Source organism: Microbacterium sp. 2RAF4, assembly GCF_052115285.1.
Taxonomy (GTDB): domain Bacteria; phylum Actinomycetota; class Actinomycetes; order Actinomycetales; family Microbacteriaceae; genus Microbacterium; species Microbacterium oxydans.
Genome location: NZ_JBFRGI010000001.1, coordinates 1 through 56,344 on the forward strand (window position 1 = coordinate 1; position 56,344 = coordinate 56,344).

General features: G+C 68.5%; 54 protein-coding genes, 1 tRNA gene and 1 pseudogene (1 of these 56 cut by a window edge). 35 read left to right on the top strand and 21 right to left on the bottom strand.

Annotated features, from left to right (window positions below):
- Positions 1–255: pseudogene (locus tag AB4070_RS00005) on the top strand (glutamate decarboxylase); the annotation flags it as partial.
- Between the two features lie 30 nt (positions 256–285).
- Here AB4070_RS00005 and nhaA read toward each other — a convergent pair.
- The 4 genes from nhaA to AB4070_RS00025 form a co-directional block, all read right to left on the bottom strand.
- Entirely contained in the window at positions 286–1,563 is a 1,278-nt protein-coding gene (gene nhaA, locus AB4070_RS00010) for a Na+/H+ antiporter NhaA (protein ID WP_441978384.1), read from the bottom strand.
- A gap of 66 nt (positions 1,564–1,629) precedes the next feature.
- The gene (locus AB4070_RS00015; RefSeq protein ID WP_164734097.1) at positions 1,630–1,803 is read right to left on the bottom strand and encodes a hypothetical protein; all 174 of its coding nucleotides are present in this window, start codon (positions 1,801–1,803) and stop codon (positions 1,630–1,632) included.
- A 169-nt stretch (positions 1,804–1,972) separates the two neighbouring features.
- Positions 1,973–2,045 (bottom strand) — tRNA-Arg (locus AB4070_RS00020).
- Positions 2,046–2,061: 16 nt separating this feature from the next.
- Positions 2,062–2,877, bottom strand: a complete 816-nt coding sequence (locus AB4070_RS00025) for an SGNH/GDSL hydrolase family protein (RefSeq protein ID WP_441978385.1) — start codon at positions 2,875–2,877, stop codon at positions 2,062–2,064.
- Positions 2,878–2,969: 92 nt separating this feature from the next.
- Here AB4070_RS00025 and argS point away from each other — a divergent pair, with 92 nt between their 5' ends.
- Together argS and AB4070_RS00035 are read left to right on the top strand one after the other, a co-directional pair.
- A complete protein-coding gene (gene argS, locus AB4070_RS00030; RefSeq protein WP_441978386.1) occupies positions 2,970–4,634 on the top strand; it encodes an arginine--tRNA ligase in 1,665 nt (554 codons plus the stop codon).
- Between the two features lie 40 nt (positions 4,635–4,674).
- Complete coding sequence (locus AB4070_RS00035; protein WP_441978387.1) at positions 4,675–5,523, top strand: LmeA family phospholipid-binding protein; 849 nt, start codon at positions 4,675–4,677, stop codon at positions 5,521–5,523.
- Between the two features lie 17 nt (positions 5,524–5,540).
- On the opposite strand, the gene AB4070_RS00040 is transcribed toward AB4070_RS00035, so the two are convergent.
- From AB4070_RS00040 to AB4070_RS00055, 4 genes are all read right to left on the bottom strand, one after another.
- Positions 5,541–6,287: an alpha/beta fold hydrolase gene (locus AB4070_RS00040; protein WP_441978388.1), complete on the bottom strand. Its 747-nt coding sequence runs from the start codon at positions 6,285–6,287 to the stop codon at positions 5,541–5,543.
- Positions 6,288–6,289: 2 nt separating this feature from the next.
- Positions 6,290–6,871, bottom strand: a complete 582-nt coding sequence (locus tag AB4070_RS00045; RefSeq protein WP_441978389.1) for a TetR/AcrR family transcriptional regulator — start codon at positions 6,869–6,871, stop codon at positions 6,290–6,292.
- The gene (locus AB4070_RS00050) at positions 6,849–7,751 is read right to left on the bottom strand and encodes an alpha/beta fold hydrolase (protein ID WP_441978390.1); all 903 of its coding nucleotides are present in this window, start codon (positions 7,749–7,751) and stop codon (positions 6,849–6,851) included. Before AB4070_RS00050 ends, AB4070_RS00045 begins: the two co-directional genes overlap by 23 nt.
- 68 nt (positions 7,752–7,819) lie before the next feature.
- Positions 7,820–8,881, bottom strand: coding sequence for a YihY/virulence factor BrkB family protein (locus tag AB4070_RS00055; RefSeq protein WP_441978391.1), 1,062 nt, complete (start codon positions 8,879–8,881; stop codon positions 7,820–7,822).
- Positions 8,882–9,028: 147 nt separating this feature from the next.
- Here AB4070_RS00055 and lysA point away from each other — a divergent pair, with 147 nt between their 5' ends.
- From lysA to prfA, 5 genes are all read left to right on the top strand, one after another.
- On the top strand, positions 9,029–10,447 hold the full coding sequence (gene lysA, locus AB4070_RS00060; protein WP_441978392.1) for a diaminopimelate decarboxylase: 1,419 nt from the start codon (positions 9,029–9,031) through the stop codon (positions 10,445–10,447).
- 21 nt (positions 10,448–10,468) lie between these two features.
- The gene (locus AB4070_RS00065; protein WP_046748226.1) at positions 10,469–11,773 is read left to right on the top strand and encodes a homoserine dehydrogenase; all 1,305 of its coding nucleotides are present in this window, start codon (positions 10,469–10,471) and stop codon (positions 11,771–11,773) included.
- A gap of 2 nt (positions 11,774–11,775) precedes the next feature.
- Positions 11,776–12,738, top strand: a complete 963-nt coding sequence (thrB, locus tag AB4070_RS00070; protein ID WP_441978393.1) for a homoserine kinase — start codon at positions 11,776–11,778, stop codon at positions 12,736–12,738.
- Positions 12,739–12,897: 159 nt separating this feature from the next.
- Positions 12,898–14,844 carry a transcription termination factor Rho gene (rho, locus tag AB4070_RS00075; RefSeq protein ID WP_441978394.1) on the top strand — a complete coding sequence of 649 codons (1,947 nt, stop codon included), beginning with the start codon at positions 12,898–12,900 and terminating at the stop codon, positions 14,842–14,844.
- Between the two features lie 11 nt (positions 14,845–14,855).
- Complete coding sequence (gene prfA, locus AB4070_RS00080) at positions 14,856–15,935, top strand: peptide chain release factor 1 (protein ID WP_045265013.1); 1,080 nt, start codon at positions 14,856–14,858, stop codon at positions 15,933–15,935.
- Positions 15,936–15,953: 18 nt separating this feature from the next.
- Here the strand turns inward: prfA and AB4070_RS00085 are convergent, their stop codons facing one another.
- Both AB4070_RS00085 and AB4070_RS00090 read right to left on the bottom strand, forming a co-directional pair.
- Entirely contained in the window at positions 15,954–16,607 is a 654-nt protein-coding gene (locus AB4070_RS00085; protein WP_441978395.1) for a response regulator, read from the bottom strand.
- Entirely contained in the window at positions 16,604–18,250 is a 1,647-nt protein-coding gene (locus AB4070_RS00090) for an ATP-binding protein (RefSeq protein WP_441978396.1), read from the bottom strand. The genes AB4070_RS00085 and AB4070_RS00090 overlap by 4 nt, the downstream gene beginning before the upstream one ends.
- Before the next feature lie 166 nt (positions 18,251–18,416).
- Between AB4070_RS00090 and AB4070_RS00095 the strand changes: the two genes are divergently transcribed.
- Both AB4070_RS00095 and AB4070_RS00100 read left to right on the top strand, forming a co-directional pair.
- Positions 18,417–19,961 carry a CitMHS family transporter gene (locus AB4070_RS00095; RefSeq protein ID WP_441978397.1) on the top strand — a complete coding sequence of 515 codons (1,545 nt, stop codon included), beginning with the start codon at positions 18,417–18,419 and terminating at the stop codon, positions 19,959–19,961.
- 67 nt (positions 19,962–20,028) lie between these two features.
- Positions 20,029–20,436, top strand: coding sequence for a hypothetical protein (locus AB4070_RS00100; RefSeq protein ID WP_441978398.1), 408 nt, complete (start codon positions 20,029–20,031; stop codon positions 20,434–20,436).
- Between the two features lie 10 nt (positions 20,437–20,446).
- Here the strand turns inward: AB4070_RS00100 and epsC are convergent, their stop codons facing one another.
- Both epsC and cysK read right to left on the bottom strand, forming a co-directional pair.
- Positions 20,447–21,019, bottom strand: a complete 573-nt coding sequence (epsC, locus tag AB4070_RS00105; RefSeq protein ID WP_441979017.1) for a serine O-acetyltransferase EpsC — start codon at positions 21,017–21,019, stop codon at positions 20,447–20,449.
- A gap of 8 nt (positions 21,020–21,027) precedes the next feature.
- Entirely contained in the window at positions 21,028–21,966 is a 939-nt protein-coding gene (cysK, locus tag AB4070_RS00110) for a cysteine synthase A (RefSeq protein ID WP_441978399.1), read from the bottom strand.
- 100 nt (positions 21,967–22,066) lie between these two features.
- Between cysK and prmC the strand changes: the two genes are divergently transcribed.
- The 16 genes from prmC to AB4070_RS00190 all read left to right on the top strand — a co-directional run bounded on the left by prmC (position 22,067) and on the right by AB4070_RS00190 (position 38,058).
- A complete protein-coding gene (prmC, locus tag AB4070_RS00115) occupies positions 22,067–22,927 on the top strand; it encodes a peptide chain release factor N(5)-glutamine methyltransferase (protein ID WP_441978400.1) in 861 nt (286 codons plus the stop codon).
- Positions 22,928–22,979: 52 nt separating this feature from the next.
- Entirely contained in the window at positions 22,980–23,729 is a 750-nt protein-coding gene (locus AB4070_RS00120) for an L-threonylcarbamoyladenylate synthase (RefSeq protein WP_441978401.1), read from the top strand.
- Complete coding sequence (locus AB4070_RS00125; protein ID WP_441978402.1) at positions 23,726–24,889, top strand: MraY family glycosyltransferase; 1,164 nt, start codon at positions 23,726–23,728, stop codon at positions 24,887–24,889. The genes AB4070_RS00120 and AB4070_RS00125 overlap by 4 nt, the downstream gene beginning before the upstream one ends.
- Positions 24,889–25,407: a hypothetical protein gene (locus AB4070_RS00130; protein WP_441978403.1), complete on the top strand. Its 519-nt coding sequence runs from the start codon at positions 24,889–24,891 to the stop codon at positions 25,405–25,407. The genes AB4070_RS00125 and AB4070_RS00130 overlap by 1 nt, the downstream gene beginning before the upstream one ends.
- 132 nt (positions 25,408–25,539) lie before the next feature.
- Positions 25,540–26,337: a F0F1 ATP synthase subunit A gene (gene atpB / locus AB4070_RS00135; protein WP_371861862.1), complete on the top strand. Its 798-nt coding sequence runs from the start codon at positions 25,540–25,542 to the stop codon at positions 26,335–26,337.
- Between the two features lie 60 nt (positions 26,338–26,397).
- Positions 26,398–26,634: an ATP synthase F0 subunit C gene (gene atpE / locus AB4070_RS00140; protein WP_028502887.1), complete on the top strand. Its 237-nt coding sequence runs from the start codon at positions 26,398–26,400 to the stop codon at positions 26,632–26,634.
- Between the two features lie 27 nt (positions 26,635–26,661).
- Positions 26,662–27,219, top strand: coding sequence for a F0F1 ATP synthase subunit B (locus AB4070_RS00145; protein ID WP_058631293.1), 558 nt, complete (start codon positions 26,662–26,664; stop codon positions 27,217–27,219).
- Entirely contained in the window at positions 27,219–28,010 is a 792-nt protein-coding gene (locus AB4070_RS00150; RefSeq protein WP_441978404.1) for a F0F1 ATP synthase subunit delta, read from the top strand. Before AB4070_RS00145 ends, AB4070_RS00150 begins: the two co-directional genes overlap by 1 nt.
- A 47-nt stretch (positions 28,011–28,057) precedes the next feature.
- Positions 28,058–29,698, top strand: coding sequence for a F0F1 ATP synthase subunit alpha (atpA, locus tag AB4070_RS00155; RefSeq protein ID WP_441978405.1), 1,641 nt, complete (start codon positions 28,058–28,060; stop codon positions 29,696–29,698).
- A gap of 19 nt (positions 29,699–29,717) precedes the next feature.
- On the top strand, positions 29,718–30,614 hold the full coding sequence (locus AB4070_RS00160; RefSeq protein ID WP_441978406.1) for a F0F1 ATP synthase subunit gamma: 897 nt from the start codon (positions 29,718–29,720) through the stop codon (positions 30,612–30,614).
- Between the two features lie 21 nt (positions 30,615–30,635).
- Positions 30,636–32,090: a F0F1 ATP synthase subunit beta gene (gene atpD / locus AB4070_RS00165; protein WP_058631290.1), complete on the top strand. Its 1,455-nt coding sequence runs from the start codon at positions 30,636–30,638 to the stop codon at positions 32,088–32,090.
- A 2-nt stretch (positions 32,091–32,092) separates the two neighbouring features.
- A complete protein-coding gene (locus AB4070_RS00170; RefSeq protein ID WP_046748245.1) occupies positions 32,093–32,353 on the top strand; it encodes a F0F1 ATP synthase subunit epsilon in 261 nt (86 codons plus the stop codon).
- Between the two features lie 76 nt (positions 32,354–32,429).
- Entirely contained in the window at positions 32,430–33,176 is a 747-nt protein-coding gene (locus AB4070_RS00175; protein ID WP_441978407.1) for a YaaA family protein, read from the top strand.
- Positions 33,177–33,318: 142 nt separating this feature from the next.
- Positions 33,319–34,152: a large exoprotein gene (locus AB4070_RS00180; protein ID WP_441978408.1), complete on the top strand. Its 834-nt coding sequence runs from the start codon at positions 33,319–33,321 to the stop codon at positions 34,150–34,152.
- 302 nt (positions 34,153–34,454) lie between these two features.
- Positions 34,455–35,252, top strand: a complete 798-nt coding sequence (locus tag AB4070_RS00185; protein WP_441978409.1) for a PP2C family protein-serine/threonine phosphatase — start codon at positions 34,455–34,457, stop codon at positions 35,250–35,252.
- Between the two features lie 58 nt (positions 35,253–35,310).
- Positions 35,311–38,058, top strand: coding sequence for an FtsK/SpoIIIE domain-containing protein (locus tag AB4070_RS00190; protein ID WP_441978410.1), 2,748 nt, complete (start codon positions 35,311–35,313; stop codon positions 38,056–38,058).
- Positions 38,059–38,090: 32 nt separating this feature from the next.
- On the opposite strand, the gene AB4070_RS00195 is transcribed toward AB4070_RS00190, so the two are convergent.
- The gene (locus AB4070_RS00195) at positions 38,091–39,086 is read right to left on the bottom strand and encodes an asparaginase (protein WP_441978411.1); all 996 of its coding nucleotides are present in this window, start codon (positions 39,084–39,086) and stop codon (positions 38,091–38,093) included.
- Positions 39,087–39,153: 67 nt separating this feature from the next.
- Between AB4070_RS00195 and AB4070_RS00200 the strand changes: the two genes are divergently transcribed.
- Positions 39,154–39,648, top strand: coding sequence for an OsmC family protein (locus AB4070_RS00200; protein WP_441978412.1), 495 nt, complete (start codon positions 39,154–39,156; stop codon positions 39,646–39,648).
- Positions 39,649–39,719: 71 nt separating this feature from the next.
- Here AB4070_RS00200 and AB4070_RS00205 read toward each other — a convergent pair whose 3' ends face one another.
- A complete protein-coding gene (locus tag AB4070_RS00205) occupies positions 39,720–40,517 on the bottom strand; it encodes a lysophospholipid acyltransferase family protein (protein WP_441978413.1) in 798 nt (265 codons plus the stop codon).
- 123 nt (positions 40,518–40,640) lie between these two features.
- On the opposite strand from AB4070_RS00205, the gene AB4070_RS00210 reads away from it, so the two are divergent.
- Together AB4070_RS00210 and dxr are read left to right on the top strand one after the other, a co-directional pair.
- Positions 40,641–41,603 (top strand): FKBP-type peptidyl-prolyl cis-trans isomerase, encoded by a 963-nt coding sequence (locus tag AB4070_RS00210; RefSeq protein ID WP_441978414.1) that lies wholly within the window; start codon positions 40,641–40,643, stop codon positions 41,601–41,603.
- 37 nt (positions 41,604–41,640) lie between these two features.
- Positions 41,641–42,723, top strand: a complete 1,083-nt coding sequence (gene dxr, locus AB4070_RS00215; RefSeq protein ID WP_441978415.1) for a 1-deoxy-D-xylulose-5-phosphate reductoisomerase — start codon at positions 41,641–41,643, stop codon at positions 42,721–42,723.
- Between the two features lie 72 nt (positions 42,724–42,795).
- On the opposite strand, the gene AB4070_RS00220 is transcribed toward dxr, so the two are convergent.
- The 3 genes from AB4070_RS00220 to AB4070_RS00230 form a co-directional block, all read right to left on the bottom strand.
- Positions 42,796–44,418, bottom strand: coding sequence for a Mur ligase family protein (locus AB4070_RS00220; RefSeq protein ID WP_441978416.1), 1,623 nt, complete (start codon positions 44,416–44,418; stop codon positions 42,796–42,798).
- Positions 44,419–44,510: 92 nt separating this feature from the next.
- A complete protein-coding gene (locus AB4070_RS00225; RefSeq protein WP_441978417.1) occupies positions 44,511–45,185 on the bottom strand; it encodes a YcnI family copper-binding membrane protein in 675 nt (224 codons plus the stop codon).
- A 96-nt stretch (positions 45,186–45,281) separates the two neighbouring features.
- Positions 45,282–45,866 carry a hypothetical protein gene (locus AB4070_RS00230; protein ID WP_441978418.1) on the bottom strand — a complete coding sequence of 195 codons (585 nt, stop codon included), beginning with the start codon at positions 45,864–45,866 and terminating at the stop codon, positions 45,282–45,284.
- Between the two features lie 64 nt (positions 45,867–45,930).
- Here AB4070_RS00230 and AB4070_RS00235 point away from each other — a divergent pair, with 64 nt between their 5' ends.
- Complete coding sequence (locus AB4070_RS00235; RefSeq protein ID WP_441978419.1) at positions 45,931–47,244, top strand: M50 family metallopeptidase; 1,314 nt, start codon at positions 45,931–45,933, stop codon at positions 47,242–47,244.
- 102 nt (positions 47,245–47,346) lie between these two features.
- Here the strand turns inward: AB4070_RS00235 and AB4070_RS00240 are convergent, their stop codons facing one another.
- Positions 47,347–49,230: a chorismate-binding protein gene (locus tag AB4070_RS00240; protein ID WP_441978420.1), complete on the bottom strand. Its 1,884-nt coding sequence runs from the start codon at positions 49,228–49,230 to the stop codon at positions 47,347–47,349.
- A 171-nt stretch (positions 49,231–49,401) separates the two neighbouring features.
- Positions 49,402–50,028, bottom strand: coding sequence for a pyroglutamyl-peptidase I family protein (locus AB4070_RS00245; RefSeq protein ID WP_441978421.1), 627 nt, complete (start codon positions 50,026–50,028; stop codon positions 49,402–49,404).
- 81 nt (positions 50,029–50,109) lie between these two features.
- Here AB4070_RS00245 and ispG point away from each other — a divergent pair, with 81 nt between their 5' ends.
- From ispG to AB4070_RS00260, 3 genes are all read left to right on the top strand, one after another.
- Positions 50,110–51,240 carry a flavodoxin-dependent (E)-4-hydroxy-3-methylbut-2-enyl-diphosphate synthase gene (ispG, locus tag AB4070_RS00250; RefSeq protein WP_045265366.1) on the top strand — a complete coding sequence of 377 codons (1,131 nt, stop codon included), beginning with the start codon at positions 50,110–50,112 and terminating at the stop codon, positions 51,238–51,240.
- A 17-nt stretch (positions 51,241–51,257) separates the two neighbouring features.
- Positions 51,258–51,590 (top strand): nuclear transport factor 2 family protein, encoded by a 333-nt coding sequence (locus AB4070_RS00255; protein WP_441978422.1) that lies wholly within the window; start codon positions 51,258–51,260, stop codon positions 51,588–51,590.
- Positions 51,591–51,665: 75 nt separating this feature from the next.
- Positions 51,666–52,532, top strand: a complete 867-nt coding sequence (locus AB4070_RS00260) for a hypothetical protein (protein WP_441978423.1) — start codon at positions 51,666–51,668, stop codon at positions 52,530–52,532.
- Positions 52,533–52,534: 2 nt separating this feature from the next.
- Here the strand turns inward: AB4070_RS00260 and AB4070_RS00265 are convergent, their stop codons facing one another.
- Together AB4070_RS00265 and AB4070_RS00270 are read right to left on the bottom strand one after the other, a co-directional pair.
- The gene (locus AB4070_RS00265) at positions 52,535–53,227 is read right to left on the bottom strand and encodes a nucleotidyltransferase domain-containing protein (RefSeq protein ID WP_441978424.1); all 693 of its coding nucleotides are present in this window, start codon (positions 53,225–53,227) and stop codon (positions 52,535–52,537) included.
- A gap of 28 nt (positions 53,228–53,255) precedes the next feature.
- On the bottom strand, positions 53,256–54,671 hold the full coding sequence (locus AB4070_RS00270) for an RNB domain-containing ribonuclease (RefSeq protein WP_441978425.1): 1,416 nt from the start codon (positions 54,669–54,671) through the stop codon (positions 53,256–53,258).
- Between the two features lie 68 nt (positions 54,672–54,739).
- Between AB4070_RS00270 and AB4070_RS00275 the strand changes: the two genes are divergently transcribed.
- Both AB4070_RS00275 and AB4070_RS00280 read left to right on the top strand, forming a co-directional pair.
- Entirely contained in the window at positions 54,740–55,510 is a 771-nt protein-coding gene (locus AB4070_RS00275) for an isocitrate lyase/PEP mutase family protein (RefSeq protein ID WP_058631275.1), read from the top strand.
- 42 nt (positions 55,511–55,552) lie between these two features.
- Positions 55,553–56,344: the 5' end (the start) of a proline--tRNA ligase gene (locus AB4070_RS00280; protein ID WP_441978426.1), read on the top strand. Its footprint extends 969 nt past the window's final position; only the first 792 of its 1,761 coding nucleotides appear in the window; the start codon lies at positions 55,553–55,555; its stop codon lies beyond the right edge, outside the window.

The window sequence follows — 56,344 nt, forward strand, 5'->3', positions numbered from 1 at the left end:
AAAGAGGGGCACACGAAGAACTGGACGCTCTACGACCTGCAGGATCGGCTGCGCATGAAGGGCTGGCTCGTGCCGGCGTACCCCATGCCTGCCGACCTGGAGCAGATCACGGTGCAGCGCATCGTCGTGCGCAACGGGCTGAGCATGGATCTCGCGGAGGAGCTGCTGCAGGCGATCGCGACCGAAGTCGCCTACCTCGACGCACTCGAGTCGCCGATGCCGACCGAGAAGCCCCGATCGGCCTTCCACCACTGAGCGGACGGCGTCTGCCTCGGACGTGGCAGCCTACTCGACCCGACGCGCCGCTCGGGCCAGCGCATTGCGCCGCGCCAGGATGAGCCCGCCGAGGACCGCTGCGACGAACGACCCGACCAGCACACCGATCTTCACGTGCTCGTCCGCGACCGAGCTCGACCCGTAGGCGAGCTCGCCGACCAGCAGGGACACGGTGAAGCCGATTCCGGCGAGGAACGCCATACCCGTCAGGTCCGGCCAGCGGAGAGTCTCGTCGAGACGCAGCGCGGGGAACCGGCTCAGCAGGAAGGTCGTGAGGAGGATGCCGACCGGCTTGCCGGCGACCAGTCCCACGACGATGCCGATCGTGATCGGGTCGGTGAACGCCGATGCGAGTCCGTCCCATCCGCCGACAGTGACACCGGCGGCGAAGAACGCGAACACGGGCACCGCGAACAGCGTGGCCACGATGCTCCACCGGTCGGCGAAGTGCGCGGCCATGCCGTCGTACACGGGACGGCCCTCCGCGTCGGTGCCCGTGTGCACTCGAGCGCGCTCCGTCGCGGTGACGGGGACGACGAAGCCGAGCAGCACGCCGGCGACCGTCGCGTGGACACCGGACGCGTGGATGCACACCCACACCGCGATGGCGAGAGGCAGGAGGACCCACCATGCGCGCACGCCCTTCGCCACCAGGGCGGCGAATCCGGCCAGCGGGAGCAGTGCGAGGATCAGCCACGGGAAACTGATGGTCTCCGTGTAGAAGGTCGCGATGATCGTGATCGCGATGAGGTCGTCGATGATGGCGAGTGTCAGCAGGAACACGCGCAGCGCGGGCGGCAGGAACTTGCCGACGACAGCGATCACGGCCACCGCGAACGCGATGTCGGTCGCGGTGGGGATCGCCCAGCCGCGCAGCGCATCCGCTCCACTCGTGGCGTTGATCAGCACGAAGATGAGCGCGGGCACCACCACACCACCCACGGCCGCGGCGATGGGCAGGGCAGCGCGGCGTGGATCGCGCAGGCGCCCCGCGACGAACTCCTCTTTCAGCTCCAGCCCGACGACGAAGAAGAAGATCGCCAGGAGTCCATCCGACGCCCACGCGCCGACGCTGAGCTCGAGATGCAGCTCGGGGATGCCGAAGGTGAAGTCGCGCATGGACTCGTACCAGGGCGCGGCGGGACTGTTGGCGAGGACCAACGCGGCGAACGTGGCCGCGAGCAGAAGCGAGCCACCGAGCACGTCGCTGCGCGCGTTGGAGCGGATGCCTTGCCACAGGGCGTGCGGGGCGAGGGAGAAGCGGGCAGGGGAAGGATTCGCAGACACGGAAAGACCTCACGCGAGAGAAGGGGTGAATGGCGCAGAAGACCACCGCCCCGTTCGAGGCGTGGTCTAGTTCCGTGGCGGCGGGCAGCCGGCGATCTCACCGTGCGAGAGGGTGCCCCACACGCTGGTCCATCCGTTCGTGCCCGGGTGCATGATGATCCGCATCCACTCCCTCATCGGGGTCGCCGAACGCAGACGGTGCGGGGCACGCGTCGAACCGGCGATCGAGAGGAGGGGCACGGCAACAGCCTATCCGGAAGGCCTGGGAACCTGCGGGGCCCGCGCACCCTCGGCCGCCGCAGATGTTCGGCAGCCACTGGTCTCGGGCGGTGCCGCAGCGGAGCGTGAGCCCCCCGTCGAGGCGATACGAGAGAAGGCCGCTCGGAAGAGCGGCCTTCTGCTGGTGTTGTGCCCCCGACAGGAGTCGAACCTGCGACCTACGGTACCGGAAACCGGCGCTCTATCCACTGAGCTACGGAGGCGTACCGATCGACAATATCACTCGTCGGGGGTGGTCTCCGACCCACCGGCCTCCGTCATGGGCGCGGCGCGCAGCTCGTCGAGGGCGGCGGCGAGCTTCTCGGCCAAGTATCGGTGCCCATCCGTGGACGGATGCTTGCGGCCGACCTCCACGTCGATCACGTCGAGATAGTTCTGCGCGGTGATCCAGGCCTGGGCGATGGGGGAGATGTACCACCAGCCGCGCGCTGCGGCGAGCTCCGCGAGGTCGGTGTCTATGCGGGCCGTGGTCGCGCCGACGGGAAGCTCGTGCGGGGCCGGGCCGAGCACCACGATCGTGGCCTTCGGGTAGAGAGCAGCCATCGCGTCCCACGCGGCGTTCACGGCCTCGCGGTATCCGGCGACACCCTGGGCACGGTCGTTGATCGAGCCCTGCATAATCACGAGATCGGGCGACAGCGACGGGTCGAGTGCGGCGATGCGCTCTCCGAACGTCGGTCCGTCGATTCCGGGCTTGAGGTATCCGCTCCCGCGGACGCCGTCAACGATGGTCCGGCCGCCGAGGAGATCGGCGAGGAGATAGGCGTAGCCCTGCGTGGGGAGGGTGGCCGCCGAGCCGTACGTCCAGGAGTCGCCGAACACCAGGACGGTGGGGTTCTCCGGGAGGACGAGCGGTGGCGGCGCGATGACCGCCGATGCGTCCGATTCGCCCGCTGCGGCCGCGCTGATCGGGGCGGCGAGAGGGGCGGGAACCCACGGGCGCCAGACGCCGAGAGCCACGGCCGCGACCGCCACGATCAGGGCGGCGGTGATCGCGGCGACACCCCGGCGGCGGCGGGCGGCGGCTGGCTTCATGTGATGAGAGTAGATCACGGGAGAGCGAACGCGAATTCCTCCCGGTCCGTGCCGTCGGACGGCGTCGTCCTGCCCCGTAAACTGAGGGGGCTATGAACCCCGAAACCCTCGCCGCAGCCCTCCTCGCCGTCCTCGCACCCATCGCCGAGGAACGACGTCCCGGCGAGCCGCTTGAGCTCTCCGTATCAGACATCGTGCTCGAGCGCCCCCGCAACCGCGAGCACGGCGACTGGTCGTCGAACATCGCCATGCGCCTGGCCAAGCCGCTCGGCACGAACCCGCGTGAGCTGGCTCAGCAGATCGCCGACGGTCTCGCCGGCGTCGACGGCATCGCGAGCGCCGAGGTCGCAGGCCCCGGCTTCATCAACATCCGCCTCGACGCTGCAGCCGCCGGTGCGCTGGCGAAGATCATCGTCGACGCCGGGGACGCGTACGGGACCAACGACTCGCAGGTGGGTCAGAGCATCAACATCGAGTTCGTGAGCGCGAACCCGACCGGCCCCCTCCACATCGGACACACGCGCTGGGCTGCTCTCGGCGATGCGATCGCCCGGGTGCTCGCCGCGTCGGGTGCCACCGTCGCCAGGGAGTACTACATCAACGACGCGGGCGCGCAGATGGACCGCTTCGCGAGCTCCGTCCTCGCCGCGGCGAAGGGAGAGCCGACCCCGGAGGGCGGCTATGCCGGAAGCTACATCGGCGACCTCGCCGCGCGCGTGCTCGCTGCGCGTCCCGACCTGCTCGAACTGCCGGCCGACGAACAGGTCGACGTCGCCCGCGAGCTCGCCTACGAGTACCAGCTCGAAGAGCAGAAGCAGTCCCTGTCGAAGTTCAACGTCGATTTCGATGTCTGGTTCTCCGAGCGCACTCTGCACGCCAAGAACGATCAGGGTGTGAGCCTCGTCGACCAGGCGGTCGATCGACTGCGCGAGCAGGGGCATGTCTTCGACCAGGAGGGCGCCGTCTGGGTGCGCACCACCGACTTCGGTGACGACAAGGATCGCGTGATCCGTCGCTCGAACGGCGAGTACACCTACTTCGCCGCCGATGCGGCCTATTACCTGAACAAGGGCGACCGCGGATTCCAGGACAAGATCTACCTGCTCGGCGCCGACCACCACGGGTACGTGCACCGCCTCAAGGCGATCGCCGGCGCGGCGGGGGAGGACCCCGAGAAGAACGTCGAGGTGCTCATCGGGCAGCTCGTCTCGATCGGCGGTGCCCGTCTGAGCAAGCGCGCGGGCAACATCATCGAGATGGACGATCTGCGCGAGTGGCTCGGCACCGATGCGCTGCGCTACTCGCTGGAGCGCTCTCCCGCGGACTCGCCGCTCGCCCTCGATCCCGAGCTTCTGCAGAAGCGCACGAACGACAACCCCGTGTTCTACGTGCAGTACGCGCATGCCCGCACTCACAACGTGGCACGAAACGCGGTCGCGTCGGGCGTCGACCGCTCCGAGTTCGCGCCCGAGACCCTCACCCACGAGACCGAGAGCGCACTGCTCGGAGCGCTGCAGGAGTTCCCGCGCATCGTGGCGTTCGCGGCCGAGGTGCGCGAGCCGCATCGTGTCGCCCGCTACCTCGAGGAACTCGCCGGTCTGTACCACCGCTGGTACGACAACTGCCGTGTCATCCCGCTGAGCGACGACCCCATCGAGAGCGTGCATCGCACTCGTCTGTGGCTCAACGACGCCACCGGTCAGGTTCTGCGCAACGGACTCGACCTACTCGGGGTCTCCGCGCCGGAGCGCATGTAGTGCAGGCGGGCGGGCTTCGCCGTGCGGCAGGATGGCAGGCATGAGCGACGACAACCACACCCGGCCCTACCCGGACGCGGCCACGGAGCATCCGACGCTCGTGATCCCGGGTTATGCGTCCGATCAGGGTGCAGACGCCCCACAGCAGAAGCGGCACCGGTGGCCGTGGGTGCTTCTCGTCGTGGTCGTCGTCCTCGCGCTCCTGGTCGTCGCGGCTGAGCTCATCGCACGCGCGGTGCTGCCCGGCGTCGTGCGGTCGATCGTCGTCGAGAAGCTCGATCTCCCTGCCGACCAGCAGCTCGACGTCGAGACGCAGGGACTCCTGCTGCCCCAGCTGATCGGCGGCACCCTCGACACCCTGCACCTCTCCACCGATTCCGTGACGTTGGACGGGATCACAGGTGCCGCTGACGTCACGGCGACCGGTGTTCCGCTGCGCGGGGGTGACCTCGACGGTGCCTCCGGCACGGTCCGCGTCGACCAGGAGCAGTTCACGACGCTCCTGGCCGGCACCGATCTGCCGGTCGACTCGGTGGAGTTCGCGGCACCGAATGCCACGGTGAGCGGCTCGATCAGCGTGCTCGGAGCCGCGGTGCCACTCTCCCTCACGCTCACCCCCGGCACCATCGACGGTGACCTCGAGCTCACGCCGGTCGGCATCAGCATCGGCGGGCTCGACGTCGACCTCGACAGGGTCGGTTCCACCCTCGGCGCCCTCGGGGAGGGACTCACGCAGCCCCAACGGGTGTGCATCGCCGACCAGCTGCCGTCAGGACTCACGATCACAGGGGTCGAGATCGTCGACGACGCGGCCGTGATCGACGTCGACGTGAACGGCGCGATCGTCACCGACAAGGCTCTCCAGAGCAAGGGCGTCTGCCCGAGCTGACGGGCAGCGGTCTCGGTTCACGAGGAGTCGGGGGCGCCGAGCATCGCTTCGATGCGGCGGGCGAGCCAGGCGGGCCGTTGCAGCGGGATGCCGTGCCCGCAGCCATCGATGGCCTCGAGAGTGCTCTGCGGCAGTGAATCCTGCAGGAGCGCTGCCGAACGCTGCATGAGCGACTTCTCCTCGGCGCCGAAGAGGATAGACGCGGCTCCGCTATAGGTCTGCCAGCCGGTGGGAGGCGTGAAAAGGAGATTCTCCTCGACGGAGCGCAGGAGCGTCTCGCGTGAGATGGCGGCGGATGTGCGCACGTAGTCGGCCAGGAGCTCGTCCGGGACGAACAGCTGCCGTGCCTGCAGCCGGGCGAACCACTCCTTCCTCGCGAGGCCGGCGGTCGCTCCGAGAAGCGCGAGAGTGGGGCGGGTCATCCGCATCGGCACGGCCTGGGCGCTGATGACGATCACGTTCCTCACCAGTTCGGGAAACTCCGCGGCGAGTTGCACGGTGAGCTGTGCGCCGAGGGAGAACCCGACGACGGTCGCCGGTCGCCCGAGCTTCTGCAGCACGCCGGCGAGCGCGGCGACCGTTACCGCGTGGGACTCGTAGGACTCATCCGTGCTGCGTCCGTGGCCGGGGAGGTCGGGAACGATCGACCGCACACCGTCGTCGATGTGGGCGCGGACGGGCTCCCACATCCACCCGGCGACGCCTCCGCCGTGCAGGAGGAGCAGCGGAGGTCCGACCGGATCGCCGTAGGTCGCGACGTGCATGATCAGTTCCTCTCGAAGGACTCGGCCATGCGGCCGATCGTGTCGATGGCGCGTTCGAGCAGCGTCGGCTCGAACGGGCCGAGCAACCGCGATGCGGAGAGCAGTCCGATCGATGCGCTGGAGAGTGCGAGGGCGAGGGCCTCGACATCCACGTCGTCCACGATCTCGCCTCGACTCTGCAGACCCTGCAGCCATTCGTTGACGCGCCTCTGCCGGTCGCGGTACCGGCCGTCCGTGATCTCCGCCACGTGCGCACCGAGGATGCCCCGGTCGTCGAGGAACGCCGCCGTCATCAGTGCGTCCTCGCTCAGAGCCCGTGCGGACGCGCGGTAGGCGGAACTCAGGCGTGGCCGGTCGCCCAGCTCACGACGCACGCGGTCGTTCATCCTCGTCGTGCCCCGCTGCAGGAGCGCATCGAGGATCTCCTTCTTGCCGGCGAACTCCAGGTAGACCGCGCCCTTGCCGATGCCGGCGCGTTCGGCGATCGAGGCGACGCTCATGGCGTCGAAGCCGTTGGCGAGCACGAGCTCCTCCGCGGCGTCGAGGATCCGATCGTGGCGGTCAGGGACGCGGGGCCTGGGCATCGCGGTCTCCCTCCAGGTGGTCGAGCATGGCCGGGACGACGAGGTCGGGGCGGTCGCGCTGCACCCAGTGCCCTGCTCCGCCGGCGACCCTCAGGGATCCGACGGGCAGCAGCTCCGCGGCGGCTTCGGCATGGGGGAGCGGTACCCCGGTATCGCGATCGCCGTGCACGAGAAGCGTGGGGGTCGTGATCGAGGAGAGTCGAGGCGTGTACACCGTGCGCAGTCGATTCCAGAGCACCTGATCGCGCTGCCACTCCGCGAAGCTCGTCAGGCCTGTGCCGGTGGAGGCTTCGTCGAGCACCGCCTTCACGAGTTCGGGAGTGCGGGCCTGAGGATTCCTCACGAGCGTGGCCAGACCTCGTTCCATCGCGGCCGCGTTGCGGGCGTAGGACCGCGTGGCCGCCGCCAGCAGCCCTGTGCGCAGCAGCAGGAACGTGCCGAAGTGCGTCATCCGTCCGGAGAGCCCGTCGGCCAGGCGCGGCATCAATCCGTAGCACCCCAGCAGGATGGCGGTCCTCGCGCGGCCCGGCTGGTCGAGGAGATGGCCGAGCGTCATGCCACCGCCGAGCGAAAGACCGGCTATCGCGTAGTCCTCCACGCCGAGCTCGTCGACGAGGTCACCCACGTACCGCACGAGGTGTTCCTGGGTGAGGCGCCAGCCGGCGCGGGGGCTGCGGCCGAAACCGGGATGGTCGGGGGCGATCACGCGGTGTCCGGCGCTGGCGAGCGCGGGGCCGACCTCCCCCCAGGAGAGTTGCGCGTTGTCGGCGCCGCCGCCGTGCAGAAGCAGGACGGGAAGGCCGGTTTCGGATGAGGGGCGCCATTCCAGCACCGAGACCGTGGCGCCGGGGAGAGTGATGCTCGTGCGACGTGGCTCCATGAAGCCTCCTTCGTTGTGACCAGGTTACTCGATCTGGTCACAACGAGCGTCGGATCAGCCGGTGCCCATCAGGACGCCCCGTCGGAGGCCACAGCCTTCTGTGCCGCCCGCAGCTCGGCCGTCGCGATCTGCACTTCGGCCTCGGCTCGCTGGAGCCGCCGCTGGGGGAACGTGGTCGCCGCGAACCTTGCATGCACGCGGTCGGACCTCTCCTCCTCGGCGGTCACGATGTAGGCGCAGGCGAACAGCATCACCTGGGTCGAGAAATTCAGCCAGATCAGCAGTGCCAGGAGGGACGCGAACGAGGCGAGGAGCGGGTTGCTGGTCGCGCCGCCGACGAACAGACCGGAAAGCTCCTGGAGCACCAGCAGACCCAGGGCGCCGATCAGGGCACCGGGCCACAGGGAACCGGCGGCGGGACGCACGCCCGAGAGCACACGGAACACTCCGATGATGAGCACCGCGTCGAGAGCGAACACCACGAGCAGCGAGAGCAGCCGAACGGTCCAGGCGACCGCGGGGGAGTCGGCGGGAAGGCCGAGGAGGTCGGCGATCCACTCGACTCCGAGCTGACCGACGAAGGTGAGTGCGGCTGAGGCCACGAAGGCGAGTCCGATCCCGAGCGCCAGGGCGAGGTTGCGCAGGATCACCCACACCCAGAGGATGTCGTCCTGGACGGTACCGGCGATCACCCGCACGGCGGTGCGGAGAGAGCCGATCGCTCCCAGAGCGGCTCCGACGAGGGCGACGAGCGAGATGATGCCCGCGACGGAGAGCGACGCGGGTGCCTTGAGGTCGTTCGGATCGATCGCGCCGTCTTTCCCGATCAGACCCGGGACGGCGGACTGCACCGCCTGGATGATGGCGCGCCACGCGTCGGGGTTGCCCGCGAGCCAGAGCGCGGCGATCGAGAAGCCCAGCAGCACCCCGGCGAAGACGCTGAACAGGGCGCGGTACGTGACGCTGTCGGCCAGCATCGGGCCCCGTCGTTCGGAGTAGAGCAGCGCGGCTCTGACCGGTCGCCGGGAGAGCGCCCACGCGATGGCCGGCGTCGTGATGCGCGCGATCAGTCCGGGTTTCGGCTTCGCGGATGACTCCGTGTCCTGGTGTGCTGTCTCGCTGTTCGTCACGCCCCCACCTTAGGAGGCACCTGCGGAGTGCTGCAGGGGCTTGACGCGGCGAGTCACCGTGATCAAGGCGACGGGGTGGGTGCCCTAGAATCGGGTCAACCTCGATGTGCGCGCCCTGCCCGAGATCCTTCCCACGATTGGTGATCAGTGCTTCTCCCTGCCGATTCGCTCGCCCCGGAATGGCTCGCCGTCCCCGAGGACGCGAACGATCTCGCCGACGGCGTCTGGCCGGCCTCAGCGGTGCGAGACGACGACGGCGTGCTCGACATCGCCGGCGTCAGCGCCACGGACCTGGCCCGCACCTACGGCACTCCGCTCCTCGTACTCGATGAAGACGAGGTGCGCGGGCGTGCGCGCAGATTCCGCCTGGCGTTCGACAGGGCAGCGGCCGAGAACGGCACCACGGCGCAGGTGTACTACGCGGGCAAGGCCTTCTTGTGCACGACCGTGGCGCGCTGGGTCGTCGACGAGGGACTGCGCGTCGACGTGTGCACCGGGGGAGAGCTGGCCGTGGCCCTCGCCGCGGGGGTCGCTCCCGCTTCCATCGGCTTCCACGGCAACAACAAGTCGGTCGCCGAGCTGGAACGCGCGGTCGAGGTCGGCGTCGGCACGATCATCGTGGACAGTGCGATCGAGATCGAACGCCTTGCAGCGATCACGGCGCGTACCGGCGCGACGCAGCGCGTGCTCGTGCGTGTGATCAGCGGCGTCCATGCCGAGACCCACGACTTCCTCGCCACCGCCCACGAGGACCAGAAGTTCGGGTTCCCCCTGCCGGATGCCGAGCGGGCCGTGGCCCGGATCCGGGAGATCCCCGGCCTGGTGTTCGCAGGCCTGCACTGCCACATCGGCTCGCAGATCTTCGGCGTCGCCGGCTTCCGCGAATCCGCATCGCGCGTGCTCGATCTGCATGCAGCTCTGCTCGATGACGGCCCCGTGCCGCAGCTCAACCTCGGCGGCGGCTTCGGCATCGCGTACACGCGTGTGGACGACCCGACGCCCATCGAAGAGCTCGCCGGCGCCATCATCACCGCGGTCGCCGACGACTGCGCTGCCCGCGGCATCCCCGTTCCCGCCCTGTCCTTCGAGCCCGGCCGCGCCATCGTCGGCACCGCCGGTGTCACGATCTACGAGGTCGGCACCACCAAGGATGTGATGATCGACACCGGAGCCGTCCGCCGCTACATCAGCGTCGACGGCGGCATGAGCGACAACGCGCGTCCGGCGCTGTACGGCGCCCAGTACTCGGCGCGGATCGCCTCACGCGTCGGGGAGGGCGAGCCGCGGCTCAGCCGCGTGGTCGGCAAGCACTGCGAGTCGGGTGACATCGTCGTCGATCACGAGTACCTCCCGGACGACCTCGTGCCCGGGGACCTGCTCGCAGTGCCGGCGACCGGCGCCTACTGCGTCTCGCTCGCCAGCAACTACAACCACGTCCCGCGGCCGCCGGTCGTCGCCGTGCGCGGTGGGCGTTCCACGGTCATCGTGCGCGGCGAGACCATCGACGACGTGCTGGCCCGCGACGCGGGCATCGACGGGGCGCACGCCCCCGAGGGAGACAAATGACCCACCTCCGAAGGAGCAACCATGACTGAATACCGACGACTTCGTGTGGCGCTGCTGGGTGCCGGAGCGGTCGGCTCTCAGGTCGCGGCCCTCCTGCTGCGCCACGGCGACGAACTCGCCGACCGCGCGGGTGCCGAGCTGGAGCTCGCCGGTATCGCGGTGCGCAACCTCGACGCGCCACGCGACGTCGACCTGCCCAAGGAGCTCTTCACGACCGACGCCGAGTCGCTCATCCTGGGCGCCGACATCGTGATCGAGCTCATCGGCGGCATCGAGCCGGCCCGCACCAACATCCTGCAGGCCATCGGCTCCGGGGCTGACGTGGTCACCGCGAACAAGGCACTCCTTGCCACTCATGGGCCCGAGCTCTTCGAGGCCGCAGACCGGGTGGGCGCCTCCGTCTATTACGAGGCCGCCGCGGCGGGGGCGATCCCGATCATCCGTCCCCTGCGCGATTCGCTCGCCGGCGACCGGGTGGTGCGCATCATGGGCATCGTGAACGGCACCACGAACTACATCCTCGACAGGATGGAGACCGAGGGCGCCGACTTCGCCGACGTGCTCGCCGATGCGCAGCGGCTGGGCTACGCCGAGGCCGACCCGACGGCGGACGTCGAGGGCTACGATGCAGCGCAGAAGGCGGCGATCCTCGCAAGCCTGGCGTTCCACACCGCCGTGCCGCTGGAAGCCGTCTACCGCGAGGGCATCACCTCGATCACGGCATCGATGATCGAAGAGGCGAGAGCTGCAGGCTTCGTGATCAAGCTGCTGGCCGTGTGCGAGCGGATCGAGGCCAACGGTGCCGAGTCGATCTCGGTGCGCGTGTACCCGGCCCTCGTCCCGGCATCGCACCCCCTCGCCTCCGTGCACGGTGCGAACAACGCGGTCTTCGTCGAGGCGGAGGCTGCGGGCTCGCTGATGTTCTACGGTGCCGGTGCCGGTGGTGTGCAGACCGCGTCCGCCGTGCTCGGCGATGTGGTCTCCGCGGCCCGTCGTCACATCGCAGGCGGGGTCGGGGTGGGAGAGTCCACGCGCGCCAACCTGCCCGTCGTGCCGATCGGTCACGTCACCACCAGATACCAGATCACGCTCGAGGTCGCGGACGCGCCCGGTGTGCTCGCGACGGTCGCGAGCATCCTCAGCGACGGCGATGTCTCGGTCGCCACCGTCGTGCAGACCGTGGAAGGCGAGGACGAGCCGACGGCCCGTCTGATCATCGGAACGCACCGCGCGACCGAGCAGGCCCTGAGCGCGACTGTCGATGCTCTCGCCGACAGCGAGGTCGTCGCACGCGTGGTCTCGGTGCTCCGGGTGGAAGGCGAGTGACGATGACAGCACCCGTCGTCCCCGCGGAGGGCGGAGCCGTCGAAGGACGCACCGTCGAGGTGCGGGTGCCGGCGACGAGCGCCAACCTCGGCCCCGGCTTCGACACGCTGGGCCTCGCGCTCAGCATCTACGACACGCTTCTGGTCACTGCCCTGCCGGCCGGCGAGCTCGAGATCGAGGTCTCCGGTTCCGGAGCGGCCGAGATCCCTCGTGATGAGTCGAATCTGATCGTCCGCACCATCGCCTACGTGTTCGCCGACGCCGGACGCCCTGTTCCCGGTCTGCGGATCATCGCGGAGAACGCCGTGCCGCACGGCAGGGGCCTCGGTTCATCCGGTGCCGCCGTGGCTGCGGGCGTGCTCGCCGCGAAGGGACTGCTCGAGGGCGATGTGGAGATCGGTGACACGGATCTCCTCCGGCTGGCGACCGAGCTCGAAGGCCACCCGGACAACGTGGCGCCGGCCCTCTTCGGTGGCCTGACGATCGCATGGATGTCGGAGCGAGGACCGCAGCACAAGAAGCTCCTCGTGCACAGGGGGGTCTCGCCCCTCGTGCTGGTCCCCGCGTACACGATGTCGACCTCGCAGGCGCGGTCGCTCCAGCCGCCGCAGGTCTCCACCGCCGACGCCGTGTTCAACGTCTCCCGCTCCGCGCTTCTGATCGCTGCGTTGATGCAGAGTCCGGAGCTGCTCCTGGATGCGACGGCAGACCGCCTCCACCAGGACTACCGTGCCGGAGCGATGCCGGAGACGCAGCGTCTGGTGCAGGCGCTGCGCGCTGCCGGCTTCGCCGCGGTGGTCTCCGGCGCGGGACCCAGTGTGCTGGTCCTCGCCGACGGCCCCGGCAGTCGTCAGGACGCCGTCGAGCTCGCCGAACGCGTCACCGACACCCCGTGGGAGGCTCTCCTGCTCGCAGTCGACGTGCGTGGTGGTACAGTGGGGTCTCGAGCGGAGGGCTCCACGTAACTGCGTGAATCTGGCCCCATTGCAACTCTTGCAAGACCCGCACGCAAATCCCTGTGGCAGAGCTCATTCCTGAGCCGCCTGCCGAGGCTGGCTGGCGCCGAGCGTCAGCCCGTGCGATCGCGCGCAGCACCCGTTGTGCGCGTTCAACGCTCATTCCCCATGACATATAAGGGAGTACTCGTGGAGAACCTCTCCGAGACCCAGAACGATCAGTCTGCGCCCGCTTCGGAAGCACCGGCGACATCCGCGGAGCCGACGAGCGAAGCAGCACCGGCGCGCAAGCGTGCGCCTCGCCGTGCCAGCACCGCGACCGCGGCTGCAAAGGCCGAGAAGGCCGAGAAGGCGGAGGGCGCGAAGGCGGAGGCCGCGAAGGCGGAGAAGGCCGCGAAGTCGGACGCTCCGGAAGCATCCACCACCGCAGCAGCGTCCGCCACCGCCGAGACCACCGAGGCTGCACCGAAGGCGAAGCGTCCGAGTCGCAGCCGCGCGAAGAAGGCCGATGCCGAGGCTCCCGCCGCTGAGGCGGCACCCGCCGAGGCCTCGACCGCCGACTCCGCAGGCGCCGAGGCTCCCGCCGAGGCCGCGCCCAAGAGCACGGGACGTGGACGTCGCGGTGCGCAGAAGCCCGCAGCCGACGCCGAGGCGCCCGCTGCGGAGCCGGCAGCAGAGTCCGCTTCCGATTCCGCACCCGCTGAGGCTCCGCAGAACACCGACTCCGATTCCGGGGACGGCGGCGAGGAGCAGGGCGGCCGCGGACGCAACCGCAGCCGGAGCCGCAACCGCGGACGCGGTCAGAACGGTGCGGCCCAGGAGCAGCAGCAGGCCCAGCCCGCCGCCGACGACGAGCAGTCCGGCGGCAACAACCGCAACCGTCAGCGCAACAAGCGCCGCAACGGTGCACCGGCCGACGAGTTCGAGACCGAGATCACCGAGGACGACGTCCTGATCCCGATCGCCGGCATCCTCGACGTGCTCGACAACTACGCCTTCGTGCGCACCACCGGCTACCTCGCCGGCCCCAGCGACGTCTACGTGTCGCTCGGCCAGGTGAAGAAGTACAACCTGCGCAAGGGCGATGCGGTCGTCGGCTCGATCAAGCAGCCGCGCGAGGGCGAGCAGCAGGGGCGCCAGAAGTACAACGCCCTGGTCAAGGTCGACTCGATCAACGGTCTGTCGGTCGACGACGCGGCCACCCGCGTGGAGTTCGGCAAGCTCACCCCGCTCTACCCGCAGGAGCGCCTGCGTCTGGAGACGGCTCCGGAGAAGCTGACGCAGCGCATCATCGACCTCGTCGCGCCGATCGGCAAGGGTCAGCGCGGCCTCATCGTCGCACCGCCGAAGGCCGGCAAGACGATCGTCCTCCAGCAGATCGCCAACGCGATCGCGCAGAACAACCCCGAGGTCCACCTCATGGTCGTGCTCGTCGACGAGCGTCCCGAAGAGGTCACCGACATGGAGCGCACTGTGAAGGGCGAGGTCATCGCCTCGACCTTCGACCGCCCCGCCGAAGACCACACCACCGTCGCCGAGCTCGCGATCGAGCGCGCCAAGCGTCTCGTCGAGCTGGGCCGCGACGTGGTCGTGCTCCTCGACTCGATCACCCGCCTCGGACGCGCCTACAACCTGGCCGCCCCGGCGTCCGGCCGCGTCCTCACCGGCGGCGTCGACGCGTCCGCACTCTACCCGCCGAAGCGCTTCTTCGGCGCAGCCCGCAACATCGAGAACGGCGGATCCCTCACGATCCTCGCCACCGCGCTCGTCGAGACCGGCTCCAAGATGGACGAGGTCATCTTCGAGGAGTTCAAGGGCACCGGCAACAGCGAACTGCGCCTGTCGCGTCAGCTGGCCGACAAGCGGATCTTCCCGGCGGTGGACGTGAACGCGTCCAGCACCCGCCGCGAGGAGATGCTGCTCTCGGCCGACGAGGTCAAGATCACGTGGAAGCTCCGTCGCGCCCTCGCCGGGCTCGACCCGCAGCAGGCGCTCGAGGTCGTGCTCGGCAAGCTCAAGGAGACCAACTCGAACGTCGAGTTCCTCGTGCAGATGCAGAAGTCGATCCCGACGCTGCCCTCGGGCGCTCACGGACACGACAACAACATCCGCTGAGCGGCCGACCCGTGTTCGAGTCCGTCCAGACTCTGATCGACGAGCATCGCCGGGTGCAGGAGGAGCTCTCCGACCCGGCGGTGCACGCCGACGCGGCACGCGCCAAGCGCGTCAACCGTCGATACGCGGAGCTGTCGCGCATCGTCTCCGCCTACGAGGCCTGGGTCGCGGCGACCGATGACCTGGAGACGGCTCGGGAGTTCGCCCGCGAGGACGAGTCCATCGCGGCGGAGATCCCCGCGATGGAAGAAGAGCTGCAGGGCGCTCAGGAGCGTCTGCGGCGTCTGCTGATCCCGCGTGACCCCGACGATGCCCGCGACGTGATCATGGAGATCAAGGCGGGGGAGGGCGGCGCGGAGTCCGCGCTGTTCGCCGCCGACCTCCTGCGCATGTACATCCAGTACGCCGCATCCAAGGGCTGGAAGACCGAGCTGCTCGAGCGCAACGAGTCCGACCTCGGCGGCTACAAGGACGTCCAGGTCGCGATCAAGGGTTCCTCCTCCGATCCGGCGCAGGGTGTCTGGGCGCACCTGAAGTACGAGGGAGGAGTGCACCGTGTGCAGCGGGTACCGGCGACGGAGTCGCAGGGCCGCATCCACACCTCGACGACCGGTGTGCTCGTCTTCCCCGAGGTCGATGAGCCGGAGGAGATCCACATCGACCAGAACGACCTCAAGATCGATGTGTTCCGCTCCTCGGGGCCCGGCGGTCAATCCGTGAACACCACGGACTCGGCGGTGCGGATCACGCACGTGCCCACCGGCATCGTGGTGTCGATGCAGAACGAGAAGTCGCAGCTGCAGAACCGGGAGGCCGCGATGCGCGTGCTGCGCGCCCGGCTGCTCGCGAAGCAGCAGGAGGAGCTCGACGCGGCAGCCTCCGACGCGCGCAAGTCGCAGATCCGGGGCATGGACCGTTCGGAGCGCATCCGCACCTACAACTTCCCGGAGAACCGGATCGCGGATCACCGGACCGGATTCAAGGCGTACAACCTCGATCAGGTCATGGACGGCGCTCTCGACCCGATCATCGAGAGCGCGATCGCCGCCGACGAGGAAGCACGTCTCGCAGCCGTCGGCTCCGATTCCTGAGCCGTCCGTCCGCTGACGTCAGACGCGTGCGGCGTAGCGGTGCTCGGGGCGGCCCGTCGATCCGTAGTTGAGGCGGACTTCGACGACGGCTCTCGCCGCCAGAGCTGCGAGGTGCCGCTGCGCGGTCGCTCGTGAGATCCCGACGCGCTCCCCGACCTCGGCTGCCGAGTGCTCTCCGTCGCCGAGTGCGGCGAGCACGAGCTGCTCCGTCGCCGACCGTGAGACGGATACCGGTTCGCCCGCGCCGTGCAGGATGGCGAGGGCGCGGTCGATGTCGTCCTGGCGGATGGTGCGATCACCGTCGAGGAGGTTGCGGTATCGCACGTAGCGATCCAGTAGTCCTGACAGAGCCCGTCGCTCGAAGGGCTTCGCGAGATAGCCGACAGCTCCCGACCGCAGCGCTCTGCGTACCGTCGGAGCGTCGTCCGCTGCGGAGATCAGTATCGCGTCGATGCCGGACTCGCGCACGAGTGCGATACCGTCCCCGTCGGGGAGGAAGACGTCGGCGATGAGCAGATCCGGTCGGGAGGTGCGCATGCTGTCGCGGGCTTCGGCGACCGAGCGCACGGTCTCGGCGGCGCCGACTCCCGGGTGCTCCTCGACGATGCTCTGATGAAGCTGGGCGACGCGGAAATCGTCGTCCAGGATGAGTACGCGCAGGGGGACGGTCATGGGTTCTCCTCGTGATCGGGGGAGCTGCGGTCGACTGCTCCGTTGATGCGAGCGGCGAAGACCGCTCCGCCGCCGAGACCGCCGGGATCGATGACCCAGAGGTCGCCCCCGTTCCGACGAGCGATCTCCGTCGACAGCGGAAGTCCGATCCCATGCCCGTGCACGGTGTCGCTGGTCTTCTGGTCCCGCGTCCGCGGGGCGAAAGGATCGACGTCTCCGAGTCCGGGGCCGGAGTCGGAGACGGTGAACACCAGTGCATCGTCGTCGTCCAGGACCGCCACCTCGACCCAGCGGGGAGTCCGCTCTCCCGAGACCGCGGCGGTGACGGCATTGTCCACGAGGTTGCCGAGGACGGCGGCGACGTCTTCGGGCGCGATCACCGTGCCGATCAGGTGGGTGTCGTCCGCGATGCGCAGGGCGACGCCGCGTTCTCCGGCCTCGACGGCTTTGGCGCCGAGGAACGAGTGCAGAAAGGGGTCCCGCAGGAGGTCCAGCCCCACGACCGGGAACGCCACAGGACCCCGCTCGACGAGCTCGCCGAGGAACGCCCTGGCATCTGTGACCCGGTCGGCATCGATGAGCCCGGCGGCCACGTGCATGCGGTTGGCGAACTCGTGTCTCTGCACGCGTAACGCGGCGGTCATCGTCCTGACCGTCTCCAGGCGCTCGGCCAAGGCGACCAGGTCCGTGCGGTCGCGCACGATGAGCACGGTGCCGAGCTCCTGCCCCTCGCGCACTACCCTCCGCGAGTCGAGGTACAGCATCCGGTCGCCGACGAGGGCGCTCGAGCGGGCGCCCGTTCCGGTCAGGGTCTCCAGGACGGCCGGGACGAGACCGAGCTCGTGCACAGGACGTCCGACCGGCTCGTCGAGGGCGAGCAGCCGATCCGCGGCGGCGTTGCTGACCCGGACGACGCCTCGTGTGTCGATGGCGATGACGCCGTCGTCGACCCCGTCCAGCACGGCCGTCTGGTTCTGCACGAGCGCGACCAGCTCTTCCGGCTGCACTCCGAGGGTGAGACGCTCCCACCGTCTGCGGAGCAGGAGGGACGCGAGCACAGCCAGTGCGAGGGCGCCCGCAGCCGTGCCGCCGATCACGGAGAGCAGGGACGGCAGATCGTCGAAGACGCCCGCACGCTCGAACCCCACGCTGACCTCGCCCACCGGGGTACCGGTCTCGTCCCTGACGGGAACCTTGGCGCGCGCGGACTCGCCGAGCGTCCCGGTCTGCCAGTCGACGATCTCGGCGCCGGCGAGCACCTCCTCGTATGGTGTGCTGACCTCTTCGCCGATGCGTGCCGGGGTGGGGTGCGCGAGACGGATGCCGTTGTCATCGGTGAGCACCACGAACAGTGCGCCGGTGCGGGCGGTGACATCGGAAGCGATGCGCTGCAGGTCGCCCTCACGCAACTCGTCCGCGTCGGGTGCGCCCTCCTGGAGGGAGATGCGAGCGACCTCTGCGCGCACCTGCGGATCCTCCGCGAGGGTGCGGGCGATTCCCAGGGCCGTCGACTCCGCCTCGGTGCGCAGCTGCTGCATGGCGAGCAGCAGATACACCCCGGTGCACAGCGCGACGACGAGAGTCACCGTCGCGAGCTGCAGGAGCAGGGCGCGCGTGGCGAACCGCGGTCTGGTCGACGTCATCCTTGGCACCGTGATTCTCTCCGTATTGCGCTCGCGCAATATGCGCAGAACCCACGCTACGCGCACAACGACAGGGAATGCGAGATACCGCTCCCGCGGCGCGCGGATTGCCTATTCTCGTCGGGATCCGTCGACGCAGACGGAGACACGACGAAGGAGTCAACGCATGCCAGACGCACTCACCGGTCTGTTCGCGGCCACCGAAGAGGCGCCGACCTACGATGTGGCGTTCGTGCCGCCGGAGTGGGTGCTCGTGCTGCTCGGGTTCACGATGGTCCTCGCCTTCATGACGCTCATCATGACCAAGCGCCTCACGCCCATGGTCGCGCTGATCCTCGTTCCGACTGCGTTCGGGCTCTTCGCCGGCGCCGGTCTCGGTCTCGGGGACATGATCCTCGATTCGATCGGCAAGATGGCGCCGACCGCGGCGCTGCTGATGTTCGCGATCATGTTCTTCGGCATCATGATCGACGTGGGGCTGTTCGATCCGCTCATCCGCCTCATCACACGCCTGCTCGGGGACGACCCGGCGAAGGTGGTGCTCGGCACCGCGATCCTCGCCGGAGCGGTGTCCCTGGACGGCGACGGCTCCACGACCTTCATCATCACGACATCGGCGATGCTCCCCATCTACCTCCGGCTGGGGATGAGCCCCGTGGTGCTGACGTGCGTCGCCGGCCTCATGAACGGCACACTGAACATCGTGCCGTGGGGTGGGCCGACCGTACGCGCCGCGACGGCGCTCGGGGTGCAGCCGACGGACATCTTCGTGCCGATGCTGCCCGCGCTCGGTGCCGGCATCGTCGTGACCCTCGGGTTCGCGTGGATCCTCGGGCTGCAGGAACGCCGCCGCCTCGGGCGCCTGGACTCGGAGGGCCTGCTCGTCGGCGCCGACGGCGGATCGCTGTCGACCGTGCCGAAGATCTTCCGCGGTGCGGAGCCGAAGCCCGGAGCGCGCGCCTCGCTGCGTACCGGCAACCTCGTGGTCGTCGCCGGCGGACACGCTCCGGTCTCCGCTGCGAGCGTCGACCCCGCGGACACGGCCATGGCGGACACGATGCTGGACCCCGCCCGCCCCACGCTCCGACCGAAGCTCATCTGGTTCAACCTCGCCCTCACTCTCACGGTGATGGTGCTGCTGGTGCTCGACATCCTGCCGCTGCCGTACGTGTTCATGGTGGGGGCCGGTATCGCCCTCGTCATCAACTTCCGCGGCATCAAGGAGCAGGCCTCCGAGATCGTCGCACACGCACCGAGCATCGTGGGCGTCGTCTCCATGGTGATCGCGGCCGGTGTGCTCGTCGGCGTGCTCACCGGCACCGGGATGGTCGATGCGATGGCCGCGTGGATCACGAATGTGCTTCCTCCTGCTCTCGGCCCGTTCCTCGCACCGATCACCGGAGTCCTGTCGATCCCGTTCACGTTCTTCATGTCGAACGACGCGTTCTACTTCGGCATCCTCCCGGTGCTCGCCCAGAGCGCTGCCAACTTCGGCATCGATCCCGTGGAGATGGCGAGGGCCTCCATCACCGGTCAGCCCGTGCACCTGCAGAGCCCGCTCGTGCCGGCGATCCTGCTGCTCGTGTCCCTCGCGAGCGTGAACCTGGGCGACCACCACCGCAAGGTGCTGTGGCGCGCGACCATCGTCTCGCTCGTGATGCTCGGCGTCGGCATCCTGAGCGGAGCGGTCCCGTTCTTCGTGGCCCAGTGACAGGCTGGCGGGGAGTGCGGACAGTGCACTCCCCGCCGTCCGGGATGCGGGACGCTATGCTCGGCCCGTGATCACATTCCTGTTCCGCGGCCTGCTCTACCTGGTGTCCGCCGGCCTCGGCCTGATCGCCGCCGACCTCCTGCTCGACGGCTTCGAGATCGAGTGGGACAAGTGGTGGGGATTCGTCATCTGCATCCTTATCTTCGCGATCCTGCAGAGCGTGCTCTCGCCGTGGGTCATGAAGATCGCCAATCGCTACGCACCGGTGCTCATGGGTGGCATCGGCATCGTGTCGACGCTGATCTCGCTGATCATCGTCGTGCTGCTCCCGATCGGTGGCCTGCGCATCACGGACCTCACCGGATGGTTGCTGGGTTCGGTCATCGTGTGGTTGATCACGGCCCTCGGAAGCGTGCTGCTCCCGCTGATCTTCCTCCGCAAGAAGGTCGAGTCGGCCAAGGGAGAGCGCCGCTGACGCACGCGGGTCAGATCGCGTAGTGATCCGGGGCGGTGAGGAGTGCTCTGGTGTCCTCACCGACCGTGCGGTGACGCGGCTTCGCCGGAATACCGACGAGGACGCTGTCCGCCGGGGCGTCTCGGGTCACGACCGCGTTCGCGCCGACCACGGAGCCCGCGCCGATCGTGACGGGTCCGAGGATCTTGGCCCCCGCTCCGACGGCGACACCGTTCTCGAGGGTGGGATGCCGCTTGCCCGAGGTGCGGGTGCGTCCCCCGAGCGTGACTCCGTGATAGAGCATCACGTCATCGCCCACGACGGCGGTCTCGCCGATCACGACACCCATCCCGTGGTCGATGAAGAACCGGCGACCGATGCGTGCGCCGGGATGGATCTCGATCCCGGTGAGCCAGCGTGAGATCTGCGACCCTGCTCGTGCGAGCAGACGCAGCCGACGCCGCCAGAGCGCGTGGGATACGCGATGCGCCCAGATCGCGTGCAGCCCGGGGTACAGCAGTGCGACCTCGACGGCGCTGCGCGCGGCCGGGTCCCGGAGGCGAGCTGCCGCGATATCCTCGCGCATCCGCCCGATCATTCCCATCAACGGCCTCAGTCTTCGCGCAGATCCTCGAACAGGGCGGTGGACAGGTAACGCTCACCGGTGTCGGGGATCACGACCACGATCGTCTTGCCGGCGTTCTCGGGGCGGGCGGCGACCTTCAGCGCTGCGGCGACGGCTGCACCGGAAGACATGCCGACGAGCAGACCCTCCTTGGCGGCGAGCTCGCGGGCGACGCGGATCGACTCGTCGAACTCCGCGGTGAGGATCTCGTCCAGCACCTCGCGGTCGAGCACGTCGGGGACGAAGTTCGGGCCGATGCCCTGGATCTTGTGCGGGCCGGGGTGTCCCTCGGTCAGCACGGGGGAGTCCTTGGGCTCGACGGCGATCACCTGGACGCCCGGCTTCGCGGCTTTGAGAGCCTGTCCGGTTCCGGTGACGGTCCCTCCGGTGCCGACGCCGGCCACCAGGATGTCGACGGCGCCGTCCGTGTCGCGGAGGATTTCCTGCGCCGTGGTCTCGCGGTGGATCTGCGGGTTGGCAGCGTTCTCGAACTGGCGGATCCAGATCGCGCGAGGGGTCTCCGCGACGATGCGCTTGGTCTCCTCGATCGCGCCGCTCATGCCCTTGGTGGGGTCGGTGAGCACGATCTGCGCACCGAACGCCTTCAGCAGCACGCGGCGCTCCTTCGACATGGAGGCCGGCATCGTGAGGATCACGCGGTACCCGCGCGCCGCGCCGACCATGGCGAGGGCGATGCCGGTGTTGCCGCTCGTCGACTCCACGATCGTGCCGCCAGGCTGCAGCTCACCCGATGCCTCGGCGGCGTTGATCATGGCGATGCCGATGCGATCCTTCACGCTCGATGCGGGGTTGTAGTACTCGAGCTTGGCGAGGACCGTCGCACCGAGACCCTCGGTCACCCGGTTCAGCCGGACGAGCGGGGTGTTCCCGAAAGCGGTCGTGATGTCGGAATGGATGCCGGGCATGGTGAGCCTTCCTGTGCGGGGGTCGCTGCGGGACCAGCCTAGGGGAGGGGGTCTATGGGTGAGGCTTTGTGACGGTCGCCCGCACCCTACGCTGGAAGTCATGTCCGACAACTCTCTTGCCGCGGTCGTCCGCGCAGCGGCCCAGCGTCTGGCCGACGTCGGCGTTCCCGATCCCCTGGTCGATGCCGAGCTCCTCGCCGGGCACGTCCTCGGCAGGCGGCGCGGTGAGGTGCAGGCCGCGATCGTCCGTGGCGACCCTGTCGACGAGGTCGATGCGGTGGTGCTGGAGTCGGTCGTCGCCCGTCGAGCCGCGCGCGAGCCCCTCCAGCACATCACCGGGACCGCTCCGTTCCGTCACCTCGAGCTCGCCGTCGGCCCCGGCGTCTTCGTGCCGCGTCCGGAGACCGAGACCGTCGTGCAGTACGCGATCGACGCATTGGTGAACTCCGCGGAACCCGCCCCGATCGGCATCGACCTCGGCACCGGAAGCGGGGCCATCGCCCTCGCCATGGCCACGGAGGTCCCGCATGCCCGGATCTTCGCCGCCGAACTGTCCGAAGATGCCCACGCGTGGGCGAGTCGCAACGTCGAAGGAGTGGAGAACCTGACGCTCGTCCTCTCCGACCTGCGAGACGCGTTCCCGGAGTTGGACGGCACGGCATCCGTGGTCATCTCGAACCCGCCGTACGTCCCTGACACGGCCGTACCCCGCGACCCGGAGGTGCGACTCTTCGACCCGGCCATGGCGCTGTACGGGGGAGAGGACGGCCTCGACATCGTCCGCGTGCTCAGCGGGCGGGCATTGCGACTGCTGCGCCCTGGCGGACTTCTCGTCATCGAGCACGGCGAGCTGCAGGGCGAATCGATCAGGGAGATCCTCACCGTCGACGGCTGGCGTGCGGCGGCGACGCATCGCGACCTGACGCTGCGCGATCGCGCCACGACCGCGCTCCGCCCCTGATCAGCAACCTCCGAGCGTGCTCATCGGCCGCGCCGCATAGAATCGAACCGTCATGTCAACCATCTTCGACTGCAGCGACGAGTCGCAGCTTCTCGCCGGCATGCGCAATGCGCGCCAGGCGATCGGCCGAGGCGACCTCATCGTCATCCCCACAGACACGGTGTACGGTGTCGCCGCCGACGCCTTCTCCCCGGCCGCGGTGCAGAGGCTCCTCGACGCGAAGGGGCGCGGCCGCGACCAGCCGCCGCCCGTTCTCATCGGCACCAAGGAGACCCTCGCTGCTCTTGCGGAGTCGGTTCCCGAGCCCGTGGAGCGTCTGGTCGAGGCGTTCTGGCCCGGGGGACTCACGATCGTGCTGCCGGCGCAGCCGTCGCTGGTGTGGGACCTGGGGGAGACCCTCGGCACGGTCGCAGTGCGCATGCCGGAGGGTCGTGTCGCCCTCGAACTGCTCGCGGAGACCGGACCATTGGCGGTCTCCAGCGCCAACCTCACAGGAGAGTCGGCTGCCATCTCTGCGTACGACGCCGAGAAGATGCTCGGCGACAGCGTGGCGGTCTACCTCGCCGACGGGCTGAGCAAGGACGGCATCGCGTCCACCATCGTCGATGCGACGTCGCTGGTGCGTCGAGGCGCCGACTCCGACCAGGGCGTCGTGCGGATCCTCCGTGACGGCGCGGTCACGCGCGAGCAGCTGCACGAGGTGCTCGGCGATCTGCTCGAGCCCGAGGACGACGGGCAGGAGCACACCGAGCACGCGCACACCGCGCACGCGCACCCGCAGGAGCAGGACGGGGATTCGTGAAGCAGTATCTCTTCACGATCATCCTCACCGCCGCGATCACGTTCGCGCTGACCTGGGCGGTGTTGAAGGTGAGCCTCCGGTTCAAGCTCTACCCCGCCATCCGCGACCGTGACGTGCACACCACGCCGAAGCCCCGGCTGGGCGGCGTCGCGATCTTCCTCGCCATCGCCGCGGCCTTCGGCTTCTCCGCGATGAACCCCTTCTTCCAGAGCATCTGGATCCCCCCGCAGACGATGTGGTCGATCCTCGGCGCCTCGCTCCTGATCGCGATCATCGGCGTGGTGGACGACCTCTGGGACATCGACTGGATGATCAAGCTGGGTGCGCAGTTCCTCGCCGCCGGCGTCATCACGGTCGGCGGCGGACTGCAGATCCTCTCGCTGCCGTTCGGCGACCTCATCGTCGTGTCCAGCTGGCTGAGCATCACCATCACGATGTTCGCGATCGTCATCGTGATGAACGCGGTGAACTTCATCGACGGCCTCGACGGCCTCGTGGCCGGTGTGTGCCTGATCTCCAACGGCGTCTTCTTCGCCTACTCGTACATCTTCACGCGAGACTCCGGAGCCTCCAGCTACTTCAACCTCTCGACCTTCCTCGCGGCGGTGCTCATCGGCGCGTGCCTCGGATTCCTGCCGTTGAACTGGAGTCCGGCCAAGATCTTCATGGGGGACTCGGGAGCACTGGTGATCGGTCTCCTCATGGCCACGTCCGCGATCGCGATCACCGGCCAGATGGACCCGTCGGCCCTCGACCCCGAGCGTCTCGGCCGGTCGCAGCTGGTCGGAGCCTTCCTGCCGATCCTGCTCCCGTTGCTGGTGGTGCTGCTGCCGCTGCTGGACTTCGGCCTCGCGGTGCTCCGGCGCATGAGTGCGGGACGCTCGCCCTTCTCGCCCGACCGCAAGCACCTGCATCACCGCATGCTCGATCTCGGCCACCGCGACCGCGACGCCGTCCTCATCTTCTACGCCTGGACGGCCGTCGTCTCCCTGGCGGTCCTGATGATGTACGTCGGCGCACGGGAGGACTGGCCAGGCCAGTACCTTCCCGGCGTCGGCTTCGGCATCGTGGGCATCGCCGCCTGCCTCGTCGTCACCCTGAGCCCCACCCGCCGCAGCGCTGCGGATGCCGAACCCGATCCGACACCCGTGGAGTCCTGATGAGCCCGAGCCCCGTTTCCAGCACCCCGATCCTGCGTCGGACCCTGATCTGGTCGGCGGTCGCCACCGTCGTGCTCGCGATCGTCGCAGGCGGCGTCGGCTTCCTGGTCGCCCAGGGCGAGGGCCTCGTCAGCGGCCTGCTCGGCGTCGTGCTGTCGGCCGTGTTCCTCGGCATCACCGGCCTCAGCATCCTCATCGCGAATCGCTGGTTCGGTGACCCGCTCTACGTGCAGCTGTTCTTCGCGATCGTGCTCGGCGGCTGGCTGCTCAAGCTGGGCGTCTTCGTCGTGGTCATGATCCTGCTCGCCGGTCAGCCCTGGCTGCAGCCGATGGTGTTCTTCCTCTCGATCGTGGCCGGTGTGCTGATGTCCCTCGTCATCGACGTCGTGGTGCTCACGCAGATGCGTCTGCCGCACGTCAGCGACACCACGCTCCCGACCGAGGTTCCCGAAGATCGCGCCCCCGGCAACGCCAATCACATCGACGGCGGCCCCGTCGAGGGCGGCCAGCGGTCTTAGGGGACCCTCAGATTCTGATAGTGTTGAGACGTGCCCGCCGCTCGCCCGCGAGCGCTTGCGCTGTGAAGCACACCGACCATCGTCGCCCCGGTTCTGACCGGTGCCCCGAAGCTGGAGCCCGCGCTGTTTAATATCGCTGCGACCCTGACCCCCCGACTTGCCACCGACGGCGAGTTCCACGGCCCTTCGATCGATGAGTTCTTTCCGGAGATCCTCTTCAACGTAGGCCCCATCCCGGTGAACCGGATCCATCTGATCCAGTTGCTCTCCGTGATCGCCGTGGTCCTCATCCTCTGGCTCGGCACCCGCCGCATGAAGGTCGTCCCCGGACGGTTCCAGAGCCTGGTGGAGATGGGCATGGGCTTCGTGCGCGGCGGCATCGCCCACGACCTGCTCGGCCGCAAGGACGGCGATCGGTTCCTCCCGATCCTGATGACGATCTTCTTCATGACGCTGTTCATGAACATCACCGGCATCATCCCGTTCCTGAACATGCCGGGAACGGCGATCATCGCGGTGCCGCTCACGCTCGCCGTGGTCAGCTACGTCACGTTCATCTACGCCGGCATCAAGAAGAGCCCGAAGAACTTCTTCAAGAACTCGCTCTTCCCCGCCGGCGTCCCGTGGCCGGTGTACTTCATCGTCACCCCGATCGAGCTCATCTCGACCTTCATCATCCGCCCGGTGACGCTCACCCTGCGACTGCTGATGAACCTCGTGGTCGGCCACATGATCCTGGTCCTCTGCTTCGCAGCGACCCAGTTCTTCTTCTTCACCGCAGGCGGCGGCTGGGCCGCGCTCGGTGTCGGAACCCTCGCCTTCGGCGGCGCCTTCACTCTCTTCGAGATTCTGGTCGCCGTCCTCCAGGCGTACGTCTTCACCGTCCTCACCGCGGTCTACATCCAGCTCGCGGTCGCAGAAGAGCACTAAGCCCACTAGACACTGAGCGGGCAGGCATCAGCCTTCCCACCCAACGAAAGGAAAAACCCCGTGGACGCAACTACGGTTCTCGCTGAAATCAACGGCAACCTCGCGGTGATCGGCTACGGCCTCGCTGCCATCGGCCCGGCCATCGGCGTGGGTATCGTCGTCGGCAAGACCATCGAGGGCGTCGCTCGTCAGCCCGAGCTGGCCGGCCGTCTCCAGGTCCTCATGTGGATCGGTATCGCCTTCACCGAGGCGCTTGCATTCGTCGGCATCGCCGTCGGATTCATCCCCTTCCCGTAATCCGAACCGACTTCTGAAGGAGACAGGATGCTGAACGCTCTTGTCACGAACCTCGCGGCTGAGGGTGAGGCGGCGAACAACCCGCTGATCCCCGCGTGGTACGACATCATCTGGTCGGGTCTGTGGTTCCTCATCATCTTGATCGTCGTGTGGAAGGTCGCCCTTCCCAAGCTGACGAAGATGCTCGATGAGCGGTCCGCCGCGATCGAGGGCAACATCGCCAAGGCCGACGAGGCGCAGAAGCAGGCGGAGGCGGCACTCGAGGAGTACACGCGTCAGCTCGCCGAGGCGCGCACCGAGGCCGGCGAGATCCGCGAGGCCGCCCGTGAGGACGGCAAGAAGATCGTCGCCGAGGCGAAGGACGCCGCGACCACCGAGGCCGCACGCATCACCGCCACCGCGCACACGCAGATCGAGGCGGAGCGTCAGACCGCTCTCGTCTCGCTCCGCAGCGAGGTCGGATCGCTCGCCCTCGACCTCGCCGGTGGCGTGGTCGGCGAGACGCTCTCCGACGACGCACGCGCGACCGCTGTCGTCGATCGCTTCCTCGCCGAGCTCGAGGCATCCGAGAAGGCGGCTCAGTAATGGGCAGCGCGACCACTCAGGCACTCGCGGCATCCATCAAGACGCTTGCCGCAGCGAAGGACATCACTCTCGACACGGCGCGGGAGCTGTTCGCCGCCGCCCGGGCCGTGAGCGACTCGTCCCAGCTGAGCGGCGCGCTTGCTGATCCTTCCGCTCCCGCCGTGGCACGACAGAATGTCGTCGCCGCGGTGTTCGGCGGGTTCTCCGCAGGCGCCAAGGACGTTCTGTCGACCGCGGTCGCAGAGCGCTGGTCCAACGCGGATGAACTCGTCGACGGTATCGAGGAGCTCGCGATCCGCGCTTCAGCGGTCGCCGAGCCGGACACGGACATCGAGGGCGAGCTCTTCGGGTTCTCCCGGGTGATCGCAGCGAACCCCGAGCTCGAACTCGCTCTGGGAAGCCGCGTCGGGGGAGAAGACGCCAAGAGCACGCTCGTCGAGCGTCTCCTGGCCGAGGGCTCCACGAGCGCCGCGTCGACGCTGGTCATCACGTCGCTGGTACGCCAGCCGCGTGAGCGCCGTGTTCGTCGTCTGCTGGACAGGGCGATGAACATCGTCTCGAACCAGCGCGGCCGCGTCGTCGCCACTGTGCACACCGCCACCGCCCTCAGCGATGCGCAGCGTGACCGTCTGAGCGAGTCGCTCTCGCGTCGCTACGACGGTCAGGTATCGCTCAACGTCGTCATCGACCCTGCCGTGGTCGGAGGTCTGCGTGTGCAGATCGCCGATGACGTCATCGACGGCAGCATCTCCGCACGACTCGCCGACCTTCGCCAGAAGCTCGCGGGCTAATACGACTTCGCGCGGGGAACCGCGCACCCAGATACAAAGGGAAGACAATGGCAGAACTATCGATCAGCCCCGACGTCATCCGTGACGCGCTGAAGGACTTCGCCGCCGCATACGAGCCCTCCGCGGCCGGTGCGACCGAGGTCGGCACCGTCGTCGACGCTGCTGACGGCATCGCTCACGTCGAGGGACTGCCCGGCGTCATGGCGAACGAGCTCGTCATCTTCGCTGACGGCACCAAGGGCCTCGCGCAGAGCCTGAACGAGCACGAGATCGGTGTCGTCGTCCTCGGCGACTTCACCGGCATCGAGGCCGGCCAGGAGGTCACCCGCACGGGTGAGGTCCTCTCGGTCCCCGTCGGCGACGGCTACCTCGGCCGCGTGGTCGACCCGCTCGGCAACCCGATCGACGGACTCGGTGCGATCGAGACCGAGAGCGTGCGCGCCCTCGAGCTCCAGGCGCCCGGCGTCATGCAGCGCAAGTCGGTGCACGAGCCGATGCAGACGGGCATCAAGGCCATCGACGCGATGATCCCCGTCGGCCGTGGCCAGCGTCAGCTGATCATCGGCGACCGCCAGACCGGCAAGACCGCCATCGCCATCGACACGATCATCAACCAGAAGGCCAACTGGGAGTCCGGCGACGTCAACAAGCAGGTCCGCTGCATCTACGTCGCGATCGGCCAGAAGGGTTCGACCATCGCCTCGGTGAAGGGCGCGCTCGAAGAGGCCGGCGCTCTGGAGTACACCACGATCGTGGCTGCTCCCGCGTCCGACCCTGCCGGCTTCAAGTACCTGGCTCCGTACACCGGCTCGGCCATCGGCCAGCACTGGATGTATGGCGGCAAGCACGTCCTCATCATCTTCGACGACCTGTCGAAGCAGGCTGAGGCCTACCGTGCCGTGTCGCTCCTCCTGCGTCGTCCGCCGGGCCGCGAGGCATACCCGGGTGACGTCTTCTACCTGCACTCCCGTCTGCTCGAGCGTTGCGCGAAGCTGTCGGACGAGCTGGGCGCCGGTTCCATGACGGGTCTCCCGATCATCGAGACCAAGGCGAACGACGTCTCCGCGTACATCCCGACCAACGTGATCTCGATCACCGACGGCCAGATCTTCCTGCAGTCCGACCTCTTCAACGCCAACCAGCGTCCCGCGGTCGACGTGGGTATCTCGGTCTCGCGAGTCGGTGGCGACGCGCAGGTGAAGTCGATCAAGAAGGTCTCCGGAACGTTGAAGCTGGAGCTCGCGCAGTACCGCTCCCTCGAGGCCTTCGCGATGTTCGCATCCGACCTCGATGCGGCTTCGCGTCGTCAGCTGTCCCGCGGTGCGCGTCTGACCGAGCTGCTCAAGCAGCCGCAGTACTCGCCGTACCCCGTCGAGGAGCAGGTCGTCTCGATCTGGGCCGGAACGAACGGCAAGCTCGACACGATCGAGGTCGAGGACGTGCTCCGGTTCGAGCGCGAACTCCTCGACTACCTGCGTCGCAACACCAAGGTGCTCGACACGCTGCGTGAGACCAACGTCCTCGATGACGCCACGGTCGCAGAGCTCGAGAAGCAGACGGACGCCTTCGTCCTGGAGTTCCAGGGTGGCAAGGGCCACGCTATCGGCGCCCCCGGTCACGAGGAGCACGCTGCAGCCGAGGCTGAGGACGTCAATCAGGAGAAGATCGTCAAGGGTCGTCGCGCGTAATCGCGTGAGGTACTGAGATATGGGCGCTCAACTCCGGGTCTACAAGCAGAAGATCTCTTCTGCTCAGACGACCAAGAAGATCACGAAGGCGATGGAACTCATCGCGGCTTCGCGCATCCAGAAGGCGATGGCACGCGTCAAGGCGTCCACCCCCTTCGCGCGAGCCGTGACGAGGGCCGTGTCGGCCGTCGCGACGCACTCGAACGTGGATCACCCGCTGACCCGCGAGTCCGAGAACATCACCCGCTCCGCGGTCGTGATCTTCTCCTCGGACCGCGGTCTCGCCGGAGCCTTCAACTCGCAGATCCTCCGTGAGGGTCTCGAGGTGGCAGAGCTCATGCGCGAGCAGGGCAAGGAGCCGGTGTTCTACCTCATCGGCCGCAAGGCCGTCGGATACTTCCAGTTCCGACGGATCGCTGCGGCCGCGGAGTGGACCGGCGACACCGACACCCCGTCGTTCCACACCGCCGAGGAGATCTCGGCGACACTGCTCGAAGCGTTCTCCCGTGGAGGACAGGACGGCGGCGTCGATGAGATCCACCTCGTGTACAACCGTTTCGTCAGCATGATGACGCAGTCGCCGGAGTCCGTGCGTCTGCTCCCGCTGGAGATCACGGAAGCCGATGAGTCGGAAGCCGGTAGCACCGTTTACCCGCTGTACGAGTTCGAGCCGGACGCCGAGACTGTTCTCGACGCGATCCTGCCGGTGTACATCCAGAGCCGCGTCTTCAACGCTCTCCTGCAGTCGTCCGCCGCCAAGCAGGCAGCGACGCAGAAGGCGATGAAGTCGGCCAGCGACAACGCCGACAAGCTCATCACCGACTACACCCGTCTGCGCAACAACGCGCGTCAGGCGGAGATCACGCAGCAGATCGCCGAGATCGTCGGCGGGGCCGACGCTCTCGCGAGCAAATAGACCATCAGGAAAGAGACGAAAATGACCCTCACCGCTCCGGCTGACCAGCCGGCGACCGCGGTCGTCGGGCGCGTCGCACGCGTCAACGGTCCGGTTGTCGACATCGAGTTCCCGCACGACTCGATCCCCGACATCTACAACGCGCTGAAGACCACCATCGCGATGGGCGAAGAGTCCACCGAGATCACTCTCGAGGTCGCGCAGCACCTGGGCGACGACCTCGTCCGCGCCATCGCCCTGAACCCCACCGACGGCATCGTCCGCGGACAGGAAGTCAGCGACACCGGTGAGGCCATCTCGGTCCCCGTCGGCGACGTGACCAAGGGCAAGGTGTTCAACGTCATCGGCGAGGTGCTGAACCTCGAGCCCGGTGAGACGATCGAGGTCACCGAGCGCTGGCCCATCCACCGCAAGGCGCCGAACTTCGACCAGCTCGAGTCCAAGACTCAGATGTTCGAGACCGGCATCAAGTCGATCGACCTCCTGACCCCGTACGTGCTGGGTGGAAAGATCGGTCTGTTCGGTGGTGCCGGTGTCGGCAAGACCGTCCTCATCCAGGAGATGATCCAGCGCGTCGCGCAGGACCACGGTGGTGTGTCGGTGTTCGCCGGTGTCGGTGAGCGTACCCGTGAGGGCAACGACCTGATCCACGAGATGGAAGAGGCGGGTGTCTTCGACAAGACCGCCCTCGTCTTCGGCCAGATGGACGAGCCGCCGGGGACGCGTCTGCGCGTGGCCCTGTCGGCTCTGACGATGGCGGAGTACTTCCGTGACGTGCAGAAGCAGGATGTGCTGCTCTTCATCGACAACATCTTCCGCTTCACGCAGGCCGGTTCCGAGGTCTCCACGCTGCTGGGCCGCATGCCCTCCGCCGTGGGTTACCAGCCGAACCTCGCCGACGAGATGGGTGTGCTCCAGGAGCGCATCACCTCGACGCGCGGTCACTCGATCACCTCGCTGCAGGCGATCTACGTGCCGGCCGACGACTACACCGACCCGGCTCCGGCGACGACGTTCGCCCACCTCGACGCGACGACCGAGCTCTCTCGTGAGATCGCCTCGAAGGGTCTGTACCCGGCCATCGACCCGCTGACCTCGACGTCGCGCATCATGGACCCCCGCTACTTGGGCGAGGACCACTACCGCGTCGCGACGACCGTCAAGCAGATCCTCCAGAAGAACAAGGAGCTGCAGGAGATCATCGCCATCCTCGGTGTCGACGAGCTCTCCGAGGAAGACAAGATCGTCGTGTCGCGTGCGCGCCGCATCCAGCAGTTCCTCTCGCAGAACACCTACATGGCCAAGAAGTTCACGGGCGTCGAGGGTTCGACCGTCCCGCTGAAGGAGACCATCGAGTCGTTCGACGCGATCACCCGCGGTGACTTCGACCACGTGGCCGAGCAGGCCTTCTTCAACGTCGGTGGCATCTCCGACGTGGAAGAGCAGTGGGCGAAGATCCAGAAGGAGAACGGCTGACCATGGCGCTGCACGTCAGCCTCGTCTCCGCTGATGCGGAGGTCTGGACGGGAGAGGCGAGCCTCGTGGTCGCCAAGACCGTCGAGGGTGAGATCGGCTTCATGTCCGGCCACGAGCCGGTGCTGGCCATCCTCGCCGAGGGCCAGGTTCGCATCACCCAGTCGGATGGCACCAAGGTGCTGGCCAACGCTCAGGACGGGTTCCTCTCCATGGAGGGCGACACCCTGACGATCGTCGCCGGCAACGCGGCTCTCATCGCCTAGCAGCACCTGTTTCACGCGTCCGCCTCGGCACCCTCACGGGTTCCGAGGCGGACGCGTCTGTATCCGCCGAGGTTCCATGAAGATCCTGCTCCCGCCGTCCGAGACCAAGCACGAGGGCGGCGACGGTTCGCCGCTCGATCTCGAGTCGCTCGTGCTGCCGTCGCTGTCGGCGCATCGCACCGCCGTCATCGATGCGCTGGTCGAGCTCGCCTCCGACGAGGAGACTGCGCGTCGCGTGCTCAAGCTGAGTGAGCGTCAGAGCGGCGATATCGCGCACAATCGGGTGCTTCGGTCGGCCCCCACGATGCCCGCGATCGATCGCTACACGGGTGTGCTGTTCGATGCTCTCGATGCCCGATCCCTGTCATCAGCCTCCCGCAGATGGCTCGGTGAGCATGTCTGGATCCACAGCGCGCCCTTCGGTCCTGTGGGTGCTCTGGATCTGGTGCCCATGTACCGGCTCGCGGCCGGAACGTCGGTTCCCGGGCTGCCGGCCCTTCGACGGCACTGGGCGGCCGCGACATCCGCTGCTGTCGCGGAGGCTGCACCCGCGTTCATCCTCGATCTGCGGAGCGAGGCCTATGCCGCGTTGGGCCCGGTCCCCGATTCGGTCTCTTCCGCGTACGTCCGTGTCGTGACGGAGCAGGGGAGAGCCCTCAATCACTTCAACAAGAAGTCCAAGGGATTGCTCGTGCGCGCGATCGCCGAGGAGCGACCGCGCGTCACGTCCGCTCGGGGCTTCCGGGCCTGGGCGGACAGGCGGGGGCTGGTCTTCCGTGATGGTGAAGGCGACGGTGTCTGGGAGCTGGTCGTCGAGGAGTGACCTGCTCAGTCTGGGCGATCGCGATTCCGCGGGAGAGATTCCCGCGAACGCGCCCGAGGGCCTAAGGGACATGCGCGGAAACCCCGGGAAGCGCTAGTGTGTTCAGCGCATGATGACCCATCATGAACTTCTGGAGGGAACCATGAACGACTACTACGGCTATGACGGCCTGTCAGGCGGCGCGGTCGTCGCGTTGATCCTGGTCTACACGATCCTGCCACTCGCCATCTACGCGCTCTACTCGTGGTTCTACATGAAGATCTTCGAGAAGGCGGGCGTGCAGGGCAAGTGGCGTGCCTGGGTGCCGGTCTACAGCACCATGATCTTCTACAAGCTCGGCGACCTGAGTCCCTGGCTCGTCCTGTACCTCATGGGCGCCGGCATCGTCGGAGCGATCATCCCGTTCCTCGGCTGGTTCCTGATCCTCCCGCTCGTCGGCATCGCCGGTCGCGTCATCGACCTGATCGCCGCATGGCGCGTCGGTCTGAAGTTGCAGAAGGACGCCGTCTGGGTCGTGCTGTATTTCTTCCTGCCGCCGGTGTGGCTCGGCATCAACGCGTTCGACAAGTCGCGGTGGAACCCGGCCATCCAGCCCGCGTCCTGGGCAGCGAACGGCCTGCTCGGCGACCGGACGGTCTGGGACGGCATCCCCGCTCAGGCATCGGCTGCAGCCCCCAATGCTGGTTACGGTGCGCCCCAGGGCTACGCTCAGCCCGGCCCGCAGGGGTACGCTCCGCCGGCGCAGCCCGGTTACGCGCCGCCTGCACAGCCCGGTTACGCACCGCCTGCTGCACCGGCAACCGGCGCACCGGTCCCGCCGGCCACCCCGCCCGCGGCACCGTCGACCCCGCCTGCGGCACCGTCAGCCCCGCCCGCGCCGCCGACCACGCCGCCTGCGCCGCCGACGGCTCCGCCCGCCGCACCGCCGGCAGCGCCCACGACTCCGCCCACGGATCCCACACAGCCGCCGGCGTGATCATCTGACGAGACGGCATCGTCTGGCACAGAGCCCCCGACTCCTGTCGGGGGCTCTGTGCTGTCGCGGCTGGTTCTGCACCCGCGGCGCCCGCTAACGTGGACGATATGCTTTCGTCCCCGTACCGCGCAGGCAGATCCGGTCACGTGTTGCCTCTCGGCTCGCGTCTTGCGGCCTCGCTGCCTTCGTCGGCGGCCACCACGGGAACGGGAGCGTGATCGCGGTGTACGTGACTTCTACTACGATGTGTTGTGAGTATCCTGCGACCGTCCGACCCGCCGCAGGCCCATCGGAGGCAGCACGTGGCTGAGACGAAGACGCAACGGATCACGGTTGCGCAGCGCCCGCTGCTGCTCTCCTGGTCCGGTATCACCGATCAGGGGCGCCGTCGCGAGACGAACCAGGACGCCTTCTTGGCCGACTATCCGCTGTTCATCGTGGCAGACGGCATGGGCGGCCATGCCGGTGGCGAGATCGCGAGTCAGAGCACGGTGTCCCGCCTTCAGGCCATCGTCTCGTCGGGGAAGGTCGATCGTCCCTCCATCGAGAGCGCACTCGAGCTCGCTGTCGGCGACATCGCCGACCACCCCGAGACCACCGACGAGGGTACGGGCACCACGCTCACGGGCGTCTACCTCGACACCGAGGGCGACGAGGCCCAGTGGATCGCCTTGAACATCGGCGATTCCCGTGTCTATCTTCTTCGCGACGACAAGCTGGTGCAGATCACGACGGATCACTCGGTCGTGCAGGAACTGATCGCGGCAGGAAAGCTCAGCCCTGAGGAAGCCGAAGGGCACCCGTACAGCAACGTCATCACCCGCGCGGTGGGAGCGAGCGAACTCACGGCGCCGGACTACGTCGCCATCGACGTGCGACCCGGTGACCGGTTCGTCGTCTGCTCCGACGGGCTCACCAAGGAGCTCACCGACTACGGGATCCAGCACTTCCTACGCGAGCACGAAGACCCGGGGGCGGCAGTCGATGCGATGCTCGCGGCGGCCCTGGAGAACGGCGGCCGCGACAACGTGACGCTCATCATCGTCCAGGTCGCGTCTGAGGACGACTCCTCCTCCCCGATCGAGGACACATCTCAATAGTGTCCTGAGGCTGTGGAGACCGCTCACCGACGGCCTGCGATGCGATCGACTCGAGGGCATGGATTCCCTCCCGATCGTTTTGCCGTCCGAGCAGGTGCCACATCACCGCGCTCCTGTGCCGTTCCTGGCCGCCATCGTGCCGATCGCCGCCGGCGTGGTCCTGTGGGCGGTCTCGGGCTCGCTCCTCGCGCTGTGCTTCGCGGCACTGGGGCCCCTGATGATCGGGGCGTCGATGGTGGACGCGGCACGCCTCCGGCGTCGGGAGCGGCGCCGCGGAGAGCGGAAGATCGCGGAGGGGTGGGCCACGGCGGAGACCGAGCTCGTCCGCCGGCACAGCGAGGAGCGCAGGGCGCTGTGGCAGCGCCGCCCCGACGCAGCGACCTGCATCGTGCAGTCCCCGCTCCGAGGAACGCAGCCCGTCGATGCGGATACCTGGGTCGTCGTCGGTGCCGGCGCGACGGCCAGCGAGGTCCGCTGCACCGGAGGCGAAGACGAGCGCGGACGAGCCTTCCGCGAACGATGCCGTGTCATCGGCGCCTCGCCCGTCGTGGTGCTGCTCGGGGGAGGGATCTGTCTCAGAGGAGCGGGTCCGCTGACGGCCGCCGCCGCGAGAGCTCTGATCCTGCAGTTGTGCCTGCGCTTCGGGCCGTCGCAGTTCTCGCTCGTCGGGGGTGATCGCGTCGGCGTCGATCTCGTCCGCGGGGGACTCGGCGGCCTGCCCCATGCGCGATGGACTCGTCGCAGGGCATTCCGGCTGGGCGTCGGGCCCTGCGCCGGAGAGAGACCGGACGCGGACGCGCTGATCTGCACAGCCGATCCCGATGAGGAGGTCCCGGAGGGCGTGACGACGGTGATCGACATCGTGGAGCCGGGCCTCGCAACGCTGCGCACGGCGAGCGGGACGACGACCGTCGCCGTCGAGTTCCTCTCGTCGAGGCAGGCCGAAGTGCTGTGCAGCGAGATCGCACAACGGGGCGACGAGGCAGGCGCGCCTCCCGATTCGGTGGCTCTCCACGAACTCGAACAGCCGCATGGCGAAGGGCTGGCGGCGGCGATCGGCCGCGGCGAGCGGGGGAGCATCGTGGTCGACATCGTCGACGACGGTCCTCACGCGCTCGTGACCGGCATGACGGGGACGGGCAAGAGCGAACTGCTCGTGAGCTGGGTCACCGCGATGGCATCGGCGCACGGGCCGGATCGGGTGACCTTCGTCCTGGCCGATTTCAAGGGCGGTACTGCGTTCGAGCCGCTGCGTGCACTGCGGCATGTCGTGGCCGTCATCACCGATCTCGATGACGAGGGTGCACGGCGTGGCGTCTCCAGCCTCACGGCGGAGCTTCGCCGCCGGGAGGCTGTGCTCGCGGCGGCGGGGGCCCGCGATGTGCGTGAGGTCTCGATACCCAGGCTGGTGATCGTCGTCGACGAGTTCGCAGCGCTGCTCGCGGAGCACGCCGACCTGGGCGCGGTCTTCACCGATATCGCCGCCCGTGGCCGCGCACTCGGCATGCATCTGATCCTCGGCACGCAGCGAGCTTCCGGTGTGGTCAGAGATGCCCTGGCGGCGAACTGTCCCCTTCGCATCAGCCTCCGCGTGAGCGACGCTGCCGACAGTCGGCTGATGCTCGGCAGTGAGGCGGCCGCAGCGCTCCCCGGCGACCCGGGATCACGGGGGCTCGCGCTGGTGCGGAGACCGAAGGACCAGGAGGCCGTCGTTCTGCGGGCTGCGTTGACGGAGGCGTCCGACCTTCGAGAGGCGGGGGAGCGATGGGCGTCAGGAGAGCGGCCGTCCAGCCCTTGGCTTCCGCCGTTGCCCGCGCTTCTCCCGCTCGGCGAGCTCCTCGACGAGGCCGATGCGGGATCCGACGCCGTCGTCATCGGACGCGCTGACGACCCCGACCGGCAGGCGCAACCTCCGGTTCTCCTGGACTGCGGGCACGAGCGGGGGATCGCGGTGCTGGGCGCGCCCGGTAGCGGCCGAACCACCGTGTTGAGGACTGTGGCGGCCCAGCGCGATGACGCCTCATGGATGCCCGGCGATGCTGAGGAGGCGTGGGATCTGCTCTCCGTATGGGCGGACGGCAGCCGGCGACCTCCGACCACAGTCCTCTGCGATGACGTCGATGTGCTGGTGGCGAGCCTGCCGCCGGAGTACGGCCATCAGGTCGTCCAGCTGTGGGAGCAGGTGCTTCGCACGGCACAGGGCACGACGTTCGTGATGACCGCGGCCAGGGCGAACGGCACCTGGGGGCGCATGCTCGATCTCCTGCCGCGTCGCGCGCTGCTTCGTATGTCGACGAAGCTGGAGCATCTGGCGGCAGGAGGCGAGCCATCGGGTTTCCTTCGTGATCGTGCTCCGGGGCGCGCAAGGATCGGCGATCAGGAGGTCCAGGTCGCGTGGACCGACGAAACGGAGTCTCGTCGGTCCGCGGAGCAGTCAGCCGCGGTGTGGCGGCCGACGTCCGCGCTCACAGCCGTCGTCACTGCCGGGGCTCAGGAGGTCATCGACCGTCTGCGTCGCGCGCATCCCGAGTGCGCGGTGAGGGAGCCGGGGGTGGAGCGGGCGGACACGGATCGGCCGAGCGTCGTGGTCGGCGATGCGGAGGCATGGCAGCGGAACTGGACACTCTGGCAACAGGTGCGATCCACGGGTGAGGTTCTCATCCGTTGCGAGCGTCCTGCTGATCTCCGCCAGCTGATCGGCGCCCGCGAGCTGCCGCCGTACGCCCGTCCGCACGCGGGTCGAGCGTGGTCGGTGATCGGGGCTGAGCCGCCACGAAGAGTGCACGTGGCCGAGCTGTCGCCCTGAGGAGCGCTGCGCGGTCGGGGTGCGCCTCCGGGTCAGATGCCCGCGCCCGGACGGATGGCGCCGACGTCGACGCCCCCGCCGAGCACAGTGAGGGGGAGAGCCTCACCGAGCGCGGCCACATCCGCATCGGTGAGACCGCCCGCGCGTGCGAGGAGCGTGGCGGCCACGATCGTCGAGGCACGAGTCGCTCCGTCGAGCATCTTCAGAGCCACCGTCGTCCCGTTCGGGGCGACCATGACCAGGACGCCTTCGGCGCCGTGCTTCGTGAACACGCCCAGCTTCTCCGTCGCGATCGTGTCAGGGCGACCTGCGCCCTCGATCGTCCACGGGTTCTCTCGGACCGCGCGAACCAGGGAACCGGCGACGCGATGCAGGGCGAACGGCGAGCGGTCGGATGCCGTTCCGATCCGATGGATCGCGCGTGCAAGGCCGGTCAGAGTGATCGCATGCACGGGCGCGCCGCACCCGTCGATCGCGGTGTGCGCGATCTTCTCACCCGTGAGGCGCTCGACGACGTCCCTGATGTGCTGCTGCAACGGGTGGGCGGGGTCGAGGTAGCCGGCAGTGGGCCAGCCGGTCGCGACACAGGCACGGAGCATCGCGGCGTGCTTGCCCGAGCAGTTCATGCGCACACGCGTGGGTTCACCATGCTCGCGCACGAGTTCATCGCGCGTCGACGAGTCGCTCGGCCACGATGCAGGGCAGCCTAGATCGTCCTCCGTGAGTCCGCTCTCGGTGAGGATGTCGCGCACGACGGACGCATGCCGGTCGGTGCCGACATGGCTCGCCGTCGAGAGCGCGAGCTGTTCGCCCTCGAGGATGGCGCCCGCCGTGACGCAGGCGATCGCCTGCAGCGGCTTGAGGCTCGAGCGCGGCAGGACGAGGGCGTCGGCATTGCCGTGTCGGGCGACGATGTCTCCGTCGGGGGAGAGGACGACGGCCGCGCCGGCGTGGCGGGATTCGACGAATCCGTTCCGCTCGACGACGGCGAGTTCCACGGAATCCTGAACGGTGAGAGTCTCCAGCACCCGTCAACTCTAGCTCGGCGTGCAGGGCCGTTCGCGTCGCGTCGGACGACCCTGACAGACTGGTCGCATGGCAGAGACCAGTCCTCGCACTCTCGGCGAACACCGCTACGCGCTCACATCGACCTGGACCGGCAACACGGGTACCGGGACAACGGGATATCGCGACTACCGCCGCGATGTGACGATCGAGATCGAGGGCAAGCCCGATCTTCTCGCCTCCGCGGACAAGCCCTTCCGTGGTGACGCCTCACGCTGGAATCCGGAGGACCTGCTGCTCGCGTCGCTCTCCGAGTGTCACCTGCTGTCATACCTCCACGCCTGCGTCACGGCTGGCGTCGTCGTGGTGTCCTATCGAGACCGGGCGACCGGAATGATGCGCGAGGACGGAGCGGGCGGCGGATCATTCGTCGAGGTGATGCTGCATCCTGAGGTCGTCGTCGCCGAGGAGTCGATGATCGAGGCTGCAGAACGCGCCCACACCCAGGCGAACGAATGGTGTTTCATCGCGAACTCGATGAACTTCCCCGTGCGTCACGCGGCGAGGGTCAGTGCTCTCTCCTGAGCCGCGCCGCGATCTCTGCTGAGCCGCGCCGCGATCTCTGCTGAGCCGCGCCGCGATCGACGACGGGGCGGTCAGCGACGCTCGTGCGGGAGAGCCTGCTTGATCTTCTCGATGGCTCCCTGCGCGGGTGCCTCGTTGTACGCACCCGCGAGCTCCTGACCGGAGAGACCATGGATCGCGGCCATGATCTGGTCGGTGGCGAGGCGGCGAGCTCGCCCGCTGGCGGCCGGGCCGTGCGGCGAGAGGTCGAGCGGCTCGCCGAAGCGCACGGTGATGCGCTCTTTGAGCGTCGGCATCTTCGCTCCGACCGGCATCACCTTGTCGGTGCCGATGAGTCCGACCGGGACCACCGGGGCGCCCGTCTGCAGGGCGAGGAACGCGACTCCCGTGCGGCCCTTGTACAGACGACCGTCGGTCGAGCGGGTGCCCTCGGGGTACAGGGCGACGGCCAGGCCCTCATCGAGGAGCTGGCGCTGGAGGTCGAGGGCATCGAGCGCGGCCTGTCCCGCACCCCGGCGCACGGGTATCGCGCCGATCGACTCGAAGAAGGTCTTGCTCATCCAGCCCTTGAAGCCTGTGCCCTCGAAATACGCCGACTTCGCCAGGAAGTGCACGGGGCGGGGAGCGGCCACCGGGATGGCGATCGAATCGATGAACGAGAGGTGGTTGCTCGCGAAGATCACGGGACCTTCGAGGGGCACGTTCTCGCGCCCTTCGATTCGCGGACGATACACCAGTCGAGCGAGCGGAGTGATGAGGCTCCGGCCCAGGGTATAGGCGAACCCGGCGTGACGGGGCTTCGCAGTCGTCTCGGGTGAGGATTCCTCTTCTGACGAGGCTTCGGGCTCGACGGACTGCTCAGAGGTCATCAGAGCAGATTACTCCCGGATCCATGCCGGCGTGGGAATGAAGACTTGCGCCGCGCCTCCCAGCGCGGGCAAAGGGGTATGAGGCAGGATGGAGGTTCCCGCCCGCGATCCTGAGGTCTCACTGTGCGTAAGCGTCCGCTCCTCGTCCTGTCCACTGTCGCTGCGGCGACCCTCCTGCTGGCCGGCTGCGCCGGCGGCGGCGCGCCCGAGAGCTCGGGCACCCCTTCGCCGTCCGCGTCGAGCGGGTGTCTGCTGAATGCACAGCCGGGAGAGACGTCGGATGCCGTCACGGTCGACGGCGAAGGTCTCGACGCGAAGATCACCGTCCCCGCCGATGCAGCCTTCGCCGACGTGGAACGGACCATCGTGGCCAAGGGCGATGGCGATGAGGTGCTCGCGAACGATCTCGTCGGCGTGAAGTTCCAGATCGTGGATGCCGCGACCGGCGAGGTCGTCGACTCCTCCGCCCGGAACGAAGGCGGCGAGGCCTCCGTCCTGCTCGACCAGAACAGCGCATCGCTCTTCATCGCCGCGCTCGAGTGCCAGCCGCTCGGCACTCAGGTGGTCCTCGCGCTGCCCGGCAAGGTCTTCGGTGACGGCGGCACGAACAAGGTCGTCTACGCCGAAGCCGTCGAGAAGCTGCCGGAGAAGGCCACGGGCACCCCGGTCGACCCGACGCCCGGCATGCCGACGGTGAAGCTCGACGACAAGGGCGCGCCGACCGTCACGATCCCGGACGGTGACGCGCCGACCGAGACGAAGGTGGCCGTCCTCAAGCAGGGCGATGGTGCGACCGTGGGCACGGGCGACCTCGTGGTCGTGCAGTACCTGGGCGTGAAGTGGTCCGACGGCAAGGAGTTCGACTCCAGCTGGAGCCGCGATGCCGCTCCGACGCAGTTCCAGACCACGGGCGTCGTCGCGGGCTTCCAGAAGGCGCTCGAGGGCCAGAAGGTCGGCTCGCAGGTCGTCGTCGTCATGCCGCCCTCCGACGGGTACGGCGCGAGCGAGGGACACGAACTGCAGAAGGAGAGCCTCGTGTTCGTCGTCGACATCCTCGCGACGACACCGGTTCAGGCTCAGCAGTAACCGCAGCGGAGCCGCGGACGTGACCTAGGCTGGCGGTATGCGTCGCGTCATCGTCCTCGGCTCCACCGGTTCCATCGGCACCCAGGCGCTGGACGTCATCCGTGCCAATCCTCGTCGCTTCGAGCTGGTCGGTCTCGCAGCCGGTTCCAACGCCGAGCTGCTGGAGGAGCAGGCCGCGCAGTTCCAGGTCGAATCCACTGCTCTCGGTGCTGTCGAGGCGGAGCAGCTCGTCCGTGACGTCGAAGCCGATGTGGTGCTCAACGCCATCACGGGCTCGATCGGACTCGGGTCGACGCTCGCCGCGTTGAAGGCGGGCCGCACGCTCGCCCTCGCGAACAAGGAATCCCTCATCGTCGGTGGCGACCTGGTCCTCGCCGCGGCTGCCCCCGGACAGATCGTCCCGGTGGATTCCGAGCACTCGGCCCTCGCGCAGGCCCTGCTCGCGGGTACCCATGCCGAAGTGCGACGGCTCGTCGTCACCGCGTCCGGCGGCCCCTTCCGCGGACGCAGCCGTGGCGAGCTGACCCAGGTGACTCCGTCGGAGGCGCTCGCGCATCCGACGTGGGACATGGGCCGCATGGTCACGACGAACTCCGCGACCCTGGTCAACAAGGGGCTCGAGGTGATCGAGGCGCATCTGCTCTTCGACATCGCCTACGACGACATCGAGGTGGTGGTGCACCCGCAGTCGATCGTGCACTCGATGGTGGAGTTCATCGACGGATCCACCATCGCGCAGGCCTCCCCGCCCGACATGCGCCTGCCCATCTCGCTCGGTCTGGACTGGCCGCACCGCGTCGGAGGCGTAGGGCGGCCGCTCGACTGGTCCTCTGCGACCTCGTGGACGTTCGAACCGCTCGACGGCGAGGCCTTCCCGTCCGTCGCCCTCGCGAAGTCGGTCGGACGCGCCGGCGGTACGTTCCCCGCGGTCTACAACGCGGCGAACGAACAGGCAGTCGATGCCTTCCACGAGGGTCGGCTCTCGTTCCTCGGGATCGTCGACACGATCGCCCGCGTCATCGACGCGCATGACGCGCCCGATGTGCTCACCGTCGAGACGCTCGCCGCGGCGGAAGCCTGGGCACGCGCGACGGCGGATCGGATGATCGCTGCGGTCTGACCCGGGGGCGTCCTCGTGGCGTCGCGTCCTGCACGCCGTCACCGGGGCGCGGGTGCGCCCCGGCGATTCCGATCAGTCTTCGTCGGGGTACGGGACGGGCCAGCGGGAGTCGGGAACGGCCCACCCGGCGGCGCGGAGCGCACGACGGGCGAGCTCACGTGCGGAGTACGGTGTGCGGACACCGCGGATGTCGCGGTAGTCCTGATGTCCCGGTCCCGCCCAGAGGATGGCATCGCCGTCACCGACCAGGCCGACCGCGGTGACGATGGCGTTCTCCGGTGGTGAGGCCTCATGGATCTCGGCGTCCGGTCGCGCGCGGCGTGCACCCTCGATGAGAGTGGCCCGGATGGATGCGGGGTCCTCGAAGCGGGGGTGGTGGTCGGTGACGACGAGGATGTCGCTGCCCTCCACGGCGGTGCGCGCCATGTCGAATCGCTTGCTCGCGTCCCGGTCGCCATCGGCGCCGAACAGCATCAGCACCTTGCCGGGGGTCACGCGGCGGACGGCGGCGAGCGTCTTCTCGAACGCGTCGGGGGAGTGGCCGAAGTCGACGAAGACCGCGGGACCCGTGTCGCCGGATACCAGCTGCGTGCGTCCGGGCAGATAGGCGCGGATGCCGTCGTCACGGGTGAGGGCGTCGACGATGCGATCCCAGGCGTAGCCGCCCTCGACGAGCATCACGATCGCCAGAGCCGCATTGGCGGCCATATGCGGACCGATCACCGGGACCGTCGTCGTGAGGGAGCCGGCCGGACCGGTCATCGTGAAGGTGGTTCCGGCCGCACGCTCGTCGTCGATGACGACGACCCAGTCCGCGGCGCGGGCAGCCTCGGGGTCGGCGGCGATCGACGGAGTGCCCACCGTGACGACGGGGATCTCGGAACGTTCGACGACGACCGCTCCCGACGGCGAGTCCAGGCAGATGACGCCCCGCTTGGCGCGGTCGGGGCGGAAGAGCGGCAGCTTCGCCTCGAAGTACTCCTCCATGTCGGCGTAGTCGTCGAGGTGGTCGTGACTGAGATTGGTGAATCCGGCGACATCGAACAGGATGCCGTCGACGCGGTGACGGGAGAGCGCCTGCGCGCTGACCTCGACGGCGACCGCTTCGACCTCGCGCTCCCGCATGAGAGCGAGCAGCGCATGCATCTCGGAAGCCTCTGGGGTGGTCAGGCGGGACACGATGACCTCGCCGGCGATGTGACGCTCCGCAGTGGAGGACAGTCCGGTGACGACGCCGATCTGGTCGAGGATGCCCTCGAGCAGGTGGGAGACGCTGGTCTTCCCGTTGGTCCCGGTCGTCGCGAACAGCAGGGGAAGCGGATCGTCCGCCCCGGTGCCGTAGACCCAGGCACTGAGGTCGCCGAGCACCGCGCGAGGATCGTCGACCACGAGTATCGGGAGGCCAGCGGACTCCGCGATGACCGCGCCGGCCTCGTCGGTGATGACGGCGACGGCACCCTTCTCGGCAGCGGTGGCGGCGAAGTCCGCCCCGTGTCGGTTGATGCCCTGGATCGCGACGAACGCCTCGCCGGGACGCAGGTCCGCAGTGGCGAGAGTGATGCCGGAGAGGGCGATCCCGTCGACATCGCCGCGGACGGTACGGGCGAAACGGGAGGCGAGTTCGGACAGCTCACGCCGGGGCGGGTTCGCGGGGCGGAGCACGGGAGGCAGGCTCGGTTGTTGTTCAATCGACATGTCGCATCAATGATCTCACGACCGGGGTGAGAACCCCTCGCGAGCGACCCCTCGCGCGCCGGATTCCGGAGCACGAGAGGCCGCTCCCATCGTCAGGCGCGACGGCGGTAGGCGACGATCGCGACGACCAGCGCGGCGAAGCCGGCCAGCAGCCCTCCGGCTCCCAGCGCCACCCCCAGGGGGTCGGACACCGTGGCCGGGGTCGTGGCCTCCGCCGCGGCGTCGGATCCGGCGTGCTCACCGTGTCCGTCCGCTGCGGCAGCGGTCACCGAGACCACCGGCGCCGGCGCATCGAGACTGTGCGGATCCTCGCCGTTCTCGGCGAGCTGCGTCCACTCGGTCGCTCCCTCGACGCACGTCTGCACGACGGGGAACGCCAGAGTGTCCGGTGTGTCCTCGTCCAGTCCGACTCCCATGCTCACCGCGCCCCGGAGCTCGGTGGGAACGGGCGCGACCGCGGTGTAGGTGACAGCGCTGACGAGGCCGTCATCGCCCCGCTCGACCTGGATGTCCCAGTCGGAGTCCATGGTCGGTGAGACGGACGCGAGCCCCTCGGGCATCGTGATGCGCAGTGCGGTCGTGGGGGAGTTCTCACAGCCGTGCGAGAACGAGAACGTGAGGACGCCGTGGTCACCGGCGGCGAGCTCGTCGGGGCTGACCCCGACGTGCGCTCCGGCCATGAGGGGTGCGGTGACGGCGAGGGCCACGCCGCCGATGAGGCCGGTGGTGGCGAGGCGCAGACGGTGGGTACGGGTGTTGCGGGTCATGAGATCTCCTGGTGATCGACATGCGGGCACGCCGATGGCGCGTCTCCGCGAGAGGGATGCCACGCGTGTCCGGGTGGCGCATTCGAGTGCGACGGTTCAGTCGCGCAGGAGAGTGGGAGGCCCGCGTCGCGGCAGAGCGGCCGAGACCGCGGCGTCGAAGGGCGAGAAGATGATCGAGCGCAGACGCGCCGGACGGCGGTGCAGCACGGGCGCCACTGCGGACGCACGTCGGAAGAGGGCATCGACCCAGCGCGCGACCACGCGGACGATCGCCTCGCCGTGCCACACCAGCAGCGTGGTCAGCACAGCCGCGACGAGGTGCGCCGACAGCATCAGCGCGCCGGGGGCCGCAGCAGGGGACGGCGATGCGAGGAGGGAGAGGTCGAGGTGATGGGCGTGTCCACCGCCGGCGATCGGCGTCCCCGCGGTGGGCGAGCCCAGCACCTGGAACACGACGTGGAAGGCGGCTTGCCCGAGGAACACGGCGAGGGCCACTCTGGCGCGCGACCGTCGGACTCCGACCAGGAGAGCCGCGAGCGGGGTGATCAGGCTCGCGACCGCGACGATCAGCAGCACATGCGGAGCCGTACCGCCCCCGAGGGTGTGGGACAGTGCTGCGAGCAGTGTCGCGACGGAGGAGACGGCGGCAGCGCGCACGAGTCGCAGCTGCCGGCTATTCACGCTGACAGCCTAGTCGTGCTGCAGCGCCGGGCGGATTCCTAGCTGGGGGCACTAACGTTGGCACGTGGAATTCCTGCTCTATCTGGCCGGCATCCTCTTCATGCTGATCGGCCTCGGGCTCTCGATCGGCGTGCATGAGGTCGGGCACCTCGTCCCCGCGAAGCTCTTCGGCGTGCGCGTCGGCCAGTACATGATCGGCTTCGGACCGCGACTGTGGTCCAAGCGCATCGGCGAGACCGAGTACGGTTTCAAGCTGCTGCCTCTGGGGGGCTTCATCTCGATGTCTGGCATGTATCCGGCATCGAAGAACTCCGGTCCGGCGTCGGGCGTCTTCCGCTCGTTGATCCAAGACGCGCGCAGTGCCAACGACGAGACCATCGCAGAGGGCGCAGAAGACCGGGTCTTCTACCGGCTGCCGGTGTGGAAGCGCGTCGTCGTCATGCTCGGCGGGCCCGCCATGAATCTCGTGCTCGCGACGGTGATCTTCACCGTGCTGCTGTCCGGCATCGGTGTGCAGCAGGGGACGACCACGATCGCTTCGGTCACCGAGTGCGTGGTCCCGGCGGGTTCCACAGCGACCGAGTGCACGCCGGATGACCCCGCGTCCCCGGCAGCCGAAGCCGGCATCAGACCGGGCGACGTGATCGTGTCGGTCGACGGGAAGCCGGTGGCGACCTTCGCCGAGGCCACCGCGATAGTGCAGGCGTCCCCGGGCGAGACGATCGACATGGTCGTGCGGCGCGACGGAGCCGAGAAATCGCTGAATCTCACGCCGATCGCCGCGGAACGCACGATCACGGATGCGAGCGGCCAGCCGATCCTGGACGACACGGGGAAGCCCGTGGTCAAGGAGGTCGGCTACGTCGGCATGGGCGCGCAGATGGGATACGTGCAGCAGCCGTTGACCGCGGGGCCGGAGATGGCTGCGGACAGCACGGCTCGCGTCGCGTCCATGATCGTCACGCTCCCTGTGCGTCTCTGGGATGTCGGGGTGTCCCTCGTGACCGGCGGTGAACGCGATCCGAACGGCCCGCTGAGCGTGGTCGGTGTCGGTCGTCTCGCCGGCGAGGTCGCCGCGACCGATGCACCGATCCTCAACCGCTTCGCGTTCCTCCTCGGGCTGTTGGGCTCACTGAACATCGCGCTGTTCGTTTTCAACCTCATCCCGCTGCTCCCACTCGACGGCGGCCACATCGTGGTCGCGCTGTGGGACGGCATCAAGCGCGCATGGGCCAAGCTCTTCCGTCGGCCTCCGCCTGCACCCGTCGATGCCACCAAGCTCGTGCCGCTCACGGTGGTGGTCGCCGTGGCCCTGATCGCGATGGGCGCCCTGCTCCTGATCGCCGACCTCTTCAACCCGGTGAACCTGCTCGGCTGAGCTCTCGGTGGTGTCCTTCGCGGTGCGTCGGATCCTCGGCCTCGCCGCCGCCGACAGGCTGGCGCCGGCACCCTGGCGGCGGAGAGCCCGCGACCGCCGGCGTCAGACGAGGGCGTGGGCGACGAGGCGTTCGAGCGTGCGGATGCCGTCTCGCGAGAGGATCGACTCGAGATGCCCCTGCACAGAGGCGAAACGTTCTCCTCGGAGTGCGTAGACATCGCCCGAGTGCGGGTCTGCGGACACCTCGGCGTCGCCGACCGCGATGGTGCCTGGGGCGACCCGCGCTGTGAAGGTGTTGTAGAAGCCGATCGATGCGTCCTCGCCGAACACCGGGACCGACTTCTGCAGTCCCTGGTGCGGAGCGTCGAGAGGAGTCAGCGCGATGCCGAGGCGGTCGGCGAGGATCTGGTGGCTCAGGCACACGGCGAGCAGCGGCGTGCCGGAGTCGAGGCGACGGGTGACGACGTCGCGCATCCGGGCGATGCGGGCACTCTGCGCATCCCGCGGGTCACCGGGGCCGGGGCCGGCGACGACCAGGTCGGCGGCCTCCAGGTCGGCATCCTGCGCTTCGCTCCAGGGCACGATCGTCACCGCGAGACCGAGATGACGGAGCTGGTGCGCGAGCATGGTGGTGAAGCGGTCCTCCGCGTCGACGACGACGGCGGAGCGTCCGGCGAACGGACCGGTGAACTCCTCGCCCTGCGGGTTGAGCCAGAACTCGGCCAGGCGCGCGTTTCGTGATTCCAGCAGCTCGGCCACGGTCGGGTCGTCGGCGAGGGCGTGCGCTTCACCGGGAGCATCCGCATCGCTGCGAGCCTCGGCCACGTGATCGCGGTCGATCGCCCCGATGGCACCGAGCACACCCGCGGCCTTGCCGTGCGTCTCGGACACCTCGCCCATGGGGTCCGAATGTCGGACCAGCGTCGCTCCGACAGGGACGCTGAGCGCGCCGTCCTGGAGATACACCGTGCGGATGAGGATGGGGGCATCCAGGTCATGGCCGCCTTCGGCGTTCGGGGAGAACAGCGCCGCGACGCCGGAGTAGTAGCCTCGCGGCTTCCGCTCGTGACGTCGGATCACGGCGCAGGCGTTCTGCATGGGCGAGCCGGTGACCGTGGGAGCGAACATGGTCTCCCGCAGGATGTCGCGGGGGTCGAGAGCGCTGCGCCCGCGGAGCATGTACTCCGTGTGCGTGAGTCGTGACATCTCCTTGAGGTGCGGGCCGGTGATCCGCCCCCCGTCGGAGCAGACGGCGCTCATCATCTTGAGCTCCTCGTCCACGACCATGAACAGCTCCTCGGTCTCCTTCGTGGAGGCGAGGAAGTCGACCAGCGTCTCCTTCGTCGCCCCTCCCGCCGGGTGACGGAAGGTTCCGGAGATCGGGTTCATGGTGACGATGCCGCCCTGGGCGACCACATGGGCTTCGGGACTCGCGCCGACGGCGATGTGACCGGGTGTGAAGACCGCGAAGGTCCAGTACGCACCGCGCTCGTGCGTGAGCAGCGCCCGGAACCAGGTCAGGGCCGCCGTCCTGTCATCGACGTCGACATTCGCGGTGAAGTCCCGGCGGATGACGAAGTTCGCGCCCTCGCCGCGGCCGATCTCGTCGGCGATGACGTTCTCGACGATCGCCGCATACTCGTCGTCGGCGATGTCGAATCCGTCGTCGTGCAATGCGACCGGCTCGCTCGGCAGTGCGGAGAGGAGCTCGGTGGTCGGAAGGTGCAGGTGCTCCTCGACGACCACGCACCGCAGCGGTGCGGCGTCGTCCTGGGCGACGAAACCGCGCTCACGAACCTGGCGGTAGGGGACCATCGCGAACACCTCACGAGGCGTGCCGTCGATGGCGAGCGGGATGTCGGCGAGCAGATCGACATCGCGCACGTCGCCGCTGAGCAGCTCGACGGTGTCCGATCCGTCGCGGGCGATGAGGACGAAGGACGCGGTCGGATCGGCGCGGAGCTCGGCGAGTCGCGAGAGGGTCATGAGTATCTCCTGTGCTGTGCTCCGGCTCGGCGCAACGAAAAGACCGCCCCGGGGGCGGTCTGAATTCGTGGGAACGCGAACACACCGCCTAGAAGGCGGGCCACCAGGTGAAGTTCGCGAGCATGGGGCCGAAACTACCACATCGGTCGGAGTGATCCGCGCGGCATGACGTCACCAGATGCTGCCGCCCGGCCCCTTCGTCTCGGCATCGAGGGCGTGATCGACGACCAGGCGCACGGCGCGGGCCAGCTGCTCTTCGCTCAGATGAGGAGAGCCAGACGGCGCGGTCCCCGCCGACCAGGGAAGATGCACGAACCCGGCGACGGCGTCGGGGCGCACCGCACCCAGCGCGGTGTACAGCACGTGATTGCAGACGTAGCTGCCGGCGGACAGCGACGACCGGGTGGGGATGCCCGCCGCGTCGATGATGTGCACCAGATGCTTGACGGGAAGCGTCGAGAACCGCGCTCCGGGACCGCCGGCCTCGCTGGGAACGTCGATCGGCTGGTCACCGTCGTTGTCGGGGATGCGTGCGTCCATCAGATTCACGCCGATGCGCTCCACGGCGACGTGGGTGCTTCCGCCGGCGAGCCCGGTGCAGATGACGACGTCCGGTGCGTGTCGGGCGATGAGCGCGCGAAGCCGCTGGGCGGATGATTCGAACGCGACAGGAAGAGTCGCGATGACGAGCTCGTGCGGTCCCTCATAGCCGGCCGCCACCGCGTTCACCGCATCCGCCGACGGGTTGCGCTCGGCGCCGTCGAACGGTTCGAAGCCGGTGAGGAGGATGACTGCCATGCCTCAAGGGTAGGTGCGTCCGTCCAGCCCACATGCATCCTGGCGGCGTAGTCTTGAGGGGTGCCAGCAGTGAACCTCGGAATGCCGAAGATCCCCGAAGTCCTCGCCCCGCGCCGTAAGTCACGGCAGATCAAGGTGGGCAAGGTTCTCGTGGGCGGCGACGCTCCCGTCAGCGTGCAGTCGATGACCACCACGAAGACGACGGACATCAACGGGACGCTCCAGCAGATCGCCGAGCTCACCGCGTCGGGATGCGAGATCGTGCGTGTCGCGGTTCCGCACCAGGACGACGCCGATGCGCTCAAGATCATCGCGATGAAGAGCCAGATCCCGGTGATCGCCGACATCCACTTCCAGCCGCGCTACATCTACACGGCCATCGATGCCGGGTGCGGTGCGGTGCGAGTGAACCCCGGCAACATCCGCGAGTTCGACGGCAACGTCGGGAAGATCGCGGAGGCAGCCAAGGCCGCTGGTGTCTCCCTGCGAATCGGTGTGAACGCCGGCTCGTTGGACCGCAGAATCCTGGCGAAGTACGGCAAGGCGACCGCCGAGGCCCTCGTGGAGAGTGCCGTCTGGGAGGCATCGCTCTTCGAGGAGCACGACTTCCACGACTTCAAGATCTCGGTCAAGCACAACGACCCCATCGTGATGGTGAAGGCGTACCGTCAGCTGGCGGAGCGGGGCGACTGGCCGTTGCACCTCGGAGTGACCGAAGCCGGTCCCGCGTTCCAGGGGACGATCAAGAGCGCCACCGCCTTCGGCATCCTCCTCGGTGAGGGCATCGGCGACACGATCCGCGTGTCGCTGTCGGCGCCTCCGGCGGAAGAGGTCAAGGTCGGACACCAGATCCTGCAGTCGCTCAACCTGCGTGAGCGCAAGCTCGAGATCGTCTCGTGCCCGTCGTGTGGTCGCGCACAGGTCGACGTGTACACGCTCGCCGAGAACGTGACCGAAGGCCTCAAGGACATGACCGTGCCCCTGCGGGTCGCGGTGATGGGCTGCGTCGTCAACGGCCCCGGCGAGGCTCGTGAAGCCGACCTCGGAGTGGCTTCGGGCAACGGCAAGGGTCAGATCTTCGTGAAGGGCGAGGTCATCAAGACCGTGCCGGAGGCGGACATCGTCGCCACTCTCATCGAAGAGGCCAACCGGATCGCTGCCGAGATGGGCCCAGAGGCGCCGCTCGGCACCGCCCAGGTCGTCACGGTCTGAACCGCGAGGAGTACGAGATGTCGGATTCCACCCTCCCTGTTCCCGTCCAGGCGATGATCGATGCGATCAACGCCGCGGACACGGACGCTTTCGTCGCCGCTTTCACGGCTGACGGGTTCGTCAGCGACTGGGGCACGGTCAAGGCCGGTTCCGACGGGATCCGCGCATGGGCGGGCAGCGATGCGATCGGTGCAGGCGCGCGCATGACCGTGCTCTCCGCCACGACCGAGGGCGACACCACGCGCCTCCGCTTCGGCTGGGCGAGTCGGGTCTTCAACGGCGAATCCGACGGCATCTTCGTGGTCGACGGCGACAAGCTCACCAGCTTCACCATTCCGCCGTCCCACTGACCGATCAGGCCGAGGTCCGTGTGCGTCGAACGCGCCCGCCGTCTCGGGACCCCGACGTCCTATCCGAGGAGAACCATGTCGACGCCCACCATCGTGAGCTTCCCGAAAGGGACTGTGACCGGAGACGGCGCCATCGCCCGCGTGGAGCAGACGCCCGATGGCACGATCGTCGTGGTCGACGAGACGCCCTTCCATCCGGTCGACCACACCTGGCCCGACCAGCCGGGTGACGCCGGGAGCATCGCCGTCGGCGACGACTCCGTCCGAGTGGTCGAAGCCGTCATGGCCGCGATCTCGGACGAGGGGGAGTTCGCCGTGGGAACTGCGATCCCCGTCAAGCGCGGTGCCGAGGGCTGGACCTGGCTCGTAGGACACCGCATCGAGGGAGCCGCCCCGGCGTCGTTCACGGAGGGCGCTCGAGCGGACCTCACCGTCGACGCCGCTCGTCGTGCCGGACTCAGCCGCGGGCACACCGCATGCCATGTCGCCTCGCTTGCGCTCGATCTCGCCCTCGCCGATCTCTGGCGCAAGGAACCGGGGGAGGACGCTCTCGGCAACCCCGACTTCGAGGGTCGCGCCAACCAGTCCAGCCGCATCCACGAGGATGGCGCGGTCGACGAGTACCGGCTCGGGAAGAGCCTGCGCCGGGCCGGCTTCGACACCGAGACGTTCGCCGCGACCCTGTCAGAGCGCGAGCGAAGGATCAACGAGCAACTCGCGGCGTGGGTCGCCTCAGGTGCTGTGAGCAGCATCGAGACGGAGGGGCCCACGATCGCCGATCGGCGGCGCTGGCACTGCGACCTCCCGGAAGGGGAGGCCGTGATCCTCTGCGGGGGCACGCACGTGGAGTCGCTCTCGGAGTTCGCCTCGATCGCCGTGCGCCTGGACCTGAGCGATCCTCAGCTGCTGGTCATGACGACGGTGGCGGCTCCCGCACGCTGACGTCAGCGGACGAACCCCGCCTGCACGCGGCCGCCCGCTCGTATCAGTTCGTCTTCGACGCGGTCGGCGAAGGTTGCGAGATCGCCGGCGAGCAGCGGAGCGCTCAACCGCTCGGCGCGACTGTCGCTCAGATCACGCAGCCGTCGGGGCAGCCACTTGCCGGTGGCGGTCCACCTGCCGGCGTCCAGGAGCATCAGCTCTGCGACCCGCTCGAAGAGCAGACCCGCCACAACCTGTCCCTCGAGTGCGTCTGTCGCGTCGCGCAGGTCGTCGAGCAGGTCGGTGATCATGTAGCGACGAAAGCGAGACTCCGCGGGCTCGAGAGACGGCCCGGCGGCGAGGATCGCTCCCCACCGAGCCCGAAGTCCGGTCAGAGACGTGCTCGCCCGGATCGGAACCCCTTCCATCAGCATGTGGACGATCACGGGGCGCCCCTGTTCGATCCCGCGGTTCGCCCATCCTTCGAAGCCCTCTGGCGTGTACGCGAAGACCTCGAAGACCTCTCCTTCGAACTCGTGGGTGGCAGCTTCGCTGATGTTCGACGTGCCGCTGAAGAGTGCGTCGCCGATGAGGAGGAGATCGATGTCGCTCGTCGGGGTCCGTGCGCCGCGCGCAGTGCTCCCTGCGAGGATCGCGATGTCTGCCAGAGGGTACGCCGATGCGACGAAGCGCTCTGCGAGTTCAGCATGATCCATCCCGAAAGGGTAGTCGTCGCTGAGGTGCTCAGAGAGCGAGCTCGACCTCTCCCGTGCCGATATCGGCACCGATGACGCGAAGCTGGACGACGTCACCCGGTCGTGCCCCTGAGGGAATCGGAGCGGTCGCCGTGACCGCCGGATCGGTGAGTTGGACGGCAGCGCGCTCTCCGCGCAGCTCGATCACGGTGGCATCGATCGTCGAGCCGATCAGAGGCGTGAGGAGCGCGGCTTCCACACTGTTGATCGTGGCCGCATTCAGCCGCGACGCCCGTTGTCCCGACTCCTGCATCAGCGCGGGAAGCTGCGCGAGCGAGGAACGCACCCACGCGGGTATCGGGTCGCCGTTCGACACCGCGAGGCAGATCGCGAGGACCCAGCGATCGACCAGGCGGCGCAGGGGAGCGGTCGCGTGCGCGTACGGAGCGCCGATCGCTGCCTGCACGGCATCGTCCGGCGCCTTGCCGTCGAACACCAGATACCCGGCTCCGCGGAAGAGCGACGACGCGGCCTCCAGCACCGGGAGGGTCAACGGGTCAGTACGGTCCAGGGCTCGGAGGTAGTCTCCGTACCTGCCGGAGGTCCACGGGCGGCCGAGAGCCTCGGTCTGGTGTCGGAACGTCTCGAAGGCCGCTTCATCCGGCTCCGGCATCGTCCGCAGGATGCCCACTCCGGCATCGATCATCAGGGTGGCAGCGGCCATCCCCGTCATGAGCGAGAGCTGGGCGTTCCATTCTTCGACGGGGAGCGGACGGCGCCGTTCGATCGCATAGGTGCCGTCGTCGCCGCGCACCACCTCTTCGTCAGGCAGGTTCAGGCTCGCCCCGCCGCGCAGCCGCTCCTGCTCGAGACGCAGAGCACCGATCTCGGGCAACAGCGCGGCGGGCCCGTCCTCTCCGTGGTCGAGCGCGTCCTGGGTCGCCGCGTAGTCGAGTTGTGCGCGCGAGCGGATCAGGGCGCGTTGCAGACGGAACTCGGAGACGATGCCCGCGGAGTCGAGCTCGAAGGTCCAGACGAGCGCAGGACGGTCGACGTCGGCGAGCAGCGAGGCGCGATCCTCGCTCAACACGCGCGGATGCAGCGGGATCGTGCCGTCGGCGGCATACAGCGTCTGTCCTCGCCGGCGCGACTCGACGTCCACGGCTCCATCGGGGACGACGAATCCCGGGACGTCGGCGATCGCGTACCGAACCGTGTAGCCCGTTCCGGCGCGCTCGAGGTGGAAGGCCTGGTCGAGGTCCCGGGAGCCCTCCGGATCGAGCGTGGCGAAGGGGACCTCGCGAAGATCGAGCTCCGGTAAGGCGGCGGAGGCGGCCTCCGCCTCGGCGATGACGTCGTCGGGGAAGTCGAGGGGCGCATCCATCGACTCGCGCAGAGCAGCGAGCGCCGACGCCAATTCGGTCTGCGCAGCGGACGGGGCGACGTGCGATCGGCGCTGAGGCATGGTTCCAGCCTAGGCGCGGGTGCGGGCGAACCGGCCCCGCCGAAGCCATCCCGCGTTAGCGTGGAGTCATGATCACTGCAGCCAAGGCCCAGACCCTCGTCGGACTCTACGACGCACCGGAGATCCTCCGTGTCGTCAACGTGTGGGACGTCGTCTCCGCACGAGCGGTCGCCGCTCTTCCCGAGACGAAGGCCATCGCGACGGCCGGACACGGGATCGCCGCATCGTTCGGCTACGAGGACGGCTCGACGCCTCGCGACATCATGATCGACATGGTGGGTCGCATCGCGGCCGCTGTCCAGGTGCCCGTCACGGCAGACCTCGACGACGGGTACGGGGATGCGGGAGAGACCACCCGCCTCGCGATCGGAGTCGGCGTCGTCGGCGCGAACGTCGAGGATCGCCTCAAGCCGCTCGACGAGTCCGTCGCAGCGGTCGAGGCGATCGTGAAGGCTGCGCAGTCGGAAGGCGTCTCCTTCGCTCTCAACGCCCGCACCGACGCGTTCGTCCGCGCCGGCGGTCGCCCTGTGCAGGAGAGCATCGCCGATGCGATCCAGCGTGGTCGCGCCTACCTCGACGCCGGCGCGACGGCTGTCTTCGTCCCCGGCATCCTCGATATGAACGTGACCCGCCAGCTCGTCGAGGGCATCGGTGAGCGCAAGGTGAGCGTGATCGGGATCCCGGGCGCCCTCGCCGCGTCCGAGTACGAGAAGCTCGGCGTCGCACGCATCTCCTACGGCCCGCTTCCGCAGCGGGTGGCTCTGACGGCCCTGCAGGAGCTGGCCGCCGACCTCTACGCGGGTGGCGTCGTCCCGGCGAACCTTCCCGCTCTCAACTGACGCGGTCGAAGACGGGTGACCACGGCTCACTAGACTTGCTCCGTGGTCACTCGTCTTTCGAACTTCTTCCTCCGCACGCTCCGTGAAGACCCTGCAGGCGCAGAGGTCGCCAGCCATCGGCTGCTGATCCGGGCCGGGTACATCCGGCCGCAGGCCGCCGGCATCTTCGCGTGGCTGCCACTGGGGCTGCGCGTCAAGTCGAAGATCGAGACCGTCGTCAGGGAGGAGATGGCAGCCGCCGGCGCGCAGGAGGTGCATTTCCCCGCTCTCATGCCGCGTGAGGCCTACGAGGCCACCGGGCGCTGGGACGAGTACGGCGACCTGCTCTTCCGCCTGCAGGACCGCAAGGGCGGCGACTACCTGCTCGCGCCTACGCACGAAGAGGCGTTCACGCTGCTCGTGAAGGACCTCTACTCCTCGTACAAGGACCTGCCCCTCTCGATCTTCCAGATCCAGGACAAGTACCGCGATGAGGCCCGCCCGCGGGCGGGTCTGCTCCGCGGACGCGAGTTCACGATGAAGGACGCGTATTCGTTCGACTCGTCAGACGAGGGTCTGGACGTCAGCTACCAGGCGCAGCGCGACGCGTACGAGCGCATCTTCCAGCGCCTCGGACTCGAGTACGTCATCGTCCAGGCGGATGCAGGCGCGATGGGCGGATCTCGGAGCGAGGAGTTCCTGCACCCCACGCCGGTCGGCGAGGACACGTTCGTGCGGAGCGCGGGCGGGTACGCGGCGAACGTCGAGGCCTTCACCACTGCGGTGCCCGAGGCGATCGCGTACGACGCCGACGCGTCCCCTGTCATCTTCGACTCCCCGGACACGCCGACGATC

Excerpts from the sequence above, each read along its gene's own strand:
- AB4070_RS00025 (WP_441978385.1), bottom strand. The coding sequence starts at position 2,877 with ATGAAGCCAGCCGCCGCCCGCCGCCGCCGGGGTGTCGCCGCGATCACC.
- argS (WP_441978386.1), top strand. The coding sequence starts at position 2,970 with ATGAACCCCGAAACCCTCGCCGCAGCCCTCCTCGCCGTCCTCGCACCC.
- AB4070_RS00035 (WP_441978387.1), top strand. The coding sequence starts at position 4,675 with ATGAGCGACGACAACCACACCCGGCCCTACCCGGACGCGGCCACGGAG.
- AB4070_RS00040 (WP_441978388.1), bottom strand. The coding sequence starts at position 6,287 with ATGCACGTCGCGACCTACGGCGATCCGGTCGGACCTCCGCTGCTCCTC.
- AB4070_RS00045 (WP_441978389.1), bottom strand. The coding sequence starts at position 6,871 with ATGCCCAGGCCCCGCGTCCCTGACCGCCACGATCGGATCCTCGACGCC.
- AB4070_RS00050 (WP_441978390.1), bottom strand. The coding sequence starts at position 7,751 with ATGGAGCCACGTCGCACGAGCATCACTCTCCCCGGCGCCACGGTCTCG.
- AB4070_RS00065 (WP_046748226.1), top strand. The coding sequence starts at position 10,469 with ATGACTGAATACCGACGACTTCGTGTGGCGCTGCTGGGTGCCGGAGCG.
- thrB (WP_441978393.1), top strand. The coding sequence starts at position 11,776 with ATGACAGCACCCGTCGTCCCCGCGGAGGGCGGAGCCGTCGAAGGACGC.
- rho (WP_441978394.1), top strand. The coding sequence starts at position 12,898 with ATGACATATAAGGGAGTACTCGTGGAGAACCTCTCCGAGACCCAGAAC.
- AB4070_RS00085 (WP_441978395.1), bottom strand. The coding sequence starts at position 16,607 with ATGACCGTCCCCCTGCGCGTACTCATCCTGGACGACGATTTCCGCGTC.
- AB4070_RS00090 (WP_441978396.1), bottom strand. The coding sequence starts at position 18,250 with ATGACGTCGACCAGACCGCGGTTCGCCACGCGCGCCCTGCTCCTGCAG.
- AB4070_RS00095 (WP_441978397.1), top strand. The coding sequence starts at position 18,417 with ATGCCAGACGCACTCACCGGTCTGTTCGCGGCCACCGAAGAGGCGCCG.
- epsC (WP_441979017.1), bottom strand. The coding sequence starts at position 21,019 with ATGGGAATGATCGGGCGGATGCGCGAGGATATCGCGGCAGCTCGCCTC.
- cysK (WP_441978399.1), bottom strand. The coding sequence starts at position 21,966 with ATGCCCGGCATCCATTCCGACATCACGACCGCTTTCGGGAACACCCCG.
- prmC (WP_441978400.1), top strand. The coding sequence starts at position 22,067 with ATGTCCGACAACTCTCTTGCCGCGGTCGTCCGCGCAGCGGCCCAGCGT.
- AB4070_RS00120 (WP_441978401.1), top strand. The coding sequence starts at position 22,980 with ATGTCAACCATCTTCGACTGCAGCGACGAGTCGCAGCTTCTCGCCGGC.
- AB4070_RS00130 (WP_441978403.1), top strand. The coding sequence starts at position 24,889 with ATGAGCCCGAGCCCCGTTTCCAGCACCCCGATCCTGCGTCGGACCCTG.
- AB4070_RS00145 (WP_058631293.1), top strand. The coding sequence starts at position 26,662 with ATGCTGAACGCTCTTGTCACGAACCTCGCGGCTGAGGGTGAGGCGGCG.
- AB4070_RS00150 (WP_441978404.1), top strand. The coding sequence starts at position 27,219 with ATGGGCAGCGCGACCACTCAGGCACTCGCGGCATCCATCAAGACGCTT.
- atpA (WP_441978405.1), top strand. The coding sequence starts at position 28,058 with ATGGCAGAACTATCGATCAGCCCCGACGTCATCCGTGACGCGCTGAAG.
- AB4070_RS00160 (WP_441978406.1), top strand. The coding sequence starts at position 29,718 with ATGGGCGCTCAACTCCGGGTCTACAAGCAGAAGATCTCTTCTGCTCAG.
- atpD (WP_058631290.1), top strand. The coding sequence starts at position 30,636 with ATGACCCTCACCGCTCCGGCTGACCAGCCGGCGACCGCGGTCGTCGGG.
- AB4070_RS00170 (WP_046748245.1), top strand. The coding sequence starts at position 32,093 with ATGGCGCTGCACGTCAGCCTCGTCTCCGCTGATGCGGAGGTCTGGACG.
- AB4070_RS00175 (WP_441978407.1), top strand. The coding sequence starts at position 32,430 with ATGAAGATCCTGCTCCCGCCGTCCGAGACCAAGCACGAGGGCGGCGAC.
- AB4070_RS00180 (WP_441978408.1), top strand. The coding sequence starts at position 33,319 with ATGAACGACTACTACGGCTATGACGGCCTGTCAGGCGGCGCGGTCGTC.
- AB4070_RS00190 (WP_441978410.1), top strand. The coding sequence starts at position 35,311 with ATGGATTCCCTCCCGATCGTTTTGCCGTCCGAGCAGGTGCCACATCAC.
- AB4070_RS00200 (WP_441978412.1), top strand. The coding sequence starts at position 39,154 with ATGGCAGAGACCAGTCCTCGCACTCTCGGCGAACACCGCTACGCGCTC.
- AB4070_RS00205 (WP_441978413.1), bottom strand. The coding sequence starts at position 40,517 with ATGACCTCTGAGCAGTCCGTCGAGCCCGAAGCCTCGTCAGAAGAGGAA.
- dxr (WP_441978415.1), top strand. The coding sequence starts at position 41,641 with ATGCGTCGCGTCATCGTCCTCGGCTCCACCGGTTCCATCGGCACCCAG.
- AB4070_RS00220 (WP_441978416.1), bottom strand. The coding sequence starts at position 44,418 with ATGTCGATTGAACAACAACCGAGCCTGCCTCCCGTGCTCCGCCCCGCG.
- AB4070_RS00225 (WP_441978417.1), bottom strand. The coding sequence starts at position 45,185 with ATGACCCGCAACACCCGTACCCACCGTCTGCGCCTCGCCACCACCGGC.
- AB4070_RS00240 (WP_441978420.1), bottom strand. The coding sequence starts at position 49,230 with ATGACCCTCTCGCGACTCGCCGAGCTCCGCGCCGATCCGACCGCGTCC.
- AB4070_RS00245 (WP_441978421.1), bottom strand. The coding sequence starts at position 50,028 with ATGGCAGTCATCCTCCTCACCGGCTTCGAACCGTTCGACGGCGCCGAG.
- ispG (WP_045265366.1), top strand. The coding sequence starts at position 50,110 with ATGCCGAAGATCCCCGAAGTCCTCGCCCCGCGCCGTAAGTCACGGCAG.
- AB4070_RS00255 (WP_441978422.1), top strand. The coding sequence starts at position 51,258 with ATGTCGGATTCCACCCTCCCTGTTCCCGTCCAGGCGATGATCGATGCG.
- AB4070_RS00260 (WP_441978423.1), top strand. The coding sequence starts at position 51,666 with ATGTCGACGCCCACCATCGTGAGCTTCCCGAAAGGGACTGTGACCGGA.
- AB4070_RS00265 (WP_441978424.1), bottom strand. The coding sequence starts at position 53,227 with ATGGATCATGCTGAACTCGCAGAGCGCTTCGTCGCATCGGCGTACCCT.
- AB4070_RS00270 (WP_441978425.1), bottom strand. The coding sequence starts at position 54,671 with ATGCCTCAGCGCCGATCGCACGTCGCCCCGTCCGCTGCGCAGACCGAA.
- AB4070_RS00275 (WP_058631275.1), top strand. The coding sequence starts at position 54,740 with ATGATCACTGCAGCCAAGGCCCAGACCCTCGTCGGACTCTACGACGCA.